The sequence below is a fragment of the Kitasatospora sp. NPDC051164 genome (assembly GCF_044455625.1).
Lineage (GTDB): Bacteria > Actinomycetota > Actinomycetes > Streptomycetales > Streptomycetaceae > Kitasatospora.
The window spans coordinates 1-54,646 of record NZ_JBITFB010000009.1 but is presented as its reverse complement, the minus strand read 5'-3'; the positions used below and the strand labels follow the sequence as shown (position 1 = coordinate 54,646).

The following is a 54,646-nucleotide window of genomic DNA, read 5'->3' as shown; positions in this document are numbered from 1 at the left end:
CCGGCGCCCACCTTGAAGGTGTCGTACGCGAAGCCGGAGAGCAGGGTCGGGAAGTTGAAGCCGAAGGTCCCGATGAATCCGGCCAGCACCATCGGAAAGAGCAGTTCGGGCCGCTCCTTCACGTACCGCAGACCCTCCCGCAGCTGCCCCTTCTCGCGGGCGATCCGCGCGGTCGGGCGCAGTTCGCTCTCCCGCATGGCCAGCAGTCCGCCGATCACGGCCGCGAAGGACAGCGCGTTGACGGCGAAGGCCCAGCCGCTGCCGACCGCGGCGATCAGCAGGCCCGCGACGGCGGGGCCGACCAGGCGGGCGGTCTGGAAGTTGGCGGCGTTCAGGCTGACGGCGTTGGCGAGGTCCTTGGGTCCGACCATCTCGGAGACAAAGGCCTGCCGGGTCGGGTTGTCGACCACGGTGACCAGGCCGAGCAGCAGCGCGAACGCGTACACGTAGTACGGCGTCACCACACCGCCGATGGTCAGCACGGCGAGGCCTGCGGCCAGCAGGCCCATCGCGCCCTGGGTGTAGATCAGCAGCCGGCGCTTGGGCATCCGGTCGGCGAGCACGCCGCCGAAGAGGCCGAGCAGCAGCATCGGCAGGAACTGCATGGCGGTGGTGATGCCGACCGCGAGCGGGCTGCCGGTGAGGCTCAGTACCAGCCAGTCCTGGGCGATCCGCTGCATCCAGGTACCGGTGTTGGACACCACCTGACCGGCGAAGTAGTAGCGGTAGTTGCGAACGCGCAGGGAGGAGAACATCCCCCCGGGCCGGGTGAAACGGGCGCCTGTGGGAGATGAGGCCGCGTGGCTGCGGCCGGGAGCGGCGGGGTCGTCCGCCGCGGTGCGTTCGTCGGGGTCGTCGTCGCCGCTGCCCGGCAGCCCCGTGGGGGCGGGTGCCTGGGTGTCGGCGGCCGCGGTGTTGGCCGCGGCGGGGTCGTTGGTCGGGTCGTCGGTACGGATGGCGGCGGCGCTGGCTGCGGCCGGCGGTGTCACGGTGCTCTCCCCTCGCAGCGCGACGGCCATGGCGGTGGCCGTCGCGCTCCTGGTGTCGGTGGTCGGTCCTGCGGTGATGCGGGCTCCTTTGTCTCCCGGCGGCCGGCCGGGTTCGGTGTGCCTCAGAGGTGTGCGAGCTTGTAGAGCACGGGCGCGGCCTCCCGGAGGACGGCCCATTCCTCCTCGTCGAGCCCTTGGGCGAGCTCGGCGAGCCAGACGTTTCGGCGCCGACGACTCTCCGCGAGGATCGTCTCGGCCTGCTCGGTGCTGCTGACGACCACCTGTCGGCGGTCCTCGGGGTGCGGCTCCCGCCGCACCAGCCCCTTCTCCTCCAGCATCGCGACGATCCTGGTCATCGAAGGAGGCTGCACGTGCTCCTTCCGGGCGAGCTCACCCGGCGTCGCCTTTCCGCACCGGGCGAGGGTGCCCAGCACCCCCATCTCGGTGGGACTGAGCGACTCCTCCACCCGCTGGTGTTTGAGTCGTCGGGAGAGGCGCATCGTGGACGATCGCAGCTGATTGACGGCTGCGAGGTCCTGCTCGGACATCTCGGGCATCTCTTTAGACTACGTCATTACTCTCGCTAAAGAAAATCGGCGTCCCGCCGCGCCGGAGCATCCGCCCGGTGCCATATTGGTGATGGGTGATCGTTCCCGACTCCCGGAAGGGCCGACCAGACATGTCCGACCTCGCCGCTGAGCAGTCCGCCGAACAGTCCACGCCGAACGACGGCGGGTTCGCCAGGCTCGCCATGGTCACCATCGACTGCGCCGACCCGGTCGCGCTGGCGTCGTTCTATGGCGAACTGCTGGGATGGGAGACCCGGCACGTGGACGAGCACTTCGCGATCCTGGACAACCCGGAGGGCGGCAGCCCGCTGGGCTTCGGGCGGGTGAAGGGATACCGGCCGGAGCCGTGGACGGAGCCGGACGGGAGCAAGCACTTCCACCTCGACTTCTACGTGGACGACCTGGAGGAGTCCACCGCGAAGGCCCTCGCGCTCGGCGCGACCCAGCCCACGTACCAGCACGGGCGCACGCTCAAGGTGCTGATCGACCCGGCCGGCCACCCGTTCGGGCTAGCACCCTTGGAGTAAGGCACGAACGGGCCCGGGGAGCGTGCGCAGGCGGTGTCAGGACTTGGTGCCAAGATCATGCAGGAGCGGTAAAGGTCCATCCTGACCTGGGATTTCACCAAAAGCACGAACATTGTGCGACCGGCGGGTAGTGGCTACTCTCCCCCGTTGTCAGGGGCACCACACGCCAGGCTCCCCCCGGCGGACCCCGTTCCGTTTCCGTGCCCGTTTCCGCACGCTTCCCGACCGCCCCGGTCGACCGCGTCCGCCCGAGCCCTGGCGCCCTCAACCCCTCGTCCAGGGAGCTCAATTGGGTGAGATCCATCATGCCGACCACGGCTGGGTGACGCCGGCGGTCTCGTACTTCGTCGCCTGCCTCGGCGCCTTCGTGGCGCTGCGCGGCGCCCGCTGGGCACTCGTCTCCAAGGGCCGCAGCCGGGCCGTCTGGCTGCTCTTCGCGTCCACCTCGCTCGGGGCCGGCATCTGGTCCATGCACTTCATCGCGATGCTCGGCTTCTCGGTGACCGGCGTCGCGATCACCTACCAGCCCGGGCTGACCGTGATCAGCCTGCTGGTCGCCGTCGCCTTCGTCGGCGTCGGGCTCTTCACCGTCGGGTACTGGCGCAAGCACCCGGCGCTGGCGCTCATGGTCGGCGGGCTGACCACCGGCCTCGGGGTCGCCGCGATGCACTACATGGGCATGGCCGCGATGGTCCTGCCCGGCCGGCTCGGCTACGACCACACGACGGTGGCGCTCTCGGTCGCCATCGCCGTCTTCGCGGCCACGGCCGCGCTCTGGGCCGCGCTGAACATCCGGGGCACGATCGCCGTACTGGCGGCGGCGCCGGTGATGGGCGTGGCGGTCTGCGCGATGCACTACACGGGCATGGCGGCGCTCTCGGTCCGGGTGGACCTCTCGCACTCCACCCAGGGCGGCGTGATGGCGCTGCAGTTCATCTTCCCGCTCGGGGTCGGACTCGGCTGCTACGTGTTCTTCGGTTCACTGGCCTTCGCCGTCTCCCCGAGCCGCCCCGACTCGCAGCCCCTGCTGGCCGGACCGGCCGCCCCGCTGCCCCCGCGGGCACCCCGGCCGCCCCGGCCGCCCCGCGTCCCGCAGCAGCGGCTGGGCGGGGCCGGCGTCCGGCGCTGAGCGAGCCGACAGACACAGAACGGGAGACACAGAGCGACGCCCGGCCAGGGTGGGGGACCCGGCCGGGCGTCGCCGCGTGTCGGCCCGCCGGCCCCTTACGCGGGCCGCCCGAGCAGCCCGGTCAGGTGCTCCGGCGTGGCCACCGGGCAGACCTTGTGCACGAAGTCCCGCCGCAGCCCGTGGTACGGCTCGTCGGTCCGGTAGAAGTTGGCGTGCATCCGCCGCAGTTCCTCCGCCCGGTACTCGGCCAGCGGCTTCGCCTCCTCGTCGGCGGCGCGGCGGCGCTTCTTGTCCACCAGCCGCCCGGTGAGGTCGGGCGAGCCGGCGATCCCGGCCGCCTCCCGGGCCACCCAGCGGCGGAACTCCGCCGCGTCCCCGCCGGACGTCCGGTCCACCAGGCCGATCCGGCGCGCGTGTTCGGCCCCGACCGGCAGCGCCTCGGTGGTGAGCCGCTCGGCCTGCTCGGCACCGACCCGGTTCGGCAGGGTGTACGTCCAGTACTCGGAGCCGTACAGGCCCATCAGGCGGTAGTGCGGGTTGAGCACCGCCGAGTCGCGGCACCACACCTCGTCGGCGGCGAGCGCCATCATCAGCCCGCCGGCCGCCGCGTTCCCGGCGAGGGCCGCGACGGTGACCTTGTCCGTCGTGGTCAGGACGGCCTCGACGAAGTCGTCCATCGCGTTGATGTTCTCCCAGGACTCCAGCGCCGGGAAGGCCGCGCCCTCGATGACGTTGAGCTGGATCCCGTTGGAGTAGAAGTCCCGGGGAGCGCCGAGCACCAGCACCGAGGTGGGCCGGGCGGCCGCCTCCCGGTAGGCGGCCAGCAGCCGACGGCACTGCTCGGTGCTCATCGCCCCGCCCGGGTAGGCGAATTCGAGGTAGCCGACGTCGCCCTCCTCGCGGTAGCGCAGCTCCGACCAGGTGTCGCGACGGGCGGCCGCCGCCGGGCGTACCGGCACCTCGCGGACCCGGTACAGCTCGTCGGCGAGGACCGTCGCGGCGGGCAGCTTGAAGGTGGCCGGCCCGCCGGGGGTGCGGCGCGGGCGCAGCTGCGGGATCCACACCGCGCCGTCCACGGTGGCCCGGCAGATCGCGCCGTCCCTGGTGGCCAGCACGGCGCCGGGCACCGGGCCGCGCAGCTCGTCCTCGGGGTGGGCGCCGTGCAGGAAGAACTCGCGCCCGTACAGCTCGTCCAGCACGCCGGGCTGGGAGTCGGCGGCGCGCAGCTTGCGCAGCACGGTGGCGGTGTCGTCCTGCTCCCAGTCGATCCGGCGCGCCTCCTGGCGCAGGAAGGGCCGCAGCTCGCCGTGGACGTCGGGCCGGCCGTAGTCCAGCGGCTCGGGGGTGAACAGGCCGCCCTCGTAGCGCTGGACGGCCAGCAGGACGGCCTCCACGGCGGCGTCGGCGACCTCGCCCCGGTACAGCTCGCTCTTGCCGCAGTCGGGGACCGGGAACTCGACGGACGCCCAGATGTCACCGGCGTCCATCTCCTCGACGGCCTGCAGCACCGTGACGCCCCAGCGCTCCGCGCCCTCGGTGATCGCCCAGTCCAGCGAGGAGGGGCCGCGGTCGCCGGTGGGCCCGGGGTGCACGATCAGGACGGTCCGGCTGGACCAGATGTCCTGCGGGACGGCCTTGGTCAGCATCGGGCAGATGATCAGCTCGGGGTCGGTCCGGGCCACCCCCGCCCGCATCTGCTCGTCCCCGAGGGCGAGCTGGACGGCGACCTGGTGGCCGCGCTCGCGCAGCTCGGCGTGGACGCGCTGGGTCAGGCTGTTGAACGCACTGGCGATCAGGAGAATGCGCAAGGGGGGCCTCCGGCGGTACAGGGGTCGCGCGGAGGTGATGAAACCAGGGCATGGACACGTAACGATTACGGTCCGTACCTCGGCGCTCTACCCTCACGTACCCCGCACACCTGTGGTCCCGGCGTGCTCCCCCTTCGCCCGATCTCCCCAGCTGTTTCCCAGAGTTGGTCTAGCGCGGAGCGCCCCGGCCCACTGCGGGAGCGCCCCCGGCCCAGTGCGGAACGCCCCGCCCTACCGCGGGAACGCCCGCCGGGCCCGCCAGGTGGTGTGCTCGCGGGAGACCGCGTCCTCCGCCTCGGCGGCCAGCCGGGCCCAGCGCGCCTCGGCGTCCGGCGCCCTGACGTCCAGGTCGGAGAGCTGGTTGCCGACGTTCTCCAGCTCGCGCGCGGCCAGCTGGTAGGCGGCGGCCAGCGGGCGGAGCTGCTTGAGCTGCGTCCAGGCGATGATCGCCGCGGCCGCGGCCGAGCTGGCGCCGAAGATGTGCACCTGCAGCGCACCGGTGGCCTGGGCGATGGCGGCCGCCGCGCCGAGGATGATCAGCACCGCGATGCCGAGCCCCCAGGAGACCGCCTGCGACTCGCAGGCGTCCGCCCGGGAGCGGTACCAGGTGCGCTGCCCCTCGACCCGGGTGCGCAGGTAGAGGGTGCGCCGGGCGGTCAGGCTGTCGGCACGCAGCCGCCGCATCTCCGGGGTGATCTCGGCGACGGTGTCGGGCGGCACGATCGCCGGGTCCTCGAAGGCCCGCATCACGTCCTCGACCTGCAGCAGGTAGCCCCGGTCCACGTCCGGGGACTGCCCCTCGCCGTCGAACGGGCTGGCCCGGACGGTGTACTTCCAGGCCAGTGTCTTGACCGACTCGGCCGCCGCCCGCGCCTCGTACCAGCGGCCCTGCGGGTTGCTGCGGCGCAGCCGGGACCAGAAGTAGCCGGCCAGCAGGAAGGCGGCCACCGAGAACAGCGGCCAGGGGTCGAAGTCGCCCTTGTGGTCCGGGCCGGGGAACGACCCGATCAGGGCGGCGACCACCAGCATCGCGATCAGGCCTCGGTACCAGCGCAGCGTCTCGCGCTGGCCGTCCAGCGAGGCCTTGTCCGCCGTCCGGAACAGCTCCGGCAGCAGCTGTGCCTCGACGCCCCCGGGCGGATCCTGTTGCACCATCGGTCGAGTCCCCTCCCCCTTCTCCGTCCAGCCAGTATTCCCCCCGTCAACTGGCCTACACGGGCGCCTTTTTGACAGCTTCCGACAGTGGCTGATTGCCCGACCATCCGGTAACCGATAGAAACGGTTACATGCCGCTGCACTGGAAGCTCGTCATCGACTGCGCCGACCCGCACCGCCAGGCCGCCTTCTGGGCCGCCGCCCTGGAGTACACCCGGGAGGACCACGGCCCGCTGGTCACCCGCCTGCTTCAGGCCGGCGCGGTCGGCCCCGACGCCACCACCGAGGTGGACGGTCACCCCGCCTGGCGCACCCTGGCCGCCGTCCGCCACCCCGAGGACCCGTTCGACCCGGCCTCGGACACCGGCCTCGGCCGTCGCATCCTCTTCCAGGCCGTCCCCGAGCCCAAGCGGGCCAAGAACCGACTGCACCTCGACGTCCACCCCGCCCCGGGCGAGCGCGCCGCCACCGTCACCCGTCTCGAAGCCCTCGGTGCCACCGTCCTGCGGGAGGTCAAGGAGCCGGGCGGCGAGTGGACCACCATGGCCGACCCCGAGGGCAACGAGTTCGACGTCCAGTGACACCACGGGGTCCGGTGACACCACGGCCGGTGACACTTCGGAAACGCCGCGGCCCCGCCCTCCCGCACGGGGGAGGACGGGGCCGCGGCGGCGCCGTACGGCGTCAGAGCAGGCCGAAGGCCGGCATCAGGTAGTAGAAGGCGAACACCGCCGCCACCGCGTACAGCGGGGCGGGCACGCCGCGGCCGCGGCCGGCGGCCACGCGCAGGACGCAGAAGGCGATGAAGCCGAAGCCGATGCCGTTGGTGATGCTGTAGGTGAACGGCATCATCACGATGGTCAGGAAGGCCGGGATCGCGATCGTGTAGTCGGCCCAGTCGATCTCCTTGATCGAGTTGGCCAGGATCAGGAAGCCGACCGTGACCAGGGCCGGGGTGGCGGCCTGGGCGGGGACCATGGTGGCGAGCGGGGTGAGGAAGAGCGCCACGACGAAGAGCAGGCCGGTGACGATCGAGGCGAAGCCGGTCCGGGCACCTTCGCCGACGCCGGCGGTGGACTCCACGAAGCAGGTGTTGGCGGAGGAGGAGGTGGCGCCGCCGAGCGCGGTGGCGATGCCGTCGACCATCAGGACCTTGTTGATGCCGGGCAGGTCGCCCTTCTCGTCCAGCAGGTGGGCCTCGTCGGCCACGCCGAGGATGGTGCCCATCGCGTCGAAGAAGCACGACATCAGCACGGTGAAGACGAACAGCACGCCGGTCAGCACGCCGACCTTCGCGAAGCCGCCGAACAGGCTGACCTTGCCGACCAGCCCGAAGTCCGGCGCGGCGACCGGGTTGCCCGGCCAGGCCGGGACGGTCAGGCCCCACTTGAGCGCCGGGATGTCGACGACCTTGTCGAGCACCACGGCGAGCGCGGTGGAGGCCACGATGCTGATCAGGATCGCGCCGGGCACCTTGCGGATGACCAGGATCAGGGTGAGCAGCAGGCCCACGACGAAGACCAGCACCGGGAAGCCGAGCAGGTGCCCGTTGCCGCCGAGTTGCAGCGGGACGGTGGTGTGCGCGGCGTCCGGGACGCGGCTGACGAAGCCGGAGTCGACCAGGCCGACCAGGCTGATGAACAGGCCGATGCCGATCGCGATGGCCTTGCGCAGGCCGAGCGGGACCGCGTTCATGACCCGCTCGCGCAGGCCGGTGGCGACCAGCAGCATGATCGCGAGGCCGGCCAGCACGACCATGCCCATGGCGTCCGGCCAGGTCATCTTCGGGGCGAGCTGGAGCGCCACGATGGTGTTGACGCCGAGGCCGGCGGCCAGGCCGATCGGGACGTTGCCGATCACACCCATCAGCAGGGTGGTGAGACCCGCGGTGAGGGCGGTGGCGGTGACCAGCTGGGCGCTGTCCAGGTGGGCCCCGGTCATGTCCGTGGCGCTCGCCAGGATGATCGGGTTCAGCACCAGGATGTACGCCATGGTGAAGAAGGTGGCGACGCCGCCGCGGATCTCGCGCGGCAGGGTGGAGCCGCGCTCGCTGATCCGGAAGTAGCGGTCGACGGCGCCGGTGGGGGGCTTGGGCGCGGCGTCGGCGGGTTCGGGCGACTCGGTGGTCGGCTGGACCACAGGCATGCGTGCGTCCTCTGTGGGGGAGCTGAGGAGAGGGGGTCGACACCCGAGGCGACGGCGGCTCGGTGTCAGACCTTTAAGTATGGTTTCCCCATCGCACACGCGCTATCTTCGCGCGTAGAGCCCGCGGCAGGCCCACAGGCCGCCCGCGCGGCCCCCGCCTGGCCCGTGCGCGGCGGCTGCGCGACGACGACCGGCCCCCACCGCACCGTACGCTAGGCCCATGCCGAAGACGCCGCTGCACCCCTCGCCCCCTCCGCTGGAGGCCAACGACGTCGCCATCGTCGGCGGCGGCACGGTGGTGTGGTTCGTCGCCTTCCTCGCCCTGCTCCCCTTCCAGGGCACGCTCTCCGAGCACGGCCACGGCACCTGGCCGTGGATCTGCCTCTCCGGCGGCCTGCTCGGCCTGATCGGCCTCTGGTACTGCCGTGCCCGGCGCGACGCGATCGCCCGCAGCCGCGCCGCCGAGGCGGCCGGACGCATGACGGACGGCGACGGTCAGGACCCGGCCACCCGGTCGGACTGAATAGCCCTTTAGTAGCACGCATCGGACATAAGGCACCCGTAGAGTCGGTGCCATGACGCAGCCTGCCCAGCCAGCGGACGAGCGGCCGACCGACGGGGACCGTCCCGACGGAGCCCACCCCCTCGGGCTGCTGCCCGGGCGGCGCGGCGGACTGACCGTCGCCGAGGTGGCCGAGCGGGTCGCGCAGGGACAGGTCAACGACATCCCGGTCCGGTCCAGCCGCTCCACCAGGGAAATCGTCCGGGCCAACGTCTTCACCCGCTTCAACGCGATCATCGGCGTGATGTTCGGGATCATCCTGATCGTCGGACCGATCCAGGACGGCCTGTTCGGCCTGGTCATCGTCGCCAACACGGCGATCGGCATCATCCAGGAGCTGCGCGCCAAGAAGACCCTGGACAGCCTGGCCCTGATCGGCGAGGCCCGCCCGCAGGTCCGCCGGGACGGCGCCGTCCGGCAGATCGGCGTCTCCGAGATCGTCCTCGACGACACCGTGCTGCTCGGCATCGGCGACAAGGTGATCGTGGACGGCGAGGTCACCGAGGCGGACGGCCTGGAAATCGACGAGTCGCTGCTCACCGGCGAACCCGACCCCGTCCTCAAGCAGCCCGGCGACCAGGTGATGTCCGGCAGCTTCGTGGTGGCCGGCGCGGGCGCGTTCACCGCCACCAAGGTCGGCCGCGAGGCCTACGCCGCGCAGCTCGCCGAGGAGGCCAGCAAGTTCACCCTGGTGAAGTCGGAGCTGCGCAGCGGCATCGACAGCATCCTGCGGTTCATCACCTACCTGCTGTTCCCCACCGCGATCGGCCTGATCATCAGCCAGCTGGCCGTCGAGGGCCGGGACTGGCGCGAGGCCGTGCGGCGGATGGTGGCCGGCATCGTCCCGATGGTCCCCGAGGGCCTGGTGCTGCTGACCTCGGTGGCCTTCGCGATCGGCGTGATCCGGCTCGGCCGCAAGCAGTGCCTGGTCCAGGAGCTGCCGGCGATCGAGGGCCTGGCCCGGGTCGACACCGTCTGCCTGGACAAGACCGGCACCCTCACCGAGGGCGGCATGGACGTGATCGACCTGCGGGTGCTCTCCGACGGGGAGCCCGCCGCCGCCGACGCCGAGACCGTCCGGCGCGCGCTCGCCGTGATGGCCGGCGCCGACGCCCGCCCCAACCCGTCCATGCAGGCCGTCATCGACGCGTACGGGCGCGGCGACGGCGGTGACGACGCCTCGGACGGTCCTTCCGGCGGATCCTCGGGCCGCGACGGCTGGCGGGTGATCGAGGCGATGCCCTTCTCCTCCGCCCGCAAGTGGAGCGGCGTGCAGCTGCTGGAGCCGCAGGGCGGCGAGGCCAGCTGGCTGCTCGGCGCCCCCGACGTGCTGCTGCCCGCCGGGCACCCGGCGCTGGCCGAGGTGGACGAGCTGGGCACGCGGGGCCTGCGGGTGCTGCTGCTGGGCCGGACGCCCGTCCCGCTGGACTCCCCCGACCCGGCGGCCGACCTCACCCCGCTCGCCCTGGTGGTGCTGCAGCAGCGGCTGCGCGGCGACGCCGCCGAAACCCTGCGGTACTTCGAGGGCCAGCGGGTCCGGGCCAAGGTCATCTCGGGCGACGCGGCGGTCTCGGTCGGCGCGGTGGCCGGTCACCTGGGCCTGCCCGGCGCCGACCAGCCGCTGGACGCCCGCACCCTGCCCACCGACCCCGAGCAGCTCGCCGAGACCGCCGACCGGACCAGCGTCTTCGGCCGGGTCACCCCGCAGCAGAAGCGCCTGCTGGTCGGGGCACTGCAGTCCCGCGGCCACACCGTGGCGATGACCGGCGACGGCGTCAACGACGTGCTGGCGCTCAAGGACGCCGACATCGGCGTGGCGATGGGCACCGGCTCCGACGCCACCAAGGCGGTCGCCCAGATCGTGCTGCTCGACGACTCCTTCGCGACCCTGCCGTCGGTGGTCGCCGAGGGCCGCCGGGTGATCGGCAACATCGAGCGGGTCGCGTCGCTCTTCCTGGTGAAGACGGTCTACTCGGTGCTGCTGGCGCTGCTGGTGATCTTCACCCACTCGCCGTACCCGTTCCTGCCCCGGCACTCCACCGTGCTGTCCTCCCTGACCATCGGCGTGCCGGCCTTCTTCCTCGCGCTCGCCCCCAACAACGAGCGGGCCCGCACCGGCTTCGTGAAACGCGTGCTGCGGCTCGCCATCCCCGGCGGCGTCATCGCCGGGACGGGCACCTTCGTCGCCTACGCGCTCGCCCGTGCCGACCACGCGACCGACCTCAAGGCCGACACCAGCGTGGCCACCCTGACGCTCTTCCTGATCGCCATCTGGGTCCTCGCCATCGTCGCCCGCCCGTACTCCTGGTGGCGGCTGCTGCTGATCGGCACGATGTGCGGCGCGTTCGCCCTGGTGCTGCTGATCCCCCCGCTGAAGGAGTTCTTCCAGCTCTCCCTGGTCGGCCTCCGCGACCCGCTGCTGGGCGTCGCCATCGCGGTGGTCTGCGGCATCCTCCTGGAGCTCGTCTGGCGCTTCATGAAGCGCCGCGGCCTGGAGTGAGCCCGCCGCACCCGCCGATCGACACGGGCCCGCCGGTCGGACCGGAGCCGCCGGTCGGGGCGGGCCCGGCCCGTACGGCGGCTCAGCCCTCGAAGTCCCGGGCCGCCGACAGCTCGTACGCCCGGTCCGGCTCGCTGAGCGCGGCCAGCACCTCGAAGCGCCGGTGCCACTGTCCGACCGACCAGGCGAGGCCGGCCGCGAGGCCCTCCGGGGTGGCGGCGTGCAGCAGGCCCGGCACCGGCGGGACCTCGAACTCGTCGTCCTCGTCCTCGGCCTCGGCCAGCTCCGGGTCGTACGGCGGCTCCGGGGCGTCCGCCCCCGGGTCCCACCGCCAGTCCACCGCGGCCTCGTCGCCGTCCGGCCCGACGACCAGCAGCTCCTCGTGCTCCTCGTACGCGACCGGGCAGCCGGGCAGCAGCTCGCGCACCACGGCCGGGACCCGGTGCAGCACGCCCTCGGAGAGCACCCGGCCGCCGGCCACCTCGCTGGCCAGCGACACGTGCAGCCGTTCGGCGAGGTCGGCCGCGAGCGCCGGGGCGACCGGCAGCAGCGGGTGGGAGTGCAGCAGCTGGACCAGGTCGGGGGCGTCCGCGACGACCGCCTCGGTGGCGTCCACCACCACGGTGTGGGCGGGCCGCCGCCCGGTGGCCGGGTCCAGTGGCGGCAGCGCCCGCACCACGTCCAGCGGCTCGATCCGCTCGCGCTCCACCCGGGCCAACGCACTGTGCAGGCCGTGCAGTTGACGGTGGGCGACCTCGACGGCCGGATCGGTCATCCGGTCCAGCACCTCGTCCGGCCCGTGCGGCTCGGCGAGCAGCGCGGTCAGCGTGGTGCGCACCCCGAGCGCGTGCAGGAACTGGTCGTCCAGGGTGGTGCGCGCCTCGTCGTAGAGGCCGCGCAGCAGCGGGTCGGCCCCGGCGGCGCGCAGCCCGGCGGGCTCGCGGCCCGCCAGCACCGGGTGGTCGCGCAGCCACCACGCGGTGTACGGCGGCAGGTCGGCGTACGAGCCGTCCGGCAGCAGGGTGCGCACCGGGTTGACCACGGCGTCCCGGTACGGCGGGCGGGCCAGCGCGGCGAGCGCCTCGGGCCAGGCGTCGTCGTCCACCAGGTCGAGGTCGCGTACGGCCAGCAGCTCGGCGGCCACCGGCGGGACGCCGATCGCCTCGTCGGCCTGCAGGGCCTCCAGGGCGTCCTCGGCCCAGTCGGCGAGCCCGTCCGGTGCCTCGTCCAGCAGGCCGGTGGGGTGGCCGCCGGCCGCCCGGTCGGCGGGGGCGGTGGGGTCGAGCCGCTCCAGGTCGTCCGGGTCGAGCACCACGTCCTCGGCGCGCACCAGGACGAAGTCCGCCAGGACGCCGACGGCCGCGAGCACCTCGGGCCCCCAGCGCTCCAGCAGGTCGTCGTCCACCCAGCCGGCGTCCTCCTCGCGCGCCAGCGCGGCGAACGGGCTGCCGGGCAGCACGAGTTCGCCCGCGCGGGCGGGCTCGCCCTCGTCGTCGAGCAGCGCCAGCCGGGCCAGCCACGGGTGGTCGCCCGGCCCGGGGGCGGCGGCCTTCACCAACGCCAGGACGGCGTCGGCGAGTTCGAGCGCGGTGTCCAGGTCGTCCTCGGCCACCTCGTAGGAGCGGGCGACGGCGGCCCGCACCTCGGGGGTGTCCAGCACCCCGGCCGGGGTCGCGGTGCCCGCGCCGAGCTTGGCCAGCAGCGGGTGGGCGGCCTCGGGGTGGGCCAGGCGCAGGTCGAGCGCGGCGAGCGCGCCGGCCAGCGATTCGGGGTAGCCCGGGAAGGCCGCCCAGTCGGCGTCCTCCGAGGGCAGCAGGACGCGCCGCGGCCCGGTCACCGTCCGGCCGTCCGCGAGCGGTACGGGCAGCGCGCCGAGCGCCTCCGGGTCGGCCCCGCCGAGCGCCGCGTACAGGTTGCGCCACCAGCCGGGCTCGCGGTCCAGGCCGCCGAGCTGGTCCACCACGTCGGCCAGCGGCACCCGGCGCACGTTCAGCAACCGCAGCTCGGGGCGGCGCTCCAGGCCGGCCGGCAGCAGCCCGGGGAAGATCGGCGCGAGCGCCTCGACCACCGAGCCGTCCGCCCCCTCCAGCAGCGTCGCGTCCCGGGGCCGCAGCGCAGGCGTGCCCTCCTCGACCGGCGCCGGGTGCGGCAGGAACGGCGTGCCGGGCAGCCGGGACAGCACCGCCGCGCGCAGCGCGTTGTCCAGCGCGCCCTTGCCGAGCGGCCCGGGCACCAGGCCGAGCGAGCCGAGGTCGGCGCCGCGGGCGCGCAGCAGGTCGGCGTAGCTGTCGGCGGCACGCTCGGTGAGGAAGTCGGCCAGCGGGCCGGGCGCGACGTGCCGGCGGGTGGAGTCCAGCGGGTAGGAGGCGATCAGCAGCGCGGGCAGGCCGACCGGCTCGTCGCTGGGGGTCGGCGCGTGCAGCACGGACGCGATGCCGGGCTGCTGCGGGGCGCCGTCCACGCCGATCGGGACGGCCCAGGTCACCGTCCAGTACGGGCGGGCGCGCTCCTCGGTGGGCCGGTCGACCAGCAGCTCGGTGTCCAGGCGGCCGGAGGCGCCGGCGGTCTGCCAGACCGTCTGCCGCAGCCGCCCGCCCGCGTCGTCGGTGACGGTGACCTCGGTGACGCCGTCCGGGCGGGTCTCGGCGGCGGCCCGGGTGAGCGTCCGGGTCCCCTCCGGGGTCTCCACCACGACCTCGGCGAGGCCGGGCAGGGTGAGCAGCAGCGCGTCGTCGATCCCGGCCAGCAGCCGGCGGGTCAGGTCCTCGGCGGCGGCGTCCCGCATCGGCAGCACGACCACCGTGTCGTAGCCCTCGGGCGCCGGGCCCTCGGCCGCGAACGGCAGCCGCAGCAGCGGCACGTGGCCGTCCCGGCGGCGCAGCTCCTCGGTCAGCGCGGGCTGCGCCTCGGCGAGCGACCGGGCCTCGCCGAGCGACCAGCGCACCCCGCCGGTGGCGCCGAGCACGGCGGGCTCGTCGGTGACCGCGAGGACGGCGGCGAAGCCGACCCCGAACCGGCCGACGGCGGGCTGCTCACCGCGCTTGGATGAGGCGCGCAGGGTGGACAGCGACTCGACGGCGGCCGCGTCCAGCGGGGCGCCGGTGTTGGCGGCGGCGAGCACGCCGTCGGCGAGGGTCAGCCGCAGCCGCCCGGGTCCGCGCCCGGCGCGGACCGCCGCGTCGGCCGCGTTCTGCGCCAACTCGACCACCAGGCGGTCCCGGTAGCCGCCGAGCGCGAGTTCCTCCTCGGCGTTGGCGTCCTCCCGGAACCGGGCCGGCGAGGCGGCCCAGGCGTCCAGCACCCGCCGCCGCAGCGCGGCGCTCCCGAAGGCGTCCGCGAGGTGCTCGTCCGTGCTGCTGCCGATGATCCGAGGTTCCACTGGACCTGCCGCCTTCCGCCGCCCTGTACGTCGTAGGGCATTCTTCCCTGCCCCACTGACTGCTCCCGACCACGGCCCCGGCCGGGGCGTGCGGCACCCGCCCCGAATCGGCGCGGCCCGTTCGGGAAACACCACGGCCCGCCCCGGATCGTCGCCGGGGCGGGCCGTGGAGCACAGACCTCAGGAGTGGCCGAGCTCCTCGGCGGGGGCGTCGGGCTCGACGGAGCCAGAGGCGCGGTCCGGGTGGAGCTGCAGGGGCTCGACCACCAGCTCGTCCAGGATCAGCTCGGACGGCGCCGGCGGGGCCGGGATGACGGCCGCCTCGGAGTGCCCGCCGCAGCCGTACGCGAAGGAGACGACCTGGCCGTCGGCCGGCCCGAACTCGTTGCCGCACACACCGAAGGCCTGCCCGAGCGAGCCGCCGATCGGGATCAGGAAGCCGCAGCTCCCGCACGAGGCCGGGGCGGCCTGCGCCATCGGGGTCTGCGAGCCGTGGGTCTTCTCCCAGCGCTCGGCGGCCAGGTGCAGGCCGAGCCGGGAGAGCACCCGGCTGCGGCCCAGGCCGAGCTCCTCGGCGATGGCGTTGATCCGGGCGCGGGCCGGGGCCGGCTGGACGTGCGGGTCGGTGACGACCAGGTCCTCGTCGTCCACGAGGGCGGCGGCGGCGGAGTTCGGCGCGGGCTCGTCCTCGCCGGTCCAGCCGGGCTCCAGGCGCAGGTCGTCGGCACCGGTCGGCAGCAGGTCGCCGGGGCCCATGTCACCGGGGCGCAGCCGCTCGCTCCACGGCACCCACTGGGGGGCGAGGACGGCGTCCTGGCCGGGCAGCAGCACGACCTCGTCCAGGGTGACGTTCTTGGCGCGCGGGGCGCGGGCGACCGTGACCGCCCAGTGCCAGCCGCGGTACGCGGCGTCCCGGCACTCGAAGGTGTGGGTGACGACGCGCTCGGCGTCCGCCTGGACGTCAAGGTGCGGCCCGACGGCCGCCGCTCCGACGGCCTCCTCGGCTGCCTGGCGGGCGATTTCGACGGCCTCGGCACAGAGCCGGTCGGGGGTACGGCTTCGCATCGCAGCACTCACGGCGTCGATTCTCTCCCAGTTCTTCTGTCGCCAACGGCGTGTTGCCCATTCCGTCGCGGCTTGGTAGTCCCTCATCCATTCTGCGCGACCGGAGGCCCCCTCGGGTACCGACCGCGCCGCTCGACCGGCCTGCCGGCGCCCCGGCGTCCCGGCGGGCGGACTTTGGGCAGGCTACCCGCCGGTCGGCGCCCCGGCACAGTCCGGGGCGGACGCGTGCGTTCCACGGGCACGGAACGGCCGCGCCGAGCGGAGCGCAATCCCGCGTCGGCGCGCCGGATCTGGGGCAGGATGGGCTTGTGGCGGACGACAACTCGTCGCAGCACGCAGTGCGCGCCTCGCAGGCCGGCAGCCCCGACCAGGCGGACGCCGTGCCGCGACGGCAGCCTCCGGTCCCCGGCTCGGGCGAACCGCAGCCGGCGGGCGGAACCGAGGCGCCCGCCGCCCCCGTGAGCCTGGTCAAGCCGGTCGAGGACCACGCACCGCCCGACGCCGTCGGCACACCCGACACGCCTGCCACACCTGACGCACCCGGCAACGCGCCTGACGACGGCGTCCCCGAGCCGGACGGCGCCCGCGCCCGCCACCTCGCCGCCCTCGACGAGGACCCGGAGGAGGAGGTCCCCGAGTCCCGCCGCCCCTTCCTGATCCGCACCGCCTCCGCCGTCGGCGCCCGCACCGGCAAGGTGGTGCACGGCACCGGCCGCCGGATCCGCCGGGCCACCTCCGCCGAGGGCGCGGGCGAGTCCGGCCTCGCCAAGCTGATCGAGCTGCACGCGCTCAATTCGTTCGGCGACATGCTGATCACCATCGCCCTGGCCTCCACCATCTTCTTCTCGGTGCCCACCGGCGAGGCCCGCGGCCGGGTGGCGCTCTACCTGCTGATCACGATGGCCCCGTTCGCCCTCCTGGCCCCGGTGATCGGCCCGCTGCTGGACCGTCTGCCACACGGCCGCCGGGCGGCCATGGCGATGGCGATGCTGGCCCGGGCGGTGCTGGCCTGGACGATGGCCGGGGTGATCTCCGGCGGCGGCCTCGCGCTCTACCCGGAGGCGCTCGGCGTGCTGGTGGCGTCCAAGGCCTACGGGGTGGTGCGCAGCGTCGTGGTGCCCCGGCTGCTGCCGAGCCGGCTGTCCCTGGTGAAGGCGAACTCCCGGGTCACCCTGGCCGGGCTGCTGGCCACCGGTGTGGCGGCAGGGGTGGGCGGGCTGCTGCACCTGATCGGCCCGGGCTGGCCACTGCGCGGCGCCTTCCTGGTGTTCGTGATCGGCACCCTGATGGCCTTCCACCTGCCGCACGCCGTGGACTCGGCCAAGGGCGAGCAGCGCGCCGTGCTGCACGCCGAGGTGCACGGCGAGGGCTCGCACCTGATCCACCACAGGCCGCCGCCGGTCAAGGCCTCGCTGCGCACCGTCGGCCCGTCGGTGATCCTGGCGCTGCGGGCGATGTCGGCGATGAAGTGGCTGGTCGGCTTCCTGGTGATGTTCCTGGCCTTCCTGCTGCGGGAGGAGCCGATCGGCGGCCTGCAGCCGACGCTGGCGCTGGGCCTGGTGGCCCTGGCGGCGGGGACCGGCAACGCACTCGGCTCGGTGTTCGGCTCCTGGCTGCGCACCCGCGGCCCGGAGGCGACGGTCACCGCGATGCTGCTGCTGGCGACCGGAGTGACGGCGGCGGCCGCGCTCTGGTACGGCGTGGTGACGGTGATTCTGGTCGCCGGCATCGCCGGGATGGCGGCCTCGCTGGGCAAGCTGGCGCTGGACGCGCTGATCCAGCGGGACGTCCCGGAGGCGGTGCGGACCTCGGCCTTCGCCCGTTCGGAGACGCTGCTGCAGCTGGCCTGGGTGGCCGGCGGCGCGGTCGGCATCCTGATGCCGCTGAACGGGGAACTGGGCCTGTCGGTCGCCGCCGCGGTGGTCGGCCTGGCGCTGCTGTGGACGCTGCGCTCGCTCTTCCGGGTGGGCCTGCGCCGACACCCCGCGGCGCCCCGGGTGGCCTGACCGGGCGGTGCGGCAACACGCGGTGGCCGACCCCCGCGTAGCGTGATCGGCCAGGCCCGGTAGATTCTGACGCATGAGCCTCAATTCCCGTGCCATCGCCGCCCTCGGCGCCGTCGTCGTGGTCGGCGCCGCCACGGTGGGCACCTCCGTCGCCGTCGCCTCCAACCAGACCGAGCACATCTCGCACCGTGCCACCCTCACGGTCGGCAACTCCTCGATCGTCGCGGACCCGCTGTGCTGGAACGGCGGCAGCGCGATCACCGAGGACCTCCAGCAGGACTGCCAGGACAAGGCCACCAAGGCCCTGAAGGACGGCACCCTGCCCACCTCGGACGTGGTGGCGAGCGACCGGGTCGGCGTCGGTGTCTCCCCGAACGTGGCCAAGTCGGGCTGGTGGGCCTTCTCCAACGGCGGCTCGTCCAGCAGCGGCGGGCGCACCAGCCTGTCCGCGTACGCCAAGGGCCAGACCTGGACGGGTGCCCAGCCGGCGAACAAGGTGCTCAACGCCAGCGGCAAGACCCTGGTCACCGTGGTCGAGGGCGACCAGAACTCGGACAACCCGATCGCCGTCTGGTACTTCCAGCTGAAGACCCAGGACAGCTGACGGTCCCGCGATGACCGCGCAGGACGCCGGGAACGGCGAGCACGAGCAGTCGGGCCCCGCGCGGGCCCGGCTGCTCGTCGTCGTCGCGGTGGCCGCCGAGGCCGAGGCGGTGCTGCGCGGCCTGCCCGGCGGGGCCGCCGCCCTGCCGCTGCCCGGCGGCACCCTGCACCGGGCCGAGGGCGCGCCGGTGGACGTGCTGGCCGCCGGGGTCGGCCCGGCCGCCGCCGCGGCCGCCGCCTCCGCCGCGCTGGCCGCCCACCCGTACGCCCTGGCCGTTTCGGCCGGGATCGCGGGCGGCTTCGCGCCGCACGCCCCGGTCGGCGCCATGGTGGTGGCCGACGCCATCGTCGCCGCGGATCTCGGCGCCGAGACCCCCGAGGGCTTCGCCGACGTCACCGAGCTGGGCTTCGGCACCGTCCGGCACACCCCGCCCCCGGCCGTCGTCGCGCTCGTCGCGAAGGCGCTGGCCGCCACCGGCCCGGGCCCGGTCATCGGCCCGGTGCTGACCGTCTCCACCGTCACCGGCAGCGCCGAGCGGGCCGCCGCGCTGGCCGCCCGCCACCCGGGCGCCGCCGCCGAGGCGATGGAGGGCTTCGGCGTGGCCGAGGCCGCCGCCCGGTACGGCGTACCGGCCCTCGAACTGCGCACCGTGTCCAATCCGGTGGGCCCGCGCGACCGGGCCGCGTGGCGGATCGGCGAGGCGCTGGCCGCCCTGGAGCGGGCCTTCGCCGCGCTGCCCGTCCACGAACTGGCCGCCGGCCACACAACCATCGAGGAGGCCGGCCGTGGCTGAACGGCTGAGCGTCGCGTACTCGCCCTGCCCGAACGACACCTTCGTCTTCCACGCCTGGTCGCACGGCCTGGTGCCCGGGGCGGACGCCCCCGAGGTGACCTTCGCCGACATCGACATCACCAACGGCCTGGCCGAGCGCCGCGAGCTGGACGTCCTGAAGATCAGCTACGGCGCCCTGCCCTGGGTCCTGGACGAGTACACCCTGCTGCCCTGCGGCGGCGCGCTGGGGCGCGGCTGCGGCCCGCTGGTGCTCACCGTGCCGGGCGTGGAATCCCCCGCGGACCTCGCCGGGAAGACCGTCGCAGTGCCCTCCGAGCGCTCCACGGCGTACCTGCTGTTCCGGCTCTGGGCGGCGAAGGCGGTGCCGGGCGGCTTCGGCGAGATCGTCGTCCTGCCGTTCCACGAGATCATGCCCGCCGTCCGGGACGGCCGGGTGGACGCCGGCCTGGTGATCCACGAGGCCCGCTTCACCTACCGGCAGTACGGCCTGCACAGCCTGGCCGACATGGGCGAGGCCTGGGAGCAGGAGACCGGCTTGCCGATCCCGCTCGGCGCGATCGTCGCCAGGCGCTCGCTCGGCCCCGAGCGGCTGCGGGCGGTCGCCGAGGCGATCCGCGCCTCCGTCCGCCAGGCCTGGGCGGACCCGGAGGCGAGCCGCGCGTACGTGCTGGCGCACGCCCAGGAGATGGACCTGGACGTCGCGAAGCAGCACATCGGGCTGTACGTCACCGAGTTCACCGAGGACCTCGGCGAGGAGGGCTACGCGGCCGTCCGCGCATTGCTCACCCGGGCCGCCGCGGAGGGGCTGGTGCCCCCGCTCGACCCGGGTGCGCTCGCGTTCGGGTAGCGCTTCCCCGCACCGTCCTACACGTCGAACTGGTCGGCCACCGCGCGCAGCAGGCCGGCCAGCTTCTGGCCGGTGGGCTTGGCGGGGTAGCGGCCGCGCTGGAGGCCCGGCAGCACCGCGTCCAGGGTGGTGATCAGGTCCTGGACGATCGGGGCCATGTCGTCCGCGCTGCGGCGCTGGGAGACGGCCACCGAGGGCAGCGCGTCCAGCAGCTGCACGGCCATCGCCTGATCGCCGCGGTGCCCGGCGACCACGCCGAACTCGACCCGCTGACCCGGCTTCAGCACGGTGACACCGGCGGGCAGTGCCTTGGTGTGGACGAAGACGTCGCCGCCGTCGTCGCGCGACAGGAAGCCGAAGCCCTTCGTCTCGTTGAACCACTTGACCTGGCCGGTGGGCATCTCGAACAGTCCTCGAATGGGTGTGAGGGATCCCGGCCCTGGCCGGGGATCACTGGGTGGTGGGAAAGCCGCGGGCGACCTCGGCTCGGCGCCCGCAGGCGCTCATGGTCAGCTCGCTGTCAGGAGCAGACTAACGGTCCGTGACTGCCTCATCCGCGTTCCGCGAAGGATCCGCGTTCCGAGGCCCGCTCGGGGCGGTCGGGGCGCGGGGTTCTCGGGCCCACGGGCAACCCGGTACTGGCACGGCCGGGTCGCGTCTCGGCGCTGTCCATCGGCTCACACCCCCGGGTCTGAGGACACGGGGCGCACCTGCAGCGCCCCTCGGCACCCCCTGCATACCCCCGCCCAGCAGGGATCAAAACGTTGAGCTGCCGGGAAACTGCGCAACGTGACGGAGCCGCTCCGATGGGCGGCCCCGACGGCGGCTCTGCCAGACTGGGGTCGGTCCGGCCCCGCCTCGAGGAGTGAGCAGACGTGAGCAGCCAGAGCGCCGATCCCGGCGACGTGTACGTCAAGGCCGGGGCGATCGTCTTCGGTCTCGGCGCACTCGCCACCCTGGTCACCTTCGTCCCGCTGTTCCTGCACCTGACGCCGCTGCCGACGGCCGCGTACTGGCTGAGCATGCTGATGCCGGCGGGGTTCCTTGCCGCGCTGACCGGGCTGCTCCTGAACGCGCGCGCCCAGCGCCGCCGGGTCGGGCCCTGACCGGACCAGGTCCGGCCCGGGAAGCGCCCTGGCCGGTTCCCAGCCGGGTCCTAGCCGGCCAGGTGGCGGGTGAGCCAGTGCGGGAACGCCGTGAGGTCCGCCAGCACCACGTCCGCGCCCGCCTCGCGCAGCTCGTCCGCGCCGTACGGGCCGGTGGGCACGCAGACCGCGACGGCGCCCGCGTGCCGGGCGCCCCGGATGTCGCCGAGGTGGTCGCCGACGTAGATGCTCGCGCCGTGCTCGCGCAGCGCCTCGCCCTTGGTCTCCGCCCACAGGTCGCCGATCAGCACGTCCGCCGCCATGGCGGCGTGCTCCAGGTGGAGGCGGGCGTTCGGCTCGTACTTGCCGGTGATCACGGCGACCCGGCCGCCGTGGGCGCGGACCGCCTCGACGGCGGCGTGTGCGCCGGGCAGGGCCACGGTCGGGGCGAAGGCGTGGTCCCGGTAGAGCTCGCGGTAGCGCGTCATGGCCCGCTCCACCTCCTCCTCCGGGAACCAGTTGCGGATCTCGTCCAGCAGCGGCGGGCCGAGCCGGGTGACCACCAGGTCGGCGTCGATCGGGGTGCCGGTCTCGGCGGAGAGCGCCAGATAGGTGGCGCGGACACCCGGTCGGGTGTCCAGCAGCGTCATGTCGAGGTCGAAGCCGACGGTGAGCGGGGCCTGTGAGGTCGCGGGCATGCCGCCAGGCTATCCAACACGCAGCCCGCTCCACGAGGCGATTTGCCCCGGCTTCGCGGCGGAACTTAGGTTTACCTGAGTTGTCTGCGGAGAGGGCCCATCACCGACGACACCACCGCACCGCCCAGCCCGCCCAGCCCCGCCCAGCCCGCCGTACCGCGCGCCTCGGCGCCGATTACCGTGGCTCGCCGCCGCACTGGCCGTGCTGGCCGCCGCGGTGCTGCTGAGCCTCGCGGTCGGCAGCCGCACCGTCCCGTTCGGCGAGACCCTCGATGCCCTGCTGCACGGCGGCAGCACCGCCGACGCCGTGGTGATCCGCGAGCTGCGGGTGCCGCGCACGGTGGTCGGCCTGGCCGTCGGCGCCGCGCTCGGCCTGGCCGGGACCGTCATGCAGGGCCTGACCCGCAACCCGATCGCCGACCCCGGGATCCTCGGCGTCTCCCAGGGCGCGGCGGTCGGCGTTGTGGTCGCCATCTCCGGCTTCGGCGTCTCCACCCTCACCGGGTACGTCTGGTTCGGCTTCGCGGGCGCGGTGATCGCCACCGTGCTGGTCTACGGCCTCGCCGGACGCGGCCGGGGCGGGGCGACGCCGATCAAGCTGGCGCCGGCCGGCTCGGCGATGTCCGCCTTCATCGCCTCGCTCATCGCCCTGGTGCTGACCACGGACGCGGCCACCATGGACCGGTTCCGCTTCTGGCACGTCGGCTCGCTCTCCGGACGGACCTCGGACGTGGCCTGGCAGTTGCTGCCGTTCCTGGCGGTCGGCACCGTCCTGGTCGTCGCGGTGGCGCGCGGACTGGACGCGCTGGCGCTCGGCGACGACACGGCGAAGGGGCTGGGCGCGAAGACCGGCCTGGTCCGGGCGGTCGGCGCCCTCGGCGTGACCGTCCTGACCGGTTCGGCAGTCGCGGCGGCCGGCCCGATCGCCTTCGTCGGCCTCGCCGTCCCACACGCGGCCCGCGCCGTCGCCGGTGCCGACCACCGCTGGATCCTCGCCTTCTCCGCAGTCCTCGGCCCGGCCCTCCTGCTGCTCGCCGACACCCTCGGCCGGGTCCTGTTCCCGCCGTCCGAGGTCCCGGCGGGCGTGATGACGGCCCTGGTCGGCGTCCCGGTGCTGGTGGCCCTGGTCCGCCGCCGGAAGGTGGTCGCCGCGTGAACACCCTCCCCTCCGGCGGGAGCGGCCTTTCGCTGCGCGGCTACTCCGTGGTGCGGGCCGGGCGGGCTTCCCTCCTGCTGCACCGGCGCTCGGCGCTCGTCGCGGTCGGGCTGCTGATGGCCCTCGCCGGAACGGTGGTGGCCTCGCTGTGCCTCGGCGAGTCCACCGTGTCGCCGGCCGAGGTGGTGAAGGTGGTGCTCGGGCAGCCGAGCCCGGACGAACTGGTGGTCGGCGGGTTCCGGCTGCCCCGGGTGGTGGTCGGACTGCTGGTCGGCACGGCGCTCGGCGTGGCCGGGGCGCTGATCCAGACCGTCGCCCGCAATCCGCCGGCCAGCCCCGACGTGGTGGGCGTGACCTGGGGCGCGACCTCGACCGTGGTCGGCCTGATGGCGTACGGGGGTGGTCGGCTCGACCGGCGAGGCGCCGTACGCGGCGGTGGCCGGCGGCCTGGTCGCCGGGCTGCTGGTGTACGCGCTGGCCTGGCGGCGCGGGCTGCACGCGCAGCGCTTCGTGCTGATCGGCATCGGGATCAGCGTCGCCCTGTCCTCACTCACCTCCGTCTTCCTTACCAAGGGCGACGGCTTCCAGGCGCAGGCCGCGAAGGTCTGGATGACGGGCAGCCTGAACGGCTCCGGCTACGAGCAGGCCGGCCGGCTCGCCTGGGTGCTGCTCGCCGCCGTCCCGGTCGCGCTGTGGGCGGCCCGCGCCCAGCGGTCGATCTCCTTCGACGGCGCGACCGCCGTGGGTCTGGGCCTGCGGCTGGACCGGATCCGGCTGGGCATGGCGCTGCTGGGCATCGTGCTGGCCTCCTGTGCGGCCGGGGCCGCCGGGCCGGTGGACTTCGTCGCGCTGATGGCACCGCAGATCGCGCTGCGGCTGGCCCGCTCGGCGCAGGTCCCGCTGTTCTGCTCGGCGCTGACCGGCGCGCTGGTGGTCGTCCTCGCCGACCTGATCGCCCGGCGGCTGCTGGCGCCGACCGAGCTGCCGGTGGGCGTGGTGGCCGGCACGGTCGGCGCGCCGTACCTGATGTGGCTGCTGATCCGATCCCGCCGTGGAGGTTTCTGATGTCCGCCCACCAGCCGTCCGCTCACCGTCTGGAGGCCCGGGGCCTCACCCTGGCCTACGAGGCGCGCACGGTCGTCGAGGGCCTGGACATCCGCGGCCCCGACGGGCGGGTGACGGTGATCGTCGGCCCGAACGCCTGCGGCAAGTCGACCCTGCTGCGGGCCCTCGGGCGGCTGCTGAAGCCGGTCCGGGGCGCGGTGCTGCTGGACGGCGAGGAGCTGGCGCGGATCCCGACCAAGCGGATCGCCCAGCGGCTCGGCCTGCTGCCGCAGTCGCCGACCGCCCCGGAGGGCATCTCGGTGGCGGACCTGGTCTCGCGCGGCCGCCAGCCGCACCAGAGCTGGTGGCAGCAGTGGTCGCCGGAGGACGAGACGGCGGTCTCGGAGGCGCTGGAGCGCACCTCCACCGCGGAACTCGCCCAGGGCACCGACATCCTGCTGCTGGACGAGCCGACCACCTACCTGGACATCGCGCACCAGGTGGAGGTGCTGGACCTGGTCCGCCGGCTGAACGTCGAGCGCGGGCGGACGGTCGTCGCCGTGCTGCACGACCTCAACCAGGCCGCCCGGTACGCCGATCACCTGGTGGCGATGCGGGACGGCCGGGTGGTGGCGCAGGGCGCGCCCGGGGAGGTGGTGACGGCGGAGCTGGTGCGGGAGGTGTTCGGGCTGGACTCGGTGGTGGTGCCGGATCCGGTGACGGGCACACCGCTGGTCGTCCCGGGCGCTCCGTGGGCCTCAACCACGGCGACGGCGGCGGTGGACGCCTGACGGCACGCTTAACAGCACTTCAGGTGCCATTTCGGACATAATCGACGGCACCCCGACTCCGCCGCGCCCCCTGAGGACCGCCGATGCCCCGGATCGCCCGCCGCACCCTCCTCACCGGCCTCGGCGGGGCCGCGCTCGCGGCCTGCACGGGCGGCACCACCCGGCCCCCGGCCCCGGCCACCGCCGACAGCCTCGACGCGACCGCCACGCCGACCGCCTCGCCGACCGCCACCCAGCTGCCCCCGGTGACCGTGAACACCGCCACCGGACCGGTCCTGGTGCCGGGCAAGCCGATGCGGGTGGTCGTCCTGGACACCGACGTGCTCGACTCCGCGCTGACCCTCGGCATCACCCCGATCGGCGCCGCGCTCCCCGCCCACGACACCCGGTACCCCGACTACTGGCCGACCCTCCGGACCGCCGGGATCCGGCTCGTCGGCCCCGCCGGATCACCCGACCTGCCGACCGTGCGGGCCCTGCGACCGGACCTGATCCTCTCCAACCAGACCCGCGACGGCGACCGGTACGACCAACTGCGCGAACTCGCCCCCACCGTGCTCACCCAGACCACCGGCGCCCCCTGGAAGGCCAACTTCCAGCTGCACGCCCAGGCACTGAGCCGGGAGGCCGCCGGCGCGGCCTTCGTCGGCGCGTACCAGAAGCACGCCGGCCAGGTCGCGCAGGCCCTGTCCGCGGCGAAACTGTCCGGGCGCAAGGTGAGCCTGGTGCGGTTCGTGGAGGGCGGCGGGATCCGGCTGTACGGCCGGCAGAGCTTCCCCGGCAGCGTGCTCGCCGATGCCCAGGTGGGACGGCCGGACCCGCAGAACGTCGACCAGTCGGACTTCGAGGTCCCCCCGGACCAGATCGGGAAGGCCGACGGCGACCTGCTGCTGTACGCAACGTACGGCGACCCGGAGCCGGCGGGCCTCAACGCGACGCTGGCGAGCCCGGGTTGGCAGGCGCTGGGGGCGGTCCGGGCGCACCGGGCGTTCCCGGTGGACGACCAGCTGTGGTTCCAGGGGATCGGCTACACCGGGGCCAACTACCTGCTGGACGAACTGCAGCGCTTCCTCGGGGCGTGAGCGCACGGGCGGGCCGAGGCAGCGGCCCGCTCGGGCACGATCGATCACGATTCGGTTCTGGAGTTAGGCGCTTGACCTGCGGGCCCGTCAGAATGAGCCGGTAACTCGCCGCTCACTCTCCGGGGACGACACCGTGTCAACTACCGCAGCTCCACAGGCTCCTGCCCGCAAGGGCGGAGCCGCCGCCCTCGGCTGGCTGATCAGCATCGGCTTCAACGTCGTCGCACCGATCCTGATCTACAACCAGCTACACGACCACGGCTACAGCGAATCCACCGCGATCCTGCTCTCGGGCCTGGGACCGGTGGTCGACACCGTGATCTACCTCGCCTGGCACCGCCGGATCGACGAGTTCGCCGTCGTCTCCCTGGTGTTCGTCGCCCTGACCCTGGTCGTCGCGCTGATCGGGCCGCAGGACCCGAAGATGCTGCTGGCCAAGGACTCCTTCGTCTCCGGCCTGCTCGGCGTGTTCTACCTGGGCTCGCTCGCCGCACCGAAGCCGATCATGTTCTACTTCGGGCGCAAGTTCGCCACCGACGGCACGCCGGAGATGGTCGCCTGGTGGAACTCGATGTGGCAGTACCCGGGCTTCCGCCTGGTCCAGCGCAACCTGACCATCGTGTGGGGCGTGGCGTTCATCCTGGAGGCCGCGCTGCGGATCGTGCTGGTCTACACCCTGTCGCACGGCACGGTGGTGACGGTCAACAACATCCTTCCGTACGTGGTGCTCGGCGGGCTGGTGTACTTCACCATCGCCTACGCCAAGCGGGCCAGCGCCAAGGGCCGGGCCGCAGCGGCCGCCGCCGCCGCGGCGGAAGCCGGTCAGCCCGCCGCCGCGTAACGGGCCGGGGGCTCGCCGACCACGGCCGTGAAGTCGCGGGTGAGATGGGCCTGGTCGGCGTAGCCCAGTTCGGCGGCGAGTGCGGCCAGGTCAAACTCGCCGCCGCCGCTGGCCCGTTCGGCCGCCTCGTGGAGCCGGGCGCGGCGCAGCACCCACTTCGGGGAGGCACCGACGTACTCGGCGAACAGGCGCTGGAGGCGTCGGACGCCGAGCCCGAACTCGGCGGCCAGATCGTCCACCCGGCAGAGATCCGGCGAGCCGGTGATGCGCTCCACCATCGCGGCGACCTCGTCCGCGACCGGGTCGGGCGCGGGCAGCCGGGGCAGCAGGAAGGCGTCGGCGAGGGCCGCCGGGTCGGCCCCTTCGCCGCCCAGCAGGGCCGCGTCGAGGCGGTCGGCAGCGGGCCCGAAGAACTCGACGGCGGGGACGGACCGGTCGGCCAGCGCACTCACCGGACGGCCCGCGAAGGGGCGGAAGGCCCCGGGGCGGAACTTCACGCCCAACACGTGCCCGGCCCCCACCAGCCGACGGACGAAGAGCGAGCGGTCCACCCCGTAGACCCGGGCCCGTGGCGCCTCGAAGACCAGATGGACGTTCGGGTGGGCGAGCACCTTCTGCTCGTACGACGGCAGGCCGTGCAGGTCCCAGCGCACCAGCCAGTAGTACTCGACGAACCGCGCCACGGCGGCATCGGGCGCCAGGCGCTCCACGCTGATCAGCTCGGCTGCCCGGGCCGGGTGCAGCACGCCGCGACCGAGATCGGGAGAGTCGGCGGAGTCCATGGCGGCCAGGGTAGCGTCGCGTTTCTTCAAGACCCGGACGTTCCGGCCGGTGCAGGATCGGTCACATGAACGTCCACCCGATGCACCCCTTCCTGGCCCGCGCCGCCACCGCTGCGGCCGAGGTCGCCACCGCCGTCCCGGCCGGCTTCGCCTCGGACGCCCCGACGCCCTGCACGGGCTTCGACACCCGCGCGCTGATCAATCACTGGGTGCTCTACACCTCCCACGGCCTGGTGCACCGGGCCCGGCGCACCGAGCTGCCCCAGGAGCTGATCGAGCGGGACTTCACCGCCGAGGCCGACTGGCGCTCTGCGTACGGGGCGCAGTTGGAGCGCGCGGTCGCCGCCTGGGCCGATCCGGCCGCCTGGGAGGGCGACGTCGACCTCGGCGGCTCACCGATGCCGGCGGTGGGCATCGCCCGGATGCTGATCCTGGAGCTGGTGCTGCACGGCTGGGACGTCGCCCGGACCGTCGGCGCGGAGATCTCGGTCGATGAGCAACTCGCCGCGATGGCGCTGGAGATCGTCGAGGAGAACGCCGAGCTGTACCGGCAGTACGAGGGCTTCGCCGAAGCGGTGGCACTGCCGGACGACGCCTCCACCTGGGACCGCGCGCTCGCCGCCTCGGGCCGGGACCCGCACTGGAAGGCCTGACCCCCACCCGGGGGGAGCCGCGAGAAGCCGCAGCCCCCCGGGGAGTCCGTCAGGACAGGGTGTCCGCGAGCTTGCTGGAGCCGCGCTGGACGATGTTGTTACGGGTGTTGCCGGCGTCGAGGCAGGCCCCCCGGGTGCCCCGGCCCGTGAAGATCGAGGAGTTCCACGTGAGGTTGTCGGACGGGTTGGTGGCGTCCTTGAAGAGGTAGGCGGGGGTTGTCTGACGATCACTCGGAGCCCAACGCCGCCCGGAGTTTGGCGCGCAGGACCCGGACGGCCGGGGAGTGCTGGTCGGGGCGGCTGACGAGCGCGAGGCAGGAACGGACGGCAGCGTCCGCGATCACCATGGTGCTCAGGCCGGGGCCCTCGACGGAGGAGGGGCTGAGGACCGCGACGCCGGCTCCGCGTTCGGCGAGACGGAGGACGGCGACCGGGGAACTGGCGTCGATGTCCACTCGCGGGTCGAGGCCGAGCTGCGCGCAGGATCGCTCGTAGGCGGACCGGATGCCGGTGCCCGGGGAGAGGCAGAGGATCTTCTCGCCGCGCAGGTCGGCGAGGGTCAACCCGGGCCGGTCGAGCGCATGCCCGGTCGGGACGACGGCGGCGATCTGCTCGTCCACGACGACGCCGACATCGAGGCCCGCCGGAGCCTCGCCCGCGTAGCCGATCAGGGCCAGGTCGAGGGCACCGGAGAGGACCTGCGCCTGGAGCAGGTCGGAGTGGCCCTCGTGCAGGCTCAGTTCGATGCCGGGGTGGGTACGGCCGAGCTCGGCGACCACGTCGAGGAACGGCGGGATCGAGCAGCCCATGATCATGCCGAGCCGGACCCGGCCGCGCACCGCGTCGGCGAACTCGGCGGCGGTGTGCCGGATGGCGTCCAGAGTGGCGAGGGCGCTCTTCGCCAGCGGGAGAACGGCCTCCCCGGCCGGGGTGAGGCGGACCTGGCGGCCGGATCGGTCGAGCAGTTGCTGGCCCAACTCCTTTTCCAGCTTGGCCACCTGGGTACTGACACCGGACTGGCTGACGTGCAGGCGACGGGCGGCGGCGGTGAAGGTCCCCTCGTCGACCACGGCGGCGAGGTAGCGCAGCTGGTGCATCTCCATAACTCATGATGATAGAAGGCATCGGATCCATCTGTTGGACGGATTGCCCGCCGCGCAGAACGATGGAGACATGACGACGACGAAGAACGCACGCGAGCTTGCCGAGACCTACTTCACCGCCTGGGAGGCGGGCGACTTCGAGACCATCCGGGGACTGCTGGCCGACGACGTGGACTTCGTCGGGGCACTGGGAACCGCCAGCGGCGTGGAGCAGGCACTGGCCGGACTGCAGGGGCTCGGCCGGGTGCTGGAGAAGATCGACGTGAAGGTGCGCGTCGCCGAGGGCGACGAGGTGATCACCTGGTTCGAGCTGAACACCAGCATCGCGGAGCCCACGCCGACGGTGAACTGGATGCACGTGGAGGACGGGAAGATCGCCCGGATCCGGGTCACCTTCGACCCGCGCGCCCTGCTCGCCGGATTCGAGAAGAAGAGCTGAGCCGGGGGGGTGACGGCCCTCCTCCAGGGGTGTCAAAGCCGACGAATTCGACCACCACGCCGCCCGGCATGCCGGAGTGGGAAGTCGGCCCCACCGACTTCCCACTCCCCACCTCCACTCCCATTCCCACTCCCCTGCCCTACTCGCCGGAGCGGATCGGCTCTCCCGTCCGGTGCAGGTGGGCGAAGATCTCGCGGTACGAACGGAGCAGGCCCACCTCGTAGTACGGGATGCCCTGCTCCGCGCAGAACTCCCGGGTGATCCGGGCGGCCCGGCCGAGCGCCGGAGTCGGCATGCTGGGGAACAGGTGGTGCTCCACCTGGTAGTTGAGGCCGCCCATCACCGAGTCGACGACCGCGCCGCCCCGCACATTGCGCGAGGTGAGCACCTGGCGGCGCAGGAAGTCCAGCTTCATCTCGGGTGTCACCATCAGCATGCCCTTGTGGTTCGGGGCGAAGACGCAGCCCAGGTACACCCCGAGCAGCGCCTGGTGCACGGCGAAGAAGGCGATCGCCTTGCCGGCCGGAAGCGCGGCGAAGATCAGGCCGAAGTAGGCCACGAAGTGCACGACCAGCAGCACGCCCTCCAGCAGCGGCCGCTTCATCGTGGGGCTGCGCAGCGCGCGGAAGCTGTTGAAGCTGAGGTTGAGGCCCTCCAGCAGGAGCAACGGGACGAACAGGTAGGCCTGTCGGCGGCCGATGAACCGGGCGAGGCCGCCGGCCTCCCGGGCTTGCCGCTTGGACCACACGACCAGGTCGGGGGAGACGTCCGGGTCCCGTTCCTCGTGGTTCGGGTTGGCGTGGTGGCGGGTGTGCTTGTTCATCCACCAGCCGTAGCTCATGCCCATCAGCAGGTTGGCGGCGATCCGGCCGCCGATCTCGCTCGGCAGGCGGCGGGTGAAGACCTGACGATGAGCCAGATCGTGCGACAGCAGGGCGACCTGGGCGAAGACGAGGGACATCGCCGCCGCCAGGCCGAGCTGCCACCAGGTGTCGCCCAGCGCGAACAGGGCGTACCAGCCGCCGACGAACGCGGCGAGCACCAGGGCGATCCGGGCGGCGTAGTAGCCGGGGCGCCGGTCGAGCAGGCCCTCGGCGGCGATCCGGCGGCTCAACTGAGCGAAGTCGCTGCCACCGCTACCCGCCTGCGGGGTGGTGATGGTGGGGGCGGTGGTGGTGGCAGGGGCCTCGGTCATCGTCAAGGGCTGTGTGGGCATGCCCCGAGTCTGGTGCGGCCGGGCGGCCCGAAGAACGGGGAAAGCACCCTTCCCGTACGGGTGTTAACCCCCGTACGGGAAGGGGTGCCGGCCCTGCCGCGGCGGTGCTTCACCCCGCGCCCGACGGTCGGAACAGCTCGGCGGTTCCAGCTCATCCCGGCGCTCTCCGGTGTCAAGGCGCTCCCGCTGCGCGATCCCCCGCCCCCGCCTCAGCCCTGCTGCTGCGGCGGACGGCGGCGCATGCCGACCAGCAGCAGGACCACCGCGGAGATCACCGCCGACACCCGCAGCACGTTCGGGGCCGACGACCAGCCGATCTGCCCCAGCGGGGAGCCCGACTGCAGCCCGCCGCCCTGGCCGCCGCCCTGCTTGGCGTGCTGCATGGCGTACAGGGTGGTCGCGCTCATCGTGATCAGCGGAATCCCGAGGATCGCGAACTTGCGCATCAGATCAGAGAGCTGGCGGGACAGGTAGCCGAGGCCCCAGCCCGCCAGCATCACCGGGAAGAAGCCGGTGACCGCGCCGCCGACCAGCAGGACGCTGGAGAGCAGGATCAGCGGGGACACCTTGCGGGCACCGGCATCCTTGCCCACACCCTTGCCCGCGCCCTTCCCTGCGCCCCTCCCCCCTGCGGGAGCCTTGGGCGCACCGGCAGCGGGGGCCTGCCCAGCCGCCTTGCCCCTGGCCTTCCGCAGCTTCTTCGACTTCCGCAGCGTCTTCGGGTCCGCCCCGGGCTCCACCGGCTGCGCGGCGGCCTCGGCCGGGTCCGCGGGCTCGCCCGGCGCACGCTGATCGGGGATCGGCTTCGGCGCGGGCTCCGGCCCGTCCGAGAAGTCGAACACCGTCATGGTCCACGGGCCGGTGCTGCTCACCGTCGGCGGCGGGATGGCGGACGCCCGCGCCTCGGCGTCCACCACGTCCGGCGGGTTCAGCGGGACGGACGGGATCCCGGCCGCGCTCGGCGCCGGCGGGTCGTACACGCTGTCAGGATCCTGAGCGGGCACGGCCGGCGGCACCGACGGCGCGGGCGGCACGGACCCGGCGCCCGACGCCTCCGACGCACCGCCCCGCGCGGCCCGGTCCTCCGCACCCCCGACCGGACGCTCGCTCCACGGCCCGCTCTTGCGCCACCACTCGCCGTCCGTCATCACCGACACCCCGCCTCGCCCGGCTCGCCCATGGAGAGCGCGGCCGCCCACCGAACCGCCCTCGGCGTGACGCTACCCACCCCGCCCCCACCCACGCGAGTCCGACGGCCGGCGCGGGGCACCGGCCGGTCCGGGCGGTGTGCGGGACACCTCGCCGTCCGCCCGCCCGACTAACCTAGGTCGAATGACCACACAGCAGGGCCACCAACGCCGGGGCAGGTCCGCCGCCGGCCCGCGCACCCTCGCCGAGGAGCTGCGCGCCCGTCCCGACGACGCGCTCGCCGCCCTGCTCCGCTCCCGTCCCGACCTGCTGAACCCGGTCCCCGGCGACCTGACCCAGCTGTCCGCCCGGCTCTCCTCGCGCGCCTCCGCGCTGCGCGCCCTGGAGCGGCTGGACCGCTTCACCCTGCAGGCCGCCGAGGCGCTGGCCACCGCCCCGGACGGCACCTCCCTGGCCACCGTCCGCTCCCTGCTGACCGGCCCGGCCAAGGTCAAGCCGCACCCCGGCGCGACCCCGCTCACCCCGGCCGACCGGTCCGCCGTGGCCGCCGCCCTGCCCCGCGCGATCGCCACCCTGCGCGACCGGGCGCTGCTCTGGGGCCCGGACAACGGCCTGCGACTGGTCCTCGCCGTCCGCGAGGCACTCGCCCCGACCGCCGCCAATCCCGGCCGCACCGGCCTCGGCCCGACCCTCGCCGAAGCCACCGTCGGCATGTCCCCGGCCCGGCTGCAGCAGCTGCTCGCCTCGGCGGGCCGGCCCGCCACCCCGGACCCGGTCACCGCCGTCGCCGCGCTCACCGCGCTGCTCACCGACCGCGACGCCTGCGCCGCGCTGCTCGACACCGCCCCCGAGCCCGCGCTGCGGCTGCTGGAGCGGCTGGTCTGGGGCCCGCCCACCGGCACCGTCCCGGACGCCGTCCGCCCGGTCACCGCCGAGGACGCGCAGAGCCCCGTCGAGTGGCTGCTCGCCCGCGGCCTGCTGCTGCCCACCAGCCCCGGCAGCGTCGTGCTGCCCCGCGAACTCGCCCTGCACCTGCGCGGCGGCCGCACCCACCGCACCGTCGAACCGGTCCAGCCCGAGCCCGCGCCCGCCGCCGCCCCGCGCGATCCCCAGGTGGTGGACAGCGCCGCGGCCGGGCAGGCCCACACCGCCGTCAAGACGGTCGAGGAGCTGCTGGACGGCTGGGGCCTCACCCCGCCGCTCACCCTGCGCGCCGGCGGCCTCGGCGTCCGCGACCTCAAGCGCGCCGCCCAGGCCCTGGAGGCCACCGAGCAGCAGACCGCGTTCTGGCTCGAACTCTCCTACGCCGCCGGCCTGCTGGCCCCCGACGGCGGGGTGGACGAACGCTGGGCCCCCACCCCCCGGTACGACGCCTGGCTGCAGCTGGACACCGCCGAGCGCTGGTCCGTCCTCGCCACCGCCTGGCTCGCCGCCACCCGCGTCCCCGCCCTCACCGGCACCCAGGACGGCAAGGGCAGGCCGCGCGCCGCCCTCGGCCCCGAACTCGACCGCACCCTCGCCCCGTCCGTCCGCCGCGCCGCCCTCGCGCTGCTCGCCGAACTCCCGCCCGGCACCGCGGCCACCGCCGAGGAGCTGCTCCCCGCCCTGCGCTGGCAGCGCCCGCTGCGCGGCGGCCCGACCGGCCCGGACGGCCGCGACCTGCGCGACGAACTCACCGCCTGGACCCTCGACGAGGCCGAACTCCTCGGCGTCACCGGCCGCGGCGCCCTCGCCGCCCCCGCCCGCGCCCTGCTCACCGCCGAGGCCGACCCGGCCGAGGTGCTCGCCCCGCTGCTCCCGAAGCCGCTGGACCACGTGATCCTCCAGCCGGACCTCACCGCGATCGCCCCCGGCCCGCTGCTCACCCCGCTCGCCCACGCCCTCGCCCTGTGCGCCGACGTCGAGTCCAAGGGCGGCGCCACCGTCTACCGCTTCACCCCGGCGTCCGTGCGCCGCGCCCTCGACGCCGGGCGCACCGCCGCCGACCTGCGCACCTTCCTGGAGCAGCACAGCCGTACGCCCGTCCCACAGCCGCTCACGTACCTGATCGACGACGTCGCCCGCCGGCACGGCATCCTGCGGGTCGGCGCCGCCTCCTCCTACCTGCGCTGCGACGACCCGGCCCTGCTGAACGAGGTGCTCGCCGACCGCCGCTCCGCCGACCTGCGGCTGCGACTGCTCGCCCCCACCGTCCTGGCCTCCCAGGCCGCCCCGGACGTCCTGCTCGCGACGCTCCGCACCATGGGCTACGCGCCGGCCGCCGAATCCGCCGAGGGCGACGTGCTGATCACCCGCCCGGACAGCCACCGCACCCCGCCCCGGACCGCGCCCGTCCCCGTCCCCGACGGCCCGCCCACCCCCGACGACGTCCTCCTCGCCGCCGCCATCAAGGCCATCCGGGCCGGCGACCGCGCGGCCACCGCCACCCGCCGCGAACCCACCGCCGACCCGCGCCGGCTCCCGCGCACGGCCGCCGCCGAGACCCTGGCCGCCCTCCAGACGGCCGTCCTCCTCGGCGAGCGGATGTGGATCGGCTACCTCAACGCCGAGGGCATCGCCAGCCAGCGCATCATCGACCCGGTCAAGGTCGAGGGCGGCTTCGTCACCGCCTTCGACCACCACGCCGACGAACTCCGCACCTTCGCCCTCCACCGCATCACCGGCGTCGCGGAGTTGGAGGAGTAGGGCGCCGGTCGGGCCGTCAGTGCCCCTGCGACTCCTTCATCTTCTCCTTGACCGCCTGGTCCGCCAGGCTGCCGATCTGCCCCTGCCCGACCGGCATCTCACCCCCGGTGACGGTGTCCGCGAGCAGGAAGCCCGGCGCCGCGAGCAGGCCGCCGGGCCCCTCGCCGATGCCCGCGAGAGCGTGGGCGGACCCGGCCGAGGAGGCGGTGGCGGCGAAGGCCGTGCCCATCAGGGCGAGGGCAGTGAGAACGCGCTTCGACTTCTTCATGACCAGCTCAACGAGCGAGTACGCACGGTGGTCACTCGGCCCATTTGACGGCCCGCTCCCACCGGCGTAGTCCGGGAACAGGGGGGGGTTCTCGACAAAGGAGGCACCCACCATGCTCGGCGAACTCATCGGCGAGATCCAGGGCGAGGAGACCGGTCGACGGGTCCTCTCCGTCGGCGACGGGCACCCGATCGTCGAGGTGTCCATCCGGGGCACCGCCAGCTACTACGGCACGGCGGTCAACACCATCGGCACCTACGAGTCCGAACTGCGCGCCGACGGCTCCCTCTTCGGCGAGGGCCAGGGCGTCGACATGACCGCCGACGGCCAGGGCGTCAGCTGGCACGGCAGCGGCATCGGCCACTTCACCGAGGCCGGCAGCACCGAGTTCCGGGGCGCGATCTTCTTCTCCACCGTCGCACCGCAACTCGAACGCCTCAACGCTGTCGTCGGCCTCTTCGAGTTCGACACCGACGCCGGCGGCAAGATCACCGGCCGGATCTACGAATGGAAGTGACCCCCGGGCCGTAGCTCCCGGAGGCACCCGTTCCACCTGCCCGTCCACAGAGCCAGTCCACGGAGCGGGTCCACGTCGGCGGCGGAATGCGCGACACTGGAGGGTCTGCGTCAATCCACCCTGTCAGCCAGTGGAGGGCTTCCCCGCGTGAACGACGGACCGCTCATCGTCCAGAGCGACAAAACTCTCCTCCTGGAGATCGACCACCCCAAGGCCGCCGACTGCCGTCGCGCCATCGCGCCGTTCGCCGAGTTGGAGCGGGCACCCGAGCACGTGCACACGTACCGGGTGACCCCGCTCGGGCTGTGGAACGCGCGCGCGGCCGGCCACGACGCCGAGCAGGTGGTGGACGCCCTGGTGACGTACTCGCGCTACCCGGTGCCGCACGCACTGCTGGTGGACGTGGCCGACACCATGGGCCGGTACGGCCGGCTCCAGCTGGTCAAGCACCCGACGCACGGTTTGGTGCTCAGCACCACCGACCGGCCGGTGCTGGAGGAGGTGCTGCGCTCCAAGAAGATCGCCCCGCTGGTCGGCGACCGGGTCGACCCGGACACCGTGGTGGTGCACCCCTCCGAGCGCGGGCAGATCAAGCAGGTGCTGCTCAAGCTCGGCTGGCCCGCCGAGGACTTCGCCGGGTACGTGGACGGCGAGGCGCACCCGATCGAACTCGACGAGGACGGCTGGCAGCTGCGCCCCTACCAGTCTCAGGCCGTCGAGGGCTTCTGGCACGGCGGCTCCGGCGTCGTCGTGCTGCCCTGTGGGGCCGGCAAGACGCTGGTCGGCGCGGCCGCGATGGCGCACGCCAAGTCGACCACGCTGATCCTGGTCACCAACACCGTGTCGGCCCGCCAGTGGAAGCACGAGCTGGTCAAGCGCACCTCGCTCACCGAGGACGAGATCGGCGAGTACAGCGGCACGCGCAAGGAGATCCGTCCGGTCACCATCGCCACCTACCAGGTGATGACCACCAAGCGGAAGGGCGTCTACGCGCACCTGGAGCTCTTCGACGCCCGCAACTGGGGCCTGGTGGTCTACGACGAGGTGCACCTGCTGCCCGCCCCGGTGTTCAAGTTCACCGCCGACCTGCAGGCCCGCCGCCGGCTCGGCCTGACCGCGACGCTGGTGCGCGAGGACGGCCGCGAGGGCGACGTGTTCAGCCTGATCGGTCCCAAGCGCTTCGACGCGCCGTGGAAGGAGATCGAGGCGCAGGGCTACATCGCGCCCGCCGACTGCTGCGAGGTCAGGGTCACCCTGACCGACTCCGAGCGGCTTTCCTACGCGACCGCCGAACCGGAGGAGCGCTACCGCTTCTGCGCCACCACGGCGACCAAGCGGCGGGTGGTGGAGGCGCTGGTCAAGAAGCACGAGAAGGACCAGACGCTGATCATCGGCCAGTACATCGACCAGCTGGACGAGCTCGGTGAGGCCCTGGACGCCCCGGTGATCAAGGGCGAGACCAGCAACGCCCAGCGCGAGAAGCTCTTCGACGCCTTCCGGAACAAGGAGATCGGCGTCCTGGTGGTCTCCAAGGTCGCGAACTTCTCGATCGACCTGCCCGAGGCGACGGTGGCCATCCAGGTCTCCGGGACCTTCGGCTCCCGCCAGGAGGAGGCCCAGCGCCTCGGCCGCGTGCTGCGTCCCAAGGCGGACGGCCATGCGGCCCACTTCTACTCGGTGGTCGCCCGGGACACCGTGGACCAGGACTTCGCAGCCCACCGGCAGCGCTTCCTCGCCGAGCAGGGCTACGCGTACCGGATCATCGACGCGGACGACGTGCTGTAACGGCGGGAACGCTCAGTAGCGGACACCGTCGCGCCCGAGGAAGATCACGCGCGCGGCGGTGTCCAGGGCGATGCCGACGTTGCGGACGGCGGTGCTCAGCGGGTTGCGGTGGCGGCCCTGGACGGCGGTCGCGCCGGCCGGGCCCGTACGGGGGGTGTGGGTTTCGGTGCTCATGTCTTCAACGGTAGGCACCCGGACGGCTGCGGGCATCACTCCAAAGGCCGTATCCGCCTCGGCGGTCCTCGTTCTCCGGGTGTACGGCACCCCCTGAGACCTGCGGGGCTGGAACCCCGAGACGGACGGGTCTAAGATCGTCCGTCTGCCCCCTCCCGAACCGTGGTACCTGCTGAAGTCCCGCAGGCAGCCGGGGGAGGCGCCGACCGCACGGCAACCGGCCGGCTGTACCCCACCGTGAGCTCCATCGATCCGCTGCGCCCGCCACCGGGGCAGCCGGGAAGGTTCGCTGTGCCCGCCACCCCCACCACCGACCCCCTCCAGCGCGAACGCGAGCACCTGGCCGCGTCCCGGTCCGCGCTGCGAGCGATGCGCGAGGACGTCGAGTCGCTCGACCTGCGCGACGTGACCGGCACCTGGGTGTCCGCCACCGTCCTCCGCAACCAGATCGAGGCCCGGATCGCCGCCCTGGCCGACCTCTCCCACACCCCGCTCTTCTTCGGCCGCCTCGACTACCTGCACGCGATCAGCGAGGAACTGAGCGAGGGCGGGGGAGGGGAGAACTTCTACATCGGCCGCCGCCACGTCCACGACGCCGACGGCGACCCGATGGTGATCGACTGGCGCGCGCCGGTCTCCCAGCCGTTCTACCGGGCCAGCCGCACCGAGCCGCTGGACGTCGAGCGCCGCCGCCGCTTCGGCTACACCGGCGGCGAGCTCACCGCCTACGAGGACGAGCACCTCACCGACCCCACGGAGACGGAGGGCACCTCCGCCCTGCTCGCCGCCGAGATCGAGAAGCCCCGCGTCGGCCCGATGCGCGACATCGTGGCCACCATCCAGCCCGAGCAGGACGAGATCGTCCGCTCCGACGTGACGGGCACCATCTGCGTCCAGGGGGCGCCGGGCACCGGGAAGACCGCCGTCGGCCTGCACCGCGTCGCGTTCCTGCTGTACGCGCACCGCGAGCGCCTGGCCCGTACCGGCACCCTGGTGATCGGGCCGAACAACGCCTTCCTCTCCTACATCGAGCAGGTGCTCCCGGCCCTCGGCGAGCTGGACGTCGCCCAGGCCACCGTGCAGCAGCTGGTCGGGCACGTCGAGGTCCGGGGCGAGGACAGCCCGGAGTCGGCCCGGCTGAAGGGCGACGCACGGATGGCCGAGGTGCTGCGCCGGGCGGTGCGGGCCGGCATCAGGCTGCCCACCGAGCCCTGCGTGGTGGTCCGCGGCTCCCGCCGCTGGCGCGTCCCGGTGTACGAACTCGTCGAGATCATCGAGGAGTTGAAGGGCCGCGAGGTGCGCTACGGCGCCGCCAGGGACGCCCTGCCGCAGCGCATCGCGCACGCCGTGCTGCTGAAGATGGAGCAGGGCGGCGAGGCCCCCGACGACCGGGTGCAGGACGCGGTGGCCCGCAACAGCGCCGTCAAGGCGGTGGCCAAGGAGTGCTGGCCGGCCGTCGACCCGGCGAAGCTGGTGCTGCGGCTGCTCTCCGACCCGGAGTTCCTGGCCGAGTGCGCCGAAGGCGTGCTGACGCCCGAGGAGCAGCAGGCAGTGCTGTGGCCCAAGCCAGGCCGCTCGGTGAAGACCGCCCGCTGGACGCCGGCCGACGCCGTCCTGGTGGACGAGACGACGGACCTGGTGCAGCGCACGCCCTCGCTCGGCCACGTGGTGCTGGACGAGGCGCAGGACCTCTCCCCGATGCAGTACCGCGCGGTCGGGCGCCGCTGCACCACCGGCTCGGCGACCGTCCTCGGAGACCTCGCCCAGGGCACCACCCCGTGGGCGACGGCGAGCTGGCCGGACGCGCTGCGCCACCTGGGCAAGCCGGACGCGCACATCGAGGAGCTGACCAAGGGCTTCCGGGTGCCGGAGGAGGTCATCGCGTACGCCTCCCGGCTGCTCCCGGCGATCGCCCCTGGCCTGGCCCCGGCCACCTCGGTCCGTGACACCGCCGGCTCGCTGACGATCCGCCAGGTCGCCGAGGGGGAAGGGGTCGAGGCGGTGGTCGCCGCCTGCCGGGAGGCGCTGGAGCACGAGGGCTCGACCGGTCTGATCGCCGCCGACGCCCGGATCCCGCTGTTCGCCGAGGCGCTGACCGCGGCCGGGCTGCCGTACCTCTCCCCCGGCACCGAGACCAGCGCCGAGGCCCGGCTGACCCTCGTCCCGGCCTCGCTGGCCAAGGGCCTGGAGTACGACTACGTGGTGCTGGACGAGCCGGCCGCGGTGATCGCCGGCGAGCCGGACGAGCGGACCGGCCTGCGGCGGCTGTACGTGGCGCTGACCCGCGCCGTCTCCGGCCTGACCGTGCTGCACGGCGAGCCGCTGCCCGAGCAGCTGCGGTAGCGCGGAGAGGGCCGGCCCGCGGGCCGGCCCTCTCGCGTGGCACTCAGGCGTCGATCAGCGCCCGCCACCCGGCGACCTTGGCCGCGTCCACCGGCGTCCGCCAGCCGTCGGCCCGCACCGCGCCGCCGACGTGGAAGGCGTCGAAGCCCTCCGCCCGCAGCCCCTTCAGGTGCTCGGCCCGCAGGCCGCCGCCGACCAGGATCCGCTGCCGGTAGCCGGGTTCGCCGACGCGGGCCAGCTCGGCCGAGAGCACCTCGCGGCCGGCGTCCACCCCGGCGGCCGCGCCGGAGGTGAGGAAGGTGTCCAGCCCGGGCAGCGCGCCGACGGCGGCGCGCAGGGCGGCGCGGTCGGCGCTGTGGTCGATCGCCCGGTGGAAGGTCCAGCGGCAGCCGGCCACCGCCTGGGCGACGGTCGCGGTGGCGTCCGGGTCGACCGCGCCGTCGGCGTCGAGGAAGCCGAAGACGAACTCCTCGGCGCCCTCGGCCCGCAGCGCGGCGGCCCGGGCGCACAGCTCGTCCAGGTCGCCGGGGGCGAAGCCGTCCCGCATCCGGAGCATGACGCGCAGCGGGATGCCGACGGCGGCCCGGATCCGGGCGAAGTCCTCGACGGAGGGGGTGAGCCCGTCGGCGGCCATGTCGGTGACCAGTTCGAGCCGGTCGGCGCCGCCCGACTCGGCGGCCTGGGCGTCCTGGGGCGTCAGCGCGATGACTTCGAAAATTGGTCTAGACATATCAGACACCCTGCCACACCCGCCCGCCCCCGACGAGACCGCGCCCCCGGTTCCGGTCACGCCGGGCCGGGGGCGCCCGTCACACCCGCCCCGGCAGCATCCCGTCGGCTCCCCGCCGGCCGAAACGGTGCTCCGCCACCGCCACCAACACCAGCAGGGCCACCACCGGCACCGCTACCGGCAGCAGGTGCGACATCCCGCCGGACCCCCGCCAGATGTTGAACAGGCTGCCGGGCCCGGTCAGCACCAGCACCGCCAGCCCCACCGCCGCCGGCCCCATCCGCCCGCGCAACCCGGCGAAGGTCAGCAGCACGGGGGCGATCAGCATCACCACGAACCACTGACGGTCCAGCGGGAAGGTCGTGTCATCCCAGTTCTGAACCGCCTCCAGCAGCCCGCCTGCGGCCATCGAGGCCAGCACCAGAGCGGCGGTCCGCAGGTTCGGCCGGGGCAGCAGGTCGGTCGGCGCGGCGACCAGCAGCAGCGCGGCCACCACGAACGGCAGCGAGGCCATCCCGACATAGCCGACCCACCAGGCGTCGAGACCGGACGTCCGCCAGGCGGCGCCGCCCAGGTCGTACAGCCCGACGGCGCCCAGGAGCAGCGCGGTGACCCGAACGGCCGTCCAGCGCCCCAGCAGGGCCGCCACCCCGAGCAGCAGCGCGGCCACCGGCGGGCCGAAGGCCCGGACGTGGTTGCCGAACGAGTCGTCCCAGGCCAGCCAACTGGTGGTCCGTTCCAGGGTGGCCAACCAGGGCACCATGGTGGCCCCGACCACCGCACCGGCGATCATCGGCGCCACCAGCGCGAGCAACCGGCCGGCCGCCGAACCGCCGGTCAGCCCGAGCCGTACCCGCAGCCCGTACGCCGCCAGGCCGAGTACCTCCCGGGCGACCGCCGTGCGACCGCCCGCGGCCGCCGTGTCGGCGAACACCTCGGCCAGTTCCTCACCGCGGTCACGGCGGTACTGCGCCGGGTAGAGCTGCAGCGCGGCCCGCAGCGCCGCCGAGGGCGCGGGACCGATCACCGGCATGGTCATGAGAGTCCTCCCCCCGCGGCGGGCCGCCCCTGCGACCCGGCCTTCCCCGGCAGCATCGACCGGATCTTCGTCAGTCGGCGTTCAGCCTCGGTGGCGACCGCTCGCAGGCGCCCGGCCTCGGCGGCGAGGGCACCCCGGCCGGCGTCGGTCAGCGCGTAGCTGCGCCGGGCGCGGCCGTCCACCACTTCCTCGGCGGCGACCTCGATGAGGCCCTGGCCCAGCAGCCGGTCGAGTGCGCCGTAGAGAGTGCCGGTGCGCATCTTGACCCGGCCGTCCGAGATCGCGGCGATCTCCTGGATGAGCGCGTAGCCGTGCCTCGGGGCGTCGGCCAGCGCGGTGAGCAGAAGCAGCGTCGGCTCCTGCATGGAGCGTTCTGTCATACGTCTACATATATCGTCAACCGGCACATCCCGTCCACCGGAACGGCCCGACACAATGTGCCCCATGCCGACCGAGGACCTGCTCACCGCCTGGACCGCCCTGCTGCACCGCTGCGGCACCACCGACGACCCCGAACCGTACGGCCGGGAACTGCTGCGCCGCTGGTCGGACCCGCGCCGCCGCTACCACACCACCGAACACCTGCGCGCGGTCCTGCGCCACGTCGACGAGCTCGCCGGGCACGCCGCCGACCCCGACGCAGTGCGGCTCGCCGCCTGGTTCCACGACGCCGTCTACCGGCCCGACCGCACCGAGAACGAGGAGCGCAGCGCCGCCCTCGCCGTCCGCGCGCTGACCGCCGCCGGCCTGCCCGCCGCGCGTGTCACCGAGGTCGAACGACTGGTCCTGCTCACCATCGGCCACGACCCGGCCCCCGGCGACCGCGACGGCGAGGTGCTCTGCGACGCGGACCTCGCCGTCCTCGGCGGCACCCCCGAGGCCTACGCCGCCTACGCGGCCGCCGTCCGGGAGGAGTACGCCTTCGTCCCCGAGCCGGACTTCCGCACCGGCCGGGCCGCCGTCCTGCGCCGGCTCCTGGCGCTCCCGGCCCTCTACCGCACCCCCGCCGCCCGCGGGCGCCTCGGCACCGCCGCCCGCAGCAACCTCACCGCAGAACTCCGGCAGCTGGAGGGCTAGGCCAGCTCCCCCACCGGCGCCACCACCGCGCCCTGCTTGCCGCACACCCAGTGCGGCTCGGGCCCCAGCTCGGGCTCCACGCTCAGCGCGTGCGGGTCGCCGTCGGCCGCGCAGGCGTCGCACAGCGGCCACCGGCCGTACGCCTCCAGCAGCGCGTCCTGGACGTCCTGGGCGACCAGCCCGAGCACGTAATCGGTGCCGTCCGGCCATTGATCCAGCCACCAGCGGCGGTGGGTGACGGCCTGCTCCACCAGCGAGACGACGGCGGCGTCCGCCACGTCCCGTGCAGTGAGGTCGGCCAGGATCAGGGCCCGGGCGTTGTGCAGGGCGGTCTCGATGTCGTCGGAAGCCATCCGTCCATTCTCCGTGGAAACGTGGGAACGCCGAAACGCCGCGTGGGCGGCCCCCCGAAGGGAACCGCCCACGCGGACGAGGAATCAACCGATCCGATCGAAAGCGATCAGGATCAGAAGTCCATGTCACCGCCCGGCATGCCGCCGCCGGCGGCCGCGGCGGCCTTCTCCGGCTTGTCGGCGATGACGGCCTCGGTGGTGAGGAACAGCGCCGCGATGGAGGCGGCGTTCTGCAGCGCGGAACGGGTGACCTTGGCCGGGTCGATGATGCCCTCGGCGATCAGGTCGACGTAGGTGTTGGTGGCGGCGTTCAGGCCGTGGCCGGCGGGGAGGTTGCGCACCTTCTCCACCACGACACCACCCTCGAGGCCGGCGTTGGTCGCGATCTGCTTGATCGGGGCCTCAAGCGCGACCTTGACGATGTTGGCACCGGTGGCCTCGTCGCCCTCCAGCTCCAGCTTGTCGAAGGCGACACCGGCCTGCAGCAGCGCGACGCCGCCACCGGCGACGATGCCCTCCTCGACGGCGGCCTTGGCGTTGCGGACGGCGTCCTCGATGCGGTGCTTGCGCTCCTTGAGCTCCACCTCGGTGGCCGCGCCGGCCTTGATGACGGCCACGCCGCCGGCCAGCTTGGCGAGGCGCTCCTGGAGCTTCTCGCGGTCGTAGTCCGAGTCGCTGTTCTCGATCTCGGCGCGGATCTGGTTCACGCGGCCCGCGACCTGCTCGCTGTCGCCGCCACCGTCGACGATGGTGGTCTCGTCCTTGGTGATGACCACCTTGCGGGCGGTGCCCAGCAGGTCGATGCCGGCGTTCTCCAGCTTGAGGCCGACCTCCTCGGAGATCACGGTGCCACCGGTGAGGATGGCGATGTCGCCGAGCATGGCCTTGCGGCGGTCGCCGAAGCCCGGGGCCTTGACGGCGACGGACTTGAAGGTGCCGCGGATCTTGTTCACGACCAGGGTCGACAGGGCCTCGCCCTCGACGTCCTCGGCGATGATGACGAGCGGCTTGCCGCTCTGCATGACCTTCTCCAGCAGCGGGAGCAGGTCCTTGACCGAGCCGATCTTGGAGTTGGCGATGAGGATGTACGGGTCCTCGAACGTCGCCTCCATGCGCTCCAGGTCGGTGGCGAAGTAGGCGGAGATGTAGCCCTTGTCGAAGCGCATGCCCTCGGTGAGCTCGAGCTCCAGACCGAAGGTGTTGCTCTCCTCGACGGTGATGACGCCTTCCTTGCCGACCTTGTCCATGGCCTCGGCGATGAGCTCGCCGATCTGGGTGTCGGCGGCCGAGATGGAGGCGGTGGAGGCGATCTGCTCCTTGGTCTCCACGTCCTTGGCCTGGGCCAGCAGCTGGTCGGAGACGGCGGCGACGGCCTTCTCGATACCGCGCTTCAGGGCCATCGGGTTGGCGCCGGCGGCGACGTTGCGCAGACCCTCGCGGACGAGCGCCTGGGCGAGCACGGTGGCGGTGGTGGTGCCGTCACCCGCGACGTCGTCCGTCTTCTTGGCGACCTCCTTGACGAGCTCCGCACCGATCTTCTCGTACGGGTCCTCGAGCTCGATCTCCTTGGCGATGGAGACACCGTCGTTGGTGATCGTGGGGGCGCCCCACTTCTTCTCCAGCACGACGTTGCGGCCCTTGGGGCCGAGCGTGACCTTCACGGCGTCGGCGAGCTGGTTCATGCCACGCTCAAGGCCGCGGCGAGCTTCCTCATCAAAGGCGATGATCTTGGCCATCAGAAGTGGTCCTCCGGGACACGGTCGACTGCTCGGACCAAGGGGTGCCCGCGACGGACGGCCCTGGTGTGCGGGGGTCTTTTCCCCTACCGCTCCCGGGGGCCTCACCGACCCGGTCCGCTGTCACTCTCACGCTGTGAGTGCTAACGCCAATGATTAGCACTCACGGTGGTCGAGTGCAAGCCCAATCGGCAACCCGCGAGCCGTCGCCGGGGGCGCCCGGGGACGCCGCCGGGCCCGCACGACGCGTGTCGCACGGGCCCGTCGAGAAGCGAGTGGTCACCAGCCGTAGGGCCGCGCCGAGCTCCTGGGGTCGGAAGGGGTCAGACCGCGGCGCGGACCATGTCCGCCTGCGGGCCCTTCTGTCCCTGAGAGATCTCGAACTCGACCCGCTGGCCCTCCTCGAGGGTGCGGTAGCCGTCCATCTGGATCGCGCTGTAGTGGACGAAGACGTCCGCACCACCGTCGACCGCGATGAAGCCGTAGCCCTTCTCCGCGTTGAACCACTTGACGGTGCCCTGAGCCATTCCGAACTCCCCTAGTGCTGTGCTGGCCCTTCACGTGCCCGCAGGTCGCGGGCCCGGATTGGTTTGAAGGCCGGCCCGGGGAACCCCCCCTGGGCGCAGCCGTGCACGCCGCAACCCTCCGCACGGGACGCCCAACGGCCTCCGGTGAGCGGGTGATTGCGTCGACCGCCGCTGAATGTATCCGGACCGACGCCCTCTGCAACAGGGTCAGCCGCCGGTAATTCCGCTGAAGCGTCAAGGGACAGCACGGGCTGAATCGGGAAAATCTCGGCATTTAACGCCGGACATAGCGGACGAATTACCCAAATGCCCGCGGCAATTCTGACATCCGCCTGACATGTTTCACGAGCCGGTCTCACCGGCCGGACGCCGCCCCGGCGGAACACCGCGGGTGGCCGCAAGGGAACCCCTGTTCCCAGCCGAGCGACACTCTACTCCGACTCGACTCGGAAATATTCCAGCCGGAATGCAACCGGCCGCCCGCGCATACGGAAAGCGGAATTCCGTACGGGCGGGCGGCCGAATAGCCGGCGTCACGGCTCAGCAGCCGCCGGCCACCGCCGGGATGATCGAGACGCTGGCGCCGTCCTTGATCTCGGTCGCCAGGCCCTCGGCGAAGCGCACGTCGTCGTCGTTCACGTAGACGTTGACGAAACGGCGCAGCTTGCCGGCGTCGTCCAGGATGCGGGCGGAGATGCCCGCGTGGTTCTGCTCCAGGTCGGCGATGACCTCGGCCAGGGTGACGCCCTCGGCGGTCACCTCGGCGGCGCCGCCGGTGTAGGTGCGCAGGATGGTGGGGATGCGGACGTTGGCGCTCATGGCTCTCCTTGCGGGTGGGGCCTCACGGGGCGGAGGTGGTTCAGGCGGACACGAGGCCGGCGGCGCGGAAGGAGTCCAGCGTCGGGCGGATGACGGCGGTCATCCCGGCGTCGGAGACGGCGTCCAGGGTCTTCAGGCCGTCGCCGGTGTTGATCGCGACGGTCTCCTTGGCCGGATCCAGCTGTCCGGTCTCGACCAGCTTCTTCAGCACGCCGACGGTCACCCCGCCCGCGGTCTCGGCGAAGATTCCCTCGGTCCGCGCCAGCAGCCGGATCGCCGCCACGACCTCGGCATCCGTGACGTCCTCCACCGCGCCGCCCGTCCGGCGGGCGATGTCCAGCACGTACGGGCCGTCGGCCGGGTTGCCGATCGCCAGCGACTTGGCGATGGTGTCCGGCTTGACCGGCTTGATCACGTCCCGGCCGGCCTTGAAGGCGGCCGACACCGGCGAGCAGCCCTCCGCCTGGGCGCCGAAGATCCGGTACGGCCGGTCCTCGACCAGGCCGAGCTTGATCAGCTCCTGCAGCCCCTTGTCGATCTTCGTCAGCTGCGAGCCCGAGGCGATCGGGATCACGATCTGCTCCGGCAGCCGCCAGCCGAGCTGCTCGCAGATCTCGAACGCCAGCGTCTTGGAGCCCTCGCCGTAGTACGGCCGCAGGTTGACGTTGACGAAGCCCCAGCCCTCGCCGGCCGGGTCGCCGATCAGCTCCGAGCAGAAGCGGTTCACGTCGTCGTAGTTGCCCTCGATGCCGACCAGCTCGCCGCCGTACACCCCGGCCATGACGACCTTGCCCTGCTCCAGGTCGTGCGGGATGAACACGCAGGACCGGAACCCGGCCCGGGCGGCCGCCGCGCCCACCGCGCCGGCCAGGTTGCCGGTGGAAGAGCAGGACAGCGTCGTGTAGCCGAACGCCCGCGCGGCCTCGATGGCGCAGGCCACCACGCGGTCCTTGAAGGAGTGCGTCGGGTTCCCGGAGTCGTCCTTGATGTGCAGCTGGGCGGTGAAGCCGAGCTCCCGGCCCAGGTTGTCCGCCTTCACCAGCGGGGTCCAGCCCGGGTTCAGGTTGGGCTTGGAAGCCACGTCGGCCGGCACCGGCAGCAGCGGCGCGTAGCGCCAGACGGACGCCGGACCGGCCTCGATCCGCTTGCGCAGCTCCTCGGCGCCCTCGCTGCCGAATTCGTAGGCGATCTCCAGCGGGCCGAAGCACTCCAGGCACGCGAAGTCGGGACCGAGCGGGAATCGGGTGCCGCACTCCCGACAGGACAGCGCGACGGCGGGGCCGAGGTCCACGGAAACAGGTGCGACAGTGTCGATAGCCATGATGGCGAGGCCTCTCTCCTCATCTTCCCCGCGGCGCGGACGCGCCACAGGCCGGAATTGGCACCTGTCCCGCCGGGGCCTGTCGAGAACAGCCGCGCGAGAAGGTTGCCGGGACGTCAACGGGCCGTTCCCTCAGTCCCTCTGGATGAGCTTGTGAAATTGTGGTGGTACTCAGCGGCGACCCCGGCGTGCGAAGGTCCGGCCGCTGTACGAAGACTGTATCCGAAGGCGTCAATCCTGAACGGGACCGTCCGCCACGCGAGATGAGCCGTCCCACCCCACCCGCCGAGGAGACTTCCGTGCCCGCCGAACCGACTCCCGAGCTGCTTCCGCAGGCGGCGTCCTGGCTGCGCCGCCGCTCCTGGAGCGCGGCCGACCGGCCGGTGCGCACCCTCCTCGCGGCCAAGGAACGCACCGGGCGCACGGTCAGCGTCGTCCTCCCCGCCCTGGACGAGGAGGCCACCGTCGGCGACATCGTCCGCACCGTCCGCCGCGAGCTGATGGAACGCCTCCCGCTCGTCGACGAACTCGTCGTGGTCGACTCCGGCTCCTCCGACGCCACCGCCGCCGTCGCCGCCGAGGCCGGCGCCCGGGTCGAGCACCGCGACGCCATCCTGCCCCGGCTGCCCGCCGCCGCCGGCAAGGGCGAGGTGCTCTGGCGCTCGCTGCTGGTCACCCGCGGCGACATCGTCTGCTTCGTGGACGCCGACCTGCGCGAGTTCGACCCGGCCTTCGTCTCCGGCATCGTCGGCCCCCTGCTGACCGACGAGTCCATCCAGCTGGTCAAGGCCATGTACGACCGTCCTCTCGAGACGGAATCCGGTGCCGTCGTCCCGGCCGGCGGCGGCCGCGTCACCGAACTCGTCGCCCGCCCCCTGCTCAACCTCCACTGGCCGGAACTCGCCGGTTTCGTCCAGCCCCTCGGCGGCGAGTACGCGGCCCGCCGCTCCCTGCTCGAACGACTGCCCTTCCCCACCGGTTACGGCGTCGAACTCGGCCTGCTGGTCGACGCGTTGGAGCTGGTAGGCCTGGACGCCCTGGCCCAGGTGGACGTCGGCGTCCGGCACCACCGCCACCAGGACGGCCAGGCCCTCGGCCGGATGGCCGCCACCATCTACCGCACCGCCCTCGAACGCCTCGACCGCGCCCACCGGCTCAAGGCCTCCGCCGACCTCCTCCTCCCGCAGCTCACCCAGTTCACCCGCGACCCGCAGACCCGCGCCTTCACTGCCCACACCCACCCGGTGACCGCCCTGGAGCGCCCCCCGATGCACACCGTCCCCGAATACGCGATCCGCCACTGACCGAGGGCGGCCCCGGGGGAACTGAGGACGGGACCCGGGTTTGCCGCGCCTGACCCACGGCAACATGCCAACCATGGGCGATCTCACGACCGAACGTTCGAGTGCGACCGGCACCGCCCCCGTCCTGGTGGCATCCAACCGGGGACCGGTGTCGTTCAGCACCGCCGACGACGGCACGCTGACCCTGCGGCGCGGCGGCGGGGGCCTGGTCTCCGGCCTCTCCGCGATCGACGACCCGAACGCGGTCTGGGTCTGCGCCGCCCTGGGGGAGGCGGACCGCAGAGCCGCCGAGCAAGCCCCCCGCGGCCGCCTCGACCTGGCCGGCCACGACGTCGGCGGGCAGGCCGTCCGGATGCTGGCCATCGACCCCGAGACCTTCGCCCGCGCCTACAACGGCGTCGCCAACTCCACCCTCTGGTTCGTCCACCACCTGCTCTACGCGACCCCCACCGCGCCCTCCTTCGACGCCGCCTTCCGCACCGAATGGGCCGCCTACCGGGCCTACAACGCCGCCTTCGCCGAGGCCCTGGCGGCCGAAGCCGCCCCGAACGCCGCGGTCCTGGTCCAGGACTACCACCTCTCCCTCACCCCGGCCCTGCTCCGCGCAGCCCGCCCCGACCTGCGGATCGGCCACTTCTCGCACACCCCCTGGGCCCCGCCCGAGTACTACCGGCTGCTCCCCGACGACGTCGCCCGCGCCGTCCTCACCGGCATCCTGGGCGCCGACCGGGCCGGCTTCCTCACCGAGCGCTGGGCCCGCGCCTTCGCCGCCTGCTGCGCGGACCTCCTCGATGCCACCGTCGACCACGAGGCACTCACCGTCACCCTCGACGGCCGCACCACCCGCCTCGGCGTGCACGCCCTCGGCGCCGACGCCGACTTCCTGCGCGAACGCTCGCACCGCCCCGACGTCGACGAACGCCTCGCCGCCCTGCGCGAAGCCGTCGGCGACCGCCGCACCATCGTCCGGGTCGACCGCACCGAGCTGAGCAAGAACATCGTCCGCGGCCTCCAGGCCTACCGGCACCTGCTCCGCACCCGCCCCGAGTGGCACGACCGGGTGGTCCACATCGCGTTCGCCTACCCGTCCCGGACCGACCTGGCCGAGTACCGGAACTACACGGCCGCCGTCCAGGACCTCGCGGAAGAGATCAACGACGAGTTCGCCACCCCCGCCTGGCAGCCGCTGATCCTGCACGTCAACGACGACTTCCCGCGCTCCCTCGCCGCCTACCGCCTGGCCGACGTGGCCCTGGTCAACCCCATCCGGGACGGCATGAACCTGGTGGCCAAGGAAGTCCCGGTGGTCTCCGACCACGGCTGTGCCCTGGTCCTCTCCCGGGAGGCGGGCGCCCACGCGGAGCTCGCCGACGACGCCCTGACGGTCAACCCGTACGACGTCATCGCCACCGCCGACGCCCTGCACGCCGCCCTCACCATGCCCGAGGAGGAGCGCGCCGACCGCACCAAGCGCCTCGCGGCGGCGGCCACCGCACTCCCCCCGCAGCAGTGGTTCCTCGACCAGCTCAACGCGCTGTAAGCGCCTCCCCCAGCGATTCCAGCAGCGCCACCACGCCGGCCGGGCCCGGGACCACCAGGTCCGCCCGGTCGGCGAGTTCGCGCACCGGCGCGTCCCCCACCGCCCCGCTGCACACCAGCAGCCCGGCCACGCCCTCGCCCCGCAGCTTCTCCACCGCCGCGAAGGCCGCCACGTCCCCCAGGTCGTCCCCCGCGTACAGCACCGAACGGGCCCCCCGCTCCCGCAGGAACCCGGTCAGCGCCGCCCCCTTGTCCACCCCCGGCGGCCGCAGCTCCAGCACCAGCCGCCCGGGCTCCACCACCAGTCCGTACTCGGCCGCCAGCTCCCCCACCGGCGCACGCAGCAGCTCCAGCGCCTCCTCGGGCGCCGCCGTCCGCCGCGTGTGCACCGCCACCGAGCGCCCTTTGTCCTCCACGCCCGTCCCCGCCGGCGCCCCGGCCCGCGCCAGCACGCCCGGCAACACCTCCCGCACCCCCGCCACCCCCGGGTGCACCTCCGGCGCCGTCACCTCGCCGTCCTCCCACCGCTCGGCCCCGTAGTGCCCCAGCACCACGACCCCCGGCACCCCGGCCAGCCCGCCGTACTCCACCGCCAACAGCGCCGGCCGCCCCGTCACCACCACCACGGACCGCACCGACGACGCCAGCACCCGCAGCGCCCCCGCCACGCCCGGGTGCGCCCTGGCCCGGCTCGGGTCCGCGACGATCGGCGCCAGCGTCCCGTCGAAGTCCAGCCCGATCACCGCCTCCCGGGGCGCCCGCAGGATCGCCCGCACGCCCTCCCGTCCGGCCTCGGTGCCCGGCGCCCACGTCTCTTCGAATCCCAAACCGAATCCCATACCGGGGCACATACCCCCGGCCCCGGCGCGGAACGCCCGGCTCAGCGCGCCTCCCTCCGGGCGGCCCGCACCCGCCGCAGCCGGTTCACCAGCACCGGCGCGTGCGCCAGCGCCTCCTCCCGGTCCAGCAGCGCGTTCAGCAGTTGGTAGTACCGCGTGGAGGAGAGGCCCAGCTCCTCGCGGATCGCCCGCTCCTTGGCGCCCGCCGTCCGCCACTGCCGCCCCTCCAGCGCCAGCACCGCCCGGTCCCGCGCACTCAGCTCGCCCACCGCACCCACCTCCACACGCCTGAGCCCGCCACTACGGAGTGTCATTCTCCCGCGCGACCCCGACACACACTGCTCGCCCCACCGCTCCCCCGCCGCCGCTAACGTCGCCCCATGACCACGCCCAGCTTCGCCCTGCACATCCCCGCCGCCGACCTCGAACCCGACCCGCTCGACCCGTCCCAGATCGTCTCCGGCGCTCCCGAGGTCACCGGCAGGGTCCTCGCCGAGTCCGCCGACGGCCGTCAGCTGCGCGGCATCTGGCAGATCACCCCCGGCGTGGTCACCGACGTCGAGGCCGACGAGATGTTCGTGGTGCTCAGCGGCCGGGCCACCATCGAGATCGAGGGCGGCCCGACCCTGGAGGTCGGCCCCGGCGACTGCGCGGTCCTGCGGGAGGGCGACCGCACCACGTGGACGGTCCACGAGACCCTCCGCAAGGCCTACGCGATCACGCTCCCCTGAGCGGCTCTTCTGCATGAAGACACGTCGAGGCCCGGCCCGGGAACCCCCGGGGCCGGGCCTCACCGGCCGGGCCCTCCGTACGGTCTACTTGCGGACCCGCGCCGCCTCCTGCACCGCCGCGTCCTGCAGCCCCCCGAGCACCACCTTCGGGTCCCCCGTCGCGGCCTGCCCGATCCCCGCCTTGATCCGGTTGCTGACCTCGCCCCACGCCGGGTCCCCGAACGGGTAGAAGCTCGCGTTGGTCAGCCCGACCGCGAACTGCTTGAGGTCCGTGTGCTTCGGGTCCGTCGACATCTGGTCGAAGGCGTCCTGGGTGACCGGCAGCAGGTTGTACTGCTCGTCGAACTTCAGCTGGTTGTCCTTGGTGTAGACGAACGACAGGAACTTCTTGATCTCGTTCTTGTGCCCGTTCGCCTTGAACGCCATCATCCAGTCCGCGACCCCGAGGCTCCCGGTCCGCCCCACGCCGTCCTTCTTCGGGATCGGCGCCGTCCCGAACTCGATGTTCCCGGTGGTCGCCATCCGCAGCAGCGTCGGATGCCCGTTCAGCATCGCGACCTTCCCGGCCGCGAAGTCCTGGAACACCGGGGTGCGGTTCATCTTCCCCGGGTCCGGGTACGTCAGCCCGGTGCTCACCAGGTTGCTCTTCAGCCAGCCGAACGTCGCCTGGTTCTGGGCGCTGTCGATGGTGTAGTTGCCCACGTCGTCGGAGATGCTCCCGCCACCGCTCAGCGTCCACAGCATGGACTCCGCCGGCGCCTCCTCCGGCCCCAGCGGAAGCCCGTACGGGGTCACCCCCGGCACCTTGGCCTTGATCTTCTCCGCGTCCTGCTTCAGCTCGCTCCAGGTGGCGGGCGGCTGCGCGATCCCCGCCTGCCGGAACATCGCCTTGTTGTAGAAGAGCACCCGCGACGAGGACACGAACGGGATCCCGTACTGGATTCCGAGCACCTGCCCGGCGTGCGCGAAGGTGTCCAGGAGGTCGACCTGGGTGTCCATCGAGAGCACGTCGGACGCCGGGTACAGCCGGCCCGCCGCGACCTGGTCGGCGAAGCCGCCGGTCTGCAGCAGGTCCGGCGACTTCCCGGCCGCGATCATGTCCTCGACCTTCTTGCCGATCTCGGTCCAGCTGTCGACCTCGACACTGACCTTGATCCCGGGGTTGGCGGCCTCGAAGGCCTTGGCGACCCCGTCCCAGTAGTGCTTGGAGTTGGTCTCCTGGCTCTCCCCGTAGTCCGCGGCGACCAGCTTGAGGGTGACGGTCCCCTGGTCCTGCCCGCTGCACGCGCCGACTGCGGTGAGTGCCAGGGCTCCGGCCAGCACACTGCCGAGCACACGGGGGGGAACGTGGACGCGCCTGTTCAACGCGGGTACCGCCTTAGGGGGAAGAACTGCCGCCGGAACGAGGGAATCCGGCAGGGGGGAGGCGCCACACTGCCAAACCCGCCGACCACTGGTCCACACCACTGGGCCGCCCCGCACCAGTAGTTACCGAAGTGCCCGGAGTCGTTGCACGATGCGCAACACCAGCGCCCGATTCACCCCCGGACAACCGTCCGGACACCCCTCGTACGCCCCGCCCAAAGCCCCGCAGACCCCCACGGCTGCGACAAAGCTCACCCAGTATGGACCAGACCAATCCGACAACTGGACTAGACCTCTTCTGCCCACCAAGGGAAACTGTCCTCCGTGAAGCACGTCATCGCACTCGATGTAGGCGGCACCGGCATGAAGGCCGCGCTGCTCGCCCAGGACGGCTCCGTGCTGTTCGAGGCACGCCGACCGACCGGGCGGGAGCACGGCACGGACGCCGTCGTCGCCGCCATCCTCGACTTCGCCACCGACCTGGCGGCCGAGGGGCGCAGCCGCTTCGGCGTCGCCCCGCTCGCGGCCGGCGTGGCCGTCCCGGGCACGATCGACGAGAAGAACGGGATCGCGGTCTTCTCCGCCAACCTCGGCTGGCGGGACCTGCCCCTGCGGGGACTCCTCGGCGAGCGCCTGGCCGGCCCCGACGGCACCGCGATGCCGGTGGCCCTCGGCCATGACGTGCGTTCGGGCGGCCTGGCCGAGGGCCGGATCGGCGCCGGCCGGGGCGTCGACCGCTTCCTGTTCATCGCCCTCGGCACCGGCATCGCCGGCGCCATCGGCATCGGCGGCCGTATCGAGGCGGGCGCACACGGCTACGGCGGCGAGATCGGCCACGTCGTGGTCCGCCCGGGCGGACCGCAGTGCGGCTGCGGCGCCCGCGGCTGCCTGGAGACGCTGGCCTCCGCCTCCGCCGTCTCCCGCGCCTGGGCCGAGGCCAGCGGCGACCCCGACGCCGACGCGGCATCCTGCGCCGCCGCGGTGGACGCCGGGGACGACCGCGCCCGCGCAGTCTGGCAGCGGGCCGTCGACGCCCTGGCGGACGGCATCGTCCTCGCCCAGAGCCTGCTCGACCCGTCCACGGTGATCGTCGGCGGCGGGCTGGCCGAGGCCGGCGACACCCTCTTCGGTCCGCTGCGCACGGCGGTCACCGAGCGCCTGACCTTCCAGATGCCCCCGAAGGTCGTACCCGCCATGCTCAAAGACACCGCAGCGTCCCTGGGCGCGGGCCTGCTCGCCTGGGATCTGCTGCTCTCCATGGAGGTGACCGCGTGACCACCGCGGACCGTGACCGTACTGCCCTGGCCGGCGCCCGCCTGGTCCTGCCCGGCGGCGTCGTCGAGGGCAACCGGCTGGCCGTCGAGGGCGACCGCATCG

The 54,646-nt window shown here is 73.4% G+C and carries 52 protein-coding genes, 1 pseudogene and 1 riboswitch (1 of these 54 cut by a window edge); of the genes and pseudogenes, 27 read left to right on the top strand and 26 right to left on the bottom strand.

Annotated elements, in window-relative coordinates; genetic code table 11:
- Together ACIBEC_RS15355 and ACIBEC_RS15350 are read right to left on the bottom strand one after the other, a co-directional pair.
- On the bottom strand, positions 1 to 1,166 hold the 5' portion of the coding sequence (locus ACIBEC_RS15355; RefSeq protein ID WP_396287940.1) for an MFS transporter. The gene continues 535 nt to the left of window position 1, outside the view; 1,166 of the gene's 1,701 nt are visible here — the first part of the coding sequence; the start codon lies at positions 1,164 to 1,166; the stop codon falls past the left edge of the window.
- The gene (locus tag ACIBEC_RS15350) at positions 1,112 to 1,546 is read right to left on the bottom strand and encodes a MarR family winged helix-turn-helix transcriptional regulator (protein ID WP_030057117.1); all 435 of its coding nucleotides are present in this window, start codon (positions 1,544 to 1,546) and stop codon (positions 1,112 to 1,114) included. Before ACIBEC_RS15350 ends, ACIBEC_RS15355 begins: the two co-directional genes overlap by 55 nt.
- 122 nt (positions 1,547 to 1,668) lie before the next feature.
- On the opposite strand from ACIBEC_RS15350, the gene ACIBEC_RS15345 reads away from it, so the two are divergent.
- Complete coding sequence (locus ACIBEC_RS15345; protein WP_360494673.1) at positions 1,669 to 2,085, top strand: VOC family protein; 417 nt, start codon at positions 1,669 to 1,671, stop codon at positions 2,083 to 2,085.
- 289 nt (positions 2,086 to 2,374) lie between these two features.
- Positions 2,375 to 3,214 carry an MHYT domain-containing protein gene (locus ACIBEC_RS15340; protein WP_360494676.1) on the top strand — a complete coding sequence of 280 codons (840 nt, stop codon included), beginning with the start codon at positions 2,375 to 2,377 and terminating at the stop codon, positions 3,212 to 3,214.
- 95 nt (positions 3,215 to 3,309) lie between these two features.
- On the opposite strand, the gene ACIBEC_RS15335 is transcribed toward ACIBEC_RS15340, so the two are convergent.
- Together ACIBEC_RS15335 and ACIBEC_RS15330 are read right to left on the bottom strand one after the other, a co-directional pair.
- The gene (locus ACIBEC_RS15335) at positions 3,310 to 5,022 is read right to left on the bottom strand and encodes a hydrogenase maturation protein (protein ID WP_360494679.1); all 1,713 of its coding nucleotides are present in this window, start codon (positions 5,020 to 5,022) and stop codon (positions 3,310 to 3,312) included.
- A 231-nt stretch (positions 5,023 to 5,253) separates the two neighbouring features.
- Positions 5,254 to 6,177, bottom strand: a complete 924-nt coding sequence (locus ACIBEC_RS15330; RefSeq protein WP_360494682.1) for a DUF4231 domain-containing protein — start codon at positions 6,175 to 6,177, stop codon at positions 5,254 to 5,256.
- A 131-nt stretch (positions 6,178 to 6,308) separates the two neighbouring features.
- On the opposite strand from ACIBEC_RS15330, the gene ACIBEC_RS15325 reads away from it, so the two are divergent.
- Positions 6,309 to 6,758 carry a VOC family protein gene (locus ACIBEC_RS15325; RefSeq protein ID WP_360494685.1) on the top strand — a complete coding sequence of 150 codons (450 nt, stop codon included), beginning with the start codon at positions 6,309 to 6,311 and terminating at the stop codon, positions 6,756 to 6,758.
- Positions 6,759 to 6,861: 103 nt separating this feature from the next.
- Here ACIBEC_RS15325 and ACIBEC_RS15320 read toward each other — a convergent pair whose 3' ends face one another.
- Positions 6,862 to 8,322, bottom strand: a complete 1,461-nt coding sequence (locus ACIBEC_RS15320) for an NCS2 family permease (protein WP_360494688.1) — start codon at positions 8,320 to 8,322, stop codon at positions 6,862 to 6,864.
- A gap of 220 nt (positions 8,323 to 8,542) precedes the next feature.
- Between ACIBEC_RS15320 and ACIBEC_RS15315 the strand changes: the two genes are divergently transcribed.
- Positions 8,543 to 8,845 (top strand): DUF2530 domain-containing protein, encoded by a 303-nt coding sequence (locus ACIBEC_RS15315; RefSeq protein WP_360494690.1) that lies wholly within the window; start codon positions 8,543 to 8,545, stop codon positions 8,843 to 8,845.
- A gap of 52 nt (positions 8,846 to 8,897) precedes the next feature.
- Positions 8,898 to 11,384 (top strand): HAD-IC family P-type ATPase, encoded by a 2,487-nt coding sequence (locus ACIBEC_RS15310; RefSeq protein WP_360494693.1) that lies wholly within the window; start codon positions 8,898 to 8,900, stop codon positions 11,382 to 11,384.
- Between the two features lie 82 nt (positions 11,385 to 11,466).
- Here the strand turns inward: ACIBEC_RS15310 and ACIBEC_RS15305 are convergent, their stop codons facing one another.
- Complete coding sequence (locus tag ACIBEC_RS15305; protein ID WP_360494696.1) at positions 11,467 to 14,763, bottom strand: sacsin N-terminal ATP-binding-like domain-containing protein; 3,297 nt, start codon at positions 14,761 to 14,763, stop codon at positions 11,467 to 11,469.
- 180 nt (positions 14,764 to 14,943) lie between these two features.
- Complete coding sequence (locus ACIBEC_RS15300; RefSeq protein WP_360494844.1) at positions 14,944 to 15,828, bottom strand: DUF3027 domain-containing protein; 885 nt, start codon at positions 15,826 to 15,828, stop codon at positions 14,944 to 14,946.
- 653 nt (positions 15,829 to 16,481) lie between these two features.
- Here ACIBEC_RS15300 and ACIBEC_RS15295 point away from each other — a divergent pair.
- From ACIBEC_RS15295 to ACIBEC_RS15280, 4 genes are all read left to right on the top strand, one after another.
- Positions 16,482 to 17,834 carry an MFS transporter gene (locus tag ACIBEC_RS15295; protein WP_396287952.1) on the top strand — a complete coding sequence of 451 codons (1,353 nt, stop codon included), beginning with the start codon at positions 16,482 to 16,484 and terminating at the stop codon, positions 17,832 to 17,834.
- A gap of 73 nt (positions 17,835 to 17,907) precedes the next feature.
- Positions 17,908 to 18,438: a hypothetical protein gene (locus ACIBEC_RS15290; protein WP_360494699.1), complete on the top strand. Its 531-nt coding sequence runs from the start codon at positions 17,908 to 17,910 to the stop codon at positions 18,436 to 18,438.
- Positions 18,439 to 18,448: 10 nt separating this feature from the next.
- Positions 18,449 to 19,231, top strand: coding sequence for a futalosine hydrolase (locus ACIBEC_RS15285; RefSeq protein ID WP_360494702.1), 783 nt, complete (start codon positions 18,449 to 18,451; stop codon positions 19,229 to 19,231).
- Positions 19,224 to 20,078 (top strand): 1,4-dihydroxy-6-naphthoate synthase, encoded by an 855-nt coding sequence (locus tag ACIBEC_RS15280; RefSeq protein WP_360494705.1) that lies wholly within the window; start codon positions 19,224 to 19,226, stop codon positions 20,076 to 20,078. The genes ACIBEC_RS15285 and ACIBEC_RS15280 overlap by 8 nt, the downstream gene beginning before the upstream one ends.
- A 17-nt stretch (positions 20,079 to 20,095) precedes the next feature.
- Here ACIBEC_RS15280 and ACIBEC_RS15275 read toward each other — a convergent pair whose 3' ends face one another.
- A complete protein-coding gene (locus ACIBEC_RS15275; protein ID WP_360494708.1) occupies positions 20,096 to 20,479 on the bottom strand; it encodes a cold-shock protein in 384 nt (127 codons plus the stop codon).
- A 474-nt stretch (positions 20,480 to 20,953) separates the two neighbouring features.
- On the opposite strand from ACIBEC_RS15275, the gene ACIBEC_RS15270 reads away from it, so the two are divergent.
- Positions 20,954 to 21,184: a hypothetical protein gene (locus tag ACIBEC_RS15270; RefSeq protein ID WP_360494711.1), complete on the top strand. Its 231-nt coding sequence runs from the start codon at positions 20,954 to 20,956 to the stop codon at positions 21,182 to 21,184.
- Between the two features lie 50 nt (positions 21,185 to 21,234).
- On the opposite strand, the gene ACIBEC_RS15265 is transcribed toward ACIBEC_RS15270, so the two are convergent.
- Positions 21,235 to 21,861 carry an HAD family hydrolase gene (locus ACIBEC_RS15265; RefSeq protein ID WP_360494714.1) on the bottom strand — a complete coding sequence of 209 codons (627 nt, stop codon included), beginning with the start codon at positions 21,859 to 21,861 and terminating at the stop codon, positions 21,235 to 21,237.
- A 202-nt stretch (positions 21,862 to 22,063) separates the two neighbouring features.
- Between ACIBEC_RS15265 and ACIBEC_RS15260 the strand changes: the two genes are divergently transcribed.
- From ACIBEC_RS15260 to ACIBEC_RS15235, 6 genes and pseudogenes are all read left to right on the top strand, one after another.
- Entirely contained in the window at positions 22,064 to 23,017 is a 954-nt protein-coding gene (locus tag ACIBEC_RS15260; protein WP_396287939.1) for a FecCD family ABC transporter permease, read from the top strand.
- A 116-nt stretch (positions 23,018 to 23,133) separates the two neighbouring features.
- Positions 23,134 to 23,355 (top strand): annotated as a pseudogene (locus ACIBEC_RS15255) (iron chelate uptake ABC transporter family permease subunit); the annotation flags it as partial.
- 61 nt (positions 23,356 to 23,416) lie between these two features.
- Positions 23,417 to 24,082: an iron chelate uptake ABC transporter family permease subunit gene (locus ACIBEC_RS15250; RefSeq protein WP_360494717.1), complete on the top strand. Its 666-nt coding sequence runs from the start codon at positions 23,417 to 23,419 to the stop codon at positions 24,080 to 24,082.
- Positions 24,082 to 24,852 carry an ABC transporter ATP-binding protein gene (locus ACIBEC_RS15245; RefSeq protein ID WP_360494853.1) on the top strand — a complete coding sequence of 257 codons (771 nt, stop codon included), beginning with the start codon at positions 24,082 to 24,084 and terminating at the stop codon, positions 24,850 to 24,852. The genes ACIBEC_RS15250 and ACIBEC_RS15245 overlap by 1 nt, the downstream gene beginning before the upstream one ends.
- A gap of 83 nt (positions 24,853 to 24,935) precedes the next feature.
- Positions 24,936 to 25,934, top strand: a complete 999-nt coding sequence (locus ACIBEC_RS15240) for an iron-siderophore ABC transporter substrate-binding protein (RefSeq protein WP_360494720.1) — start codon at positions 24,936 to 24,938, stop codon at positions 25,932 to 25,934.
- 133 nt (positions 25,935 to 26,067) lie between these two features.
- Positions 26,068 to 26,775: a VC0807 family protein gene (locus ACIBEC_RS15235; RefSeq protein WP_360494723.1), complete on the top strand. Its 708-nt coding sequence runs from the start codon at positions 26,068 to 26,070 to the stop codon at positions 26,773 to 26,775.
- Here ACIBEC_RS15235 and ACIBEC_RS15230 read toward each other — a convergent pair.
- Entirely contained in the window at positions 26,757 to 27,557 is an 801-nt protein-coding gene (locus ACIBEC_RS15230) for a helix-turn-helix domain-containing protein (protein WP_360494726.1), read from the bottom strand. The two genes, ACIBEC_RS15235 and ACIBEC_RS15230, sit on opposite strands and share 19 nt — an antisense overlap.
- Positions 27,558 to 27,622: 65 nt before the next feature.
- Here ACIBEC_RS15230 and ACIBEC_RS15225 point away from each other — a divergent pair, with 65 nt between their 5' ends.
- Complete coding sequence (locus ACIBEC_RS15225) at positions 27,623 to 28,210, top strand: TIGR03086 family metal-binding protein (RefSeq protein WP_360494729.1); 588 nt, start codon at positions 27,623 to 27,625, stop codon at positions 28,208 to 28,210.
- Between the two features lie 227 nt (positions 28,211 to 28,437).
- Here ACIBEC_RS15225 and ACIBEC_RS15220 read toward each other — a convergent pair whose 3' ends face one another.
- Positions 28,438 to 29,313: a LysR family transcriptional regulator gene (locus tag ACIBEC_RS15220; protein ID WP_360494732.1), complete on the bottom strand. Its 876-nt coding sequence runs from the start codon at positions 29,311 to 29,313 to the stop codon at positions 28,438 to 28,440.
- A gap of 70 nt (positions 29,314 to 29,383) precedes the next feature.
- Between ACIBEC_RS15220 and ACIBEC_RS15215 the strand changes: the two genes are divergently transcribed.
- A complete protein-coding gene (locus ACIBEC_RS15215; RefSeq protein WP_360494735.1) occupies positions 29,384 to 29,752 on the top strand; it encodes a nuclear transport factor 2 family protein in 369 nt (122 codons plus the stop codon).
- A 139-nt stretch (positions 29,753 to 29,891) separates the two neighbouring features.
- Here ACIBEC_RS15215 and ACIBEC_RS15210 read toward each other — a convergent pair whose 3' ends face one another.
- Together ACIBEC_RS15210 and ACIBEC_RS15205 are read right to left on the bottom strand one after the other, a co-directional pair.
- Positions 29,892 to 30,968 carry a fatty acid desaturase family protein gene (locus ACIBEC_RS15210; protein ID WP_396287938.1) on the bottom strand — a complete coding sequence of 359 codons (1,077 nt, stop codon included), beginning with the start codon at positions 30,966 to 30,968 and terminating at the stop codon, positions 29,892 to 29,894.
- Between the two features lie 209 nt (positions 30,969 to 31,177).
- The gene (locus ACIBEC_RS15205; protein ID WP_396287937.1) at positions 31,178 to 32,116 is read right to left on the bottom strand and encodes a hypothetical protein; all 939 of its coding nucleotides are present in this window, start codon (positions 32,114 to 32,116) and stop codon (positions 31,178 to 31,180) included.
- Positions 32,117 to 32,300: 184 nt separating this feature from the next.
- On the opposite strand from ACIBEC_RS15205, the gene ACIBEC_RS15200 reads away from it, so the two are divergent.
- Entirely contained in the window at positions 32,301 to 34,802 is a 2,502-nt protein-coding gene (locus ACIBEC_RS15200; protein ID WP_360494741.1) for a helicase C-terminal domain-containing protein, read from the top strand.
- 16 nt (positions 34,803 to 34,818) lie between these two features.
- Here ACIBEC_RS15200 and ACIBEC_RS15195 read toward each other — a convergent pair whose 3' ends face one another.
- Positions 34,819 to 35,070, bottom strand: coding sequence for a hypothetical protein (locus ACIBEC_RS15195; protein WP_360494744.1), 252 nt, complete (start codon positions 35,068 to 35,070; stop codon positions 34,819 to 34,821).
- A gap of 112 nt (positions 35,071 to 35,182) precedes the next feature.
- Here ACIBEC_RS15195 and ACIBEC_RS15190 point away from each other — a divergent pair, with 112 nt between their 5' ends.
- Together ACIBEC_RS15190 and ACIBEC_RS15185 are read left to right on the top strand one after the other, a co-directional pair.
- Entirely contained in the window at positions 35,183 to 35,587 is a 405-nt protein-coding gene (locus ACIBEC_RS15190; RefSeq protein WP_360494747.1) for a hypothetical protein, read from the top strand.
- Positions 35,588 to 35,734: 147 nt separating this feature from the next.
- Positions 35,735 to 37,372, top strand: coding sequence for a DNA repair helicase XPB (locus ACIBEC_RS15185; RefSeq protein WP_360494750.1), 1,638 nt, complete (start codon positions 35,735 to 35,737; stop codon positions 37,370 to 37,372).
- A 12-nt stretch (positions 37,373 to 37,384) separates the two neighbouring features.
- On the opposite strand, the gene ACIBEC_RS15180 is transcribed toward ACIBEC_RS15185, so the two are convergent.
- Complete coding sequence (locus tag ACIBEC_RS15180; RefSeq protein ID WP_360494753.1) at positions 37,385 to 37,546, bottom strand: hypothetical protein; 162 nt, start codon at positions 37,544 to 37,546, stop codon at positions 37,385 to 37,387.
- Positions 37,547 to 37,837: 291 nt separating this feature from the next.
- Between ACIBEC_RS15180 and ACIBEC_RS15175 the strand changes: the two genes are divergently transcribed.
- Positions 37,838 to 39,889 (top strand): AAA family ATPase, encoded by a 2,052-nt coding sequence (locus ACIBEC_RS15175; protein ID WP_360494756.1) that lies wholly within the window; start codon positions 37,838 to 37,840, stop codon positions 39,887 to 39,889.
- 43 nt (positions 39,890 to 39,932) lie between these two features.
- On the opposite strand, the gene ACIBEC_RS15170 is transcribed toward ACIBEC_RS15175, so the two are convergent.
- The 3 genes from ACIBEC_RS15170 to ACIBEC_RS15160 all read right to left on the bottom strand — a co-directional run bounded on the left by ACIBEC_RS15170 (position 39,933) and on the right by ACIBEC_RS15160 (position 42,038).
- Positions 39,933 to 40,619: a copper homeostasis protein CutC gene (locus tag ACIBEC_RS15170; protein WP_360494759.1), complete on the bottom strand. Its 687-nt coding sequence runs from the start codon at positions 40,617 to 40,619 to the stop codon at positions 39,933 to 39,935.
- Positions 40,620 to 40,698: 79 nt separating this feature from the next.
- Positions 40,699 to 41,658: a hypothetical protein gene (locus ACIBEC_RS15165; protein ID WP_360494762.1), complete on the bottom strand. Its 960-nt coding sequence runs from the start codon at positions 41,656 to 41,658 to the stop codon at positions 40,699 to 40,701.
- The gene (locus ACIBEC_RS15160; protein ID WP_360494765.1) at positions 41,655 to 42,038 is read right to left on the bottom strand and encodes a PadR family transcriptional regulator; all 384 of its coding nucleotides are present in this window, start codon (positions 42,036 to 42,038) and stop codon (positions 41,655 to 41,657) included. Before ACIBEC_RS15160 ends, ACIBEC_RS15165 begins: the two co-directional genes overlap by 4 nt.
- Positions 42,039 to 42,102: 64 nt before the next feature.
- Between ACIBEC_RS15160 and ACIBEC_RS15155 the strand changes: the two genes are divergently transcribed.
- The gene (locus tag ACIBEC_RS15155; protein WP_360494767.1) at positions 42,103 to 42,735 is read left to right on the top strand and encodes a hypothetical protein; all 633 of its coding nucleotides are present in this window, start codon (positions 42,103 to 42,105) and stop codon (positions 42,733 to 42,735) included.
- On the opposite strand, the gene ACIBEC_RS15150 is transcribed toward ACIBEC_RS15155, so the two are convergent.
- The 5 genes from ACIBEC_RS15150 to thrC all read right to left on the bottom strand — a co-directional run bounded on the left by ACIBEC_RS15150 (position 42,732) and on the right by thrC (position 47,491).
- Positions 42,732 to 43,088, bottom strand: coding sequence for a hypothetical protein (locus ACIBEC_RS15150; RefSeq protein ID WP_360494770.1), 357 nt, complete (start codon positions 43,086 to 43,088; stop codon positions 42,732 to 42,734). The genes ACIBEC_RS15155 and ACIBEC_RS15150 overlap by 4 nt on opposite strands.
- Before the next feature lie 113 nt (positions 43,089 to 43,201).
- Positions 43,202 to 44,824, bottom strand: a complete 1,623-nt coding sequence (gene groL, locus ACIBEC_RS15145) for a chaperonin GroEL (protein WP_049652341.1) — start codon at positions 44,822 to 44,824, stop codon at positions 43,202 to 43,204.
- Between the two features lie 323 nt (positions 44,825 to 45,147).
- Complete coding sequence (locus ACIBEC_RS15140) at positions 45,148 to 45,351, bottom strand: cold-shock protein (RefSeq protein WP_030289665.1); 204 nt, start codon at positions 45,349 to 45,351, stop codon at positions 45,148 to 45,150.
- Positions 45,352 to 45,891: 540 nt separating this feature from the next.
- A complete protein-coding gene (locus tag ACIBEC_RS15135) occupies positions 45,892 to 46,170 on the bottom strand; it encodes a MoaD/ThiS family protein (RefSeq protein WP_360494773.1) in 279 nt (92 codons plus the stop codon).
- 40 nt (positions 46,171 to 46,210) lie between these two features.
- Positions 46,211 to 47,491, bottom strand: a complete 1,281-nt coding sequence (gene thrC, locus ACIBEC_RS15130; RefSeq protein WP_360494776.1) for a threonine synthase — start codon at positions 47,489 to 47,491, stop codon at positions 46,211 to 46,213.
- Positions 47,492 to 47,507: 16 nt separating this feature from the next.
- Positions 47,508 to 47,643: riboswitch (SAM riboswitch) on the bottom strand.
- A 171-nt stretch (positions 47,644 to 47,814) separates the two neighbouring features.
- Here thrC and ACIBEC_RS15125 point away from each other — a divergent pair.
- Both ACIBEC_RS15125 and ACIBEC_RS15120 read left to right on the top strand, forming a co-directional pair.
- The gene (locus ACIBEC_RS15125; protein ID WP_396287951.1) at positions 47,815 to 48,795 is read left to right on the top strand and encodes a glucosyl-3-phosphoglycerate synthase; all 981 of its coding nucleotides are present in this window, start codon (positions 47,815 to 47,817) and stop codon (positions 48,793 to 48,795) included.
- A 73-nt stretch (positions 48,796 to 48,868) separates the two neighbouring features.
- On the top strand, positions 48,869 to 50,335 hold the full coding sequence (locus tag ACIBEC_RS15120) for a trehalose-6-phosphate synthase (RefSeq protein WP_360494782.1): 1,467 nt from the start codon (positions 48,869 to 48,871) through the stop codon (positions 50,333 to 50,335).
- On the opposite strand, the gene otsB is transcribed toward ACIBEC_RS15120, so the two are convergent.
- Both otsB and ACIBEC_RS15110 read right to left on the bottom strand, forming a co-directional pair.
- Entirely contained in the window at positions 50,322 to 51,173 is an 852-nt protein-coding gene (gene otsB / locus ACIBEC_RS15115) for a trehalose-phosphatase (RefSeq protein ID WP_396287936.1), read from the bottom strand. The two genes, ACIBEC_RS15120 and otsB, sit on opposite strands and share 14 nt — an antisense overlap.
- Positions 51,174 to 51,214: 41 nt before the next feature.
- On the bottom strand, positions 51,215 to 51,487 hold the full coding sequence (locus ACIBEC_RS15110) for a DUF3263 domain-containing protein (RefSeq protein ID WP_360494788.1): 273 nt from the start codon (positions 51,485 to 51,487) through the stop codon (positions 51,215 to 51,217).
- A 66-nt stretch (positions 51,488 to 51,553) separates the two neighbouring features.
- Here ACIBEC_RS15110 and ACIBEC_RS15105 point away from each other — a divergent pair, with 66 nt between their 5' ends.
- Entirely contained in the window at positions 51,554 to 51,904 is a 351-nt protein-coding gene (locus ACIBEC_RS15105; protein WP_360494791.1) for a cupin domain-containing protein, read from the top strand.
- 84 nt (positions 51,905 to 51,988) lie between these two features.
- Here ACIBEC_RS15105 and ACIBEC_RS15100 read toward each other — a convergent pair whose 3' ends face one another.
- On the bottom strand, positions 51,989 to 53,239 hold the full coding sequence (locus tag ACIBEC_RS15100) for an extracellular solute-binding protein (protein ID WP_360494794.1): 1,251 nt from the start codon (positions 53,237 to 53,239) through the stop codon (positions 51,989 to 51,991).
- Positions 53,240 to 53,593: 354 nt separating this feature from the next.
- Here ACIBEC_RS15100 and ACIBEC_RS15095 point away from each other — a divergent pair, with 354 nt between their 5' ends.
- The gene (locus ACIBEC_RS15095; protein ID WP_360494797.1) at positions 53,594 to 54,544 is read left to right on the top strand and encodes an ROK family protein; all 951 of its coding nucleotides are present in this window, start codon (positions 53,594 to 53,596) and stop codon (positions 54,542 to 54,544) included.
- The last annotated feature ends 102 nt before the right edge of the window (positions 54,545 to 54,646 follow it).

What these genes read in the sequence shown, in the direction of transcription:
- ACIBEC_RS15105 (WP_360494791.1), top strand. Translation starts at nt 51,554, where the DNA reads ATGACCACGCCCAGCTTCGCCCTGCACATCCCCGCCGCCGACCTCGAA.
- otsB (WP_396287936.1), bottom strand. Translation starts at nt 51,173, where the DNA reads ATGGGATTCGGTTTGGGATTCGAAGAGACGTGGGCGCCGGGCACCGAG.
- ACIBEC_RS15290 (WP_360494699.1), top strand. Translation starts at nt 17,908, where the DNA reads ATGAGCCTCAATTCCCGTGCCATCGCCGCCCTCGGCGCCGTCGTCGTG.
- ACIBEC_RS15205 (WP_396287937.1), bottom strand. Translation starts at nt 32,116, where the DNA reads ATGACGGACGGCGAGTGGTGGCGCAAGAGCGGGCCGTGGAGCGAGCGT.
- ACIBEC_RS15215 (WP_360494735.1), top strand. Translation starts at nt 29,384, where the DNA reads ATGACGACGACGAAGAACGCACGCGAGCTTGCCGAGACCTACTTCACC.
- ACIBEC_RS15195 (WP_360494744.1), bottom strand. Translation starts at nt 35,070, where the DNA reads ATGAAGAAGTCGAAGCGCGTTCTCACTGCCCTCGCCCTGATGGGCACG.
- ACIBEC_RS15325 (WP_360494685.1), top strand. Translation starts at nt 6,309, where the DNA reads ATGCCGCTGCACTGGAAGCTCGTCATCGACTGCGCCGACCCGCACCGC.
- thrC (WP_360494776.1), bottom strand. Translation starts at nt 47,491, where the DNA reads ATGGCTATCGACACTGTCGCACCTGTTTCCGTGGACCTCGGCCCCGCC.
- ACIBEC_RS15180 (WP_360494753.1), bottom strand. Translation starts at nt 37,546, where the DNA reads ATGAGCACCGAAACCCACACCCCCCGTACGGGCCCGGCCGGCGCGACC.
- ACIBEC_RS15300 (WP_360494844.1), bottom strand. Translation starts at nt 15,828, where the DNA reads ATGCGAAGCCGTACCCCCGACCGGCTCTGTGCCGAGGCCGTCGAAATC.
- ACIBEC_RS15285 (WP_360494702.1), top strand. Translation starts at nt 18,449, where the DNA reads ATGACCGCGCAGGACGCCGGGAACGGCGAGCACGAGCAGTCGGGCCCC.
- ACIBEC_RS15200 (WP_360494741.1), top strand. Translation starts at nt 32,301, where the DNA reads ATGACCACACAGCAGGGCCACCAACGCCGGGGCAGGTCCGCCGCCGGC.
- ACIBEC_RS15210 (WP_396287938.1), bottom strand. Translation starts at nt 30,968, where the DNA reads ATGCCCACACAGCCCTTGACGATGACCGAGGCCCCTGCCACCACCACC.
- ACIBEC_RS15110 (WP_360494788.1), bottom strand. Translation starts at nt 51,487, where the DNA reads ATGACACTCCGTAGTGGCGGGCTCAGGCGTGTGGAGGTGGGTGCGGTG.
- ACIBEC_RS15150 (WP_360494770.1), bottom strand. Translation starts at nt 43,088, where the DNA reads ATGGCTTCCGACGACATCGAGACCGCCCTGCACAACGCCCGGGCCCTG.
- ACIBEC_RS15330 (WP_360494682.1), bottom strand. Translation starts at nt 6,177, where the DNA reads ATGGTGCAACAGGATCCGCCCGGGGGCGTCGAGGCACAGCTGCTGCCG.
- ACIBEC_RS15230 (WP_360494726.1), bottom strand. Translation starts at nt 27,557, where the DNA reads ATGGACTCCGCCGACTCTCCCGATCTCGGTCGCGGCGTGCTGCACCCG.
- groL (WP_049652341.1), bottom strand. Translation starts at nt 44,824, where the DNA reads ATGGCCAAGATCATCGCCTTTGATGAGGAAGCTCGCCGCGGCCTTGAG.
- ACIBEC_RS15170 (WP_360494759.1), bottom strand. Translation starts at nt 40,619, where the DNA reads ATGTCTAGACCAATTTTCGAAGTCATCGCGCTGACGCCCCAGGACGCC.
- ACIBEC_RS15160 (WP_360494765.1), bottom strand. Translation starts at nt 42,038, where the DNA reads ATGACAGAACGCTCCATGCAGGAGCCGACGCTGCTTCTGCTCACCGCG.
- ACIBEC_RS15265 (WP_360494714.1), bottom strand. Translation starts at nt 21,861, where the DNA reads ATGCCCGCGACCTCACAGGCCCCGCTCACCGTCGGCTTCGACCTCGAC.
- ACIBEC_RS15155 (WP_360494767.1), top strand. Translation starts at nt 42,103, where the DNA reads ATGCCGACCGAGGACCTGCTCACCGCCTGGACCGCCCTGCTGCACCGC.
- ACIBEC_RS15315 (WP_360494690.1), top strand. Translation starts at nt 8,543, where the DNA reads ATGCCGAAGACGCCGCTGCACCCCTCGCCCCCTCCGCTGGAGGCCAAC.
- ACIBEC_RS15350 (WP_030057117.1), bottom strand. Translation starts at nt 1,546, where the DNA reads ATGCCCGAGATGTCCGAGCAGGACCTCGCAGCCGTCAATCAGCTGCGA.
- ACIBEC_RS15345 (WP_360494673.1), top strand. Translation starts at nt 1,669, where the DNA reads ATGTCCGACCTCGCCGCTGAGCAGTCCGCCGAACAGTCCACGCCGAAC.
- ACIBEC_RS15190 (WP_360494747.1), top strand. Translation starts at nt 35,183, where the DNA reads ATGCTCGGCGAACTCATCGGCGAGATCCAGGGCGAGGAGACCGGTCGA.
- ACIBEC_RS15140 (WP_030289665.1), bottom strand. Translation starts at nt 45,351, where the DNA reads ATGGCTCAGGGCACCGTCAAGTGGTTCAACGCGGAGAAGGGCTACGGC.
- ACIBEC_RS15320 (WP_360494688.1), bottom strand. Translation starts at nt 8,322, where the DNA reads ATGCCTGTGGTCCAGCCGACCACCGAGTCGCCCGAACCCGCCGACGCC.
- ACIBEC_RS15220 (WP_360494732.1), bottom strand. Translation starts at nt 29,313, where the DNA reads ATGGAGATGCACCAGCTGCGCTACCTCGCCGCCGTGGTCGACGAGGGG.
- ACIBEC_RS15310 (WP_360494693.1), top strand. Translation starts at nt 8,898, where the DNA reads ATGACGCAGCCTGCCCAGCCAGCGGACGAGCGGCCGACCGACGGGGAC.
- ACIBEC_RS15165 (WP_360494762.1), bottom strand. Translation starts at nt 41,658, where the DNA reads ATGACCATGCCGGTGATCGGTCCCGCGCCCTCGGCGGCGCTGCGGGCC.
- ACIBEC_RS15240 (WP_360494720.1), top strand. Translation starts at nt 24,936, where the DNA reads ATGCCCCGGATCGCCCGCCGCACCCTCCTCACCGGCCTCGGCGGGGCC.
- ACIBEC_RS15245 (WP_360494853.1), top strand. Translation starts at nt 24,082, where the DNA reads ATGTCCGCCCACCAGCCGTCCGCTCACCGTCTGGAGGCCCGGGGCCTC.
- ACIBEC_RS15135 (WP_360494773.1), bottom strand. Translation starts at nt 46,170, where the DNA reads ATGAGCGCCAACGTCCGCATCCCCACCATCCTGCGCACCTACACCGGC.
- ACIBEC_RS15120 (WP_360494782.1), top strand. Translation starts at nt 48,869, where the DNA reads ATGGGCGATCTCACGACCGAACGTTCGAGTGCGACCGGCACCGCCCCC.
- ACIBEC_RS15225 (WP_360494729.1), top strand. Translation starts at nt 27,623, where the DNA reads ATGAACGTCCACCCGATGCACCCCTTCCTGGCCCGCGCCGCCACCGCT.
- ACIBEC_RS15275 (WP_360494708.1), bottom strand. Translation starts at nt 20,479, where the DNA reads ATGCCCACCGGCCAGGTCAAGTGGTTCAACGAGACGAAGGGCTTCGGC.